The sequence below is a fragment of the Streptomyces sp. NPDC057438 genome, assembly GCF_042802995.1.
Classification (GTDB): Bacteria; Actinomycetota; Actinomycetes; order Streptomycetales; family Streptomycetaceae; genus Streptomyces.
In genome coordinates, this window is sequence record NZ_JBHVDD010000074.1 from 1 (window position 1) to 51,802 (window position 51,802).

58 protein-coding genes are annotated in these 51,802 nt (G+C 70.0%); 29 read left to right on the forward strand and 29 right to left on the reverse strand.

Annotation, left to right across the window (positions count from 1 at the left end; all coding sequences use genetic code 11):
* Nucleotides 1–175: 175 nt before the first annotated feature.
* Nucleotides 176–856: a response regulator transcription factor gene (locus tag ACFU5F_RS31160; RefSeq protein ID WP_009340348.1), complete on the reverse strand. Its 681-nt coding sequence runs from the start codon at nucleotides 854–856 to the stop codon at nucleotides 176–178.
* The gene (locus tag ACFU5F_RS31165; protein WP_383894410.1) at nucleotides 853–2,118 is read right to left on the reverse strand and encodes a sensor histidine kinase; all 1,266 of its coding nucleotides are present in this window, start codon (nucleotides 2,116–2,118) and stop codon (nucleotides 853–855) included. The genes ACFU5F_RS31160 and ACFU5F_RS31165 overlap by 4 nt, the downstream gene beginning before the upstream one ends.
* Before the next feature lie 287 nt (nucleotides 2,119–2,405).
* On the opposite strand from ACFU5F_RS31165, the gene phoU reads away from it, so the two are divergent.
* From phoU to ACFU5F_RS31195, 6 genes are all read left to right on the forward strand, one after another.
* On the forward strand, nucleotides 2,406–3,095 hold the full coding sequence (gene phoU, locus ACFU5F_RS31170) for a phosphate signaling complex protein PhoU (RefSeq protein ID WP_005476809.1): 690 nt from the start codon (nucleotides 2,406–2,408) through the stop codon (nucleotides 3,093–3,095).
* Nucleotides 3,096–3,727: 632 nt separating this feature from the next.
* On the forward strand, nucleotides 3,728–3,976 hold the full coding sequence (locus tag ACFU5F_RS31175; RefSeq protein WP_383894413.1) for an SCO4226 family nickel-binding protein: 249 nt from the start codon (nucleotides 3,728–3,730) through the stop codon (nucleotides 3,974–3,976).
* 118 nt (nucleotides 3,977–4,094) lie between these two features.
* Entirely contained in the window at nucleotides 4,095–4,394 is a 300-nt protein-coding gene (locus tag ACFU5F_RS31180; protein WP_383894415.1) for a hypothetical protein, read from the forward strand.
* A 1,085-nt stretch (nucleotides 4,395–5,479) separates the two neighbouring features.
* A complete protein-coding gene (locus tag ACFU5F_RS31185) occupies nucleotides 5,480–6,052 on the forward strand; it encodes a hypothetical protein (protein WP_383894418.1) in 573 nt (190 codons plus the stop codon).
* The gene (locus ACFU5F_RS31190; protein ID WP_383894421.1) at nucleotides 6,049–6,810 is read left to right on the forward strand and encodes a hypothetical protein; all 762 of its coding nucleotides are present in this window, start codon (nucleotides 6,049–6,051) and stop codon (nucleotides 6,808–6,810) included. The genes ACFU5F_RS31185 and ACFU5F_RS31190 overlap by 4 nt, the downstream gene beginning before the upstream one ends.
* A 633-nt stretch (nucleotides 6,811–7,443) precedes the next feature.
* On the forward strand, nucleotides 7,444–7,839 hold the full coding sequence (locus ACFU5F_RS31195; RefSeq protein ID WP_383894424.1) for a hypothetical protein: 396 nt from the start codon (nucleotides 7,444–7,446) through the stop codon (nucleotides 7,837–7,839).
* 71 nt (nucleotides 7,840–7,910) lie between these two features.
* Here ACFU5F_RS31195 and ACFU5F_RS31200 read toward each other — a convergent pair whose 3' ends face one another.
* Genes ACFU5F_RS31200 through ACFU5F_RS31210 form a run of 3 tightly spaced genes read right to left on the reverse strand, consistent with a single transcriptional unit; the run spans nucleotide 7,911 to nucleotide 9,173 of the window.
* On the reverse strand, nucleotides 7,911–8,297 hold the full coding sequence (locus ACFU5F_RS31200) for a hypothetical protein (protein ID WP_383894426.1): 387 nt from the start codon (nucleotides 8,295–8,297) through the stop codon (nucleotides 7,911–7,913).
* The gene (locus tag ACFU5F_RS31205; RefSeq protein WP_383894429.1) at nucleotides 8,291–8,719 is read right to left on the reverse strand and encodes an ATP-binding protein; all 429 of its coding nucleotides are present in this window, start codon (nucleotides 8,717–8,719) and stop codon (nucleotides 8,291–8,293) included. Before ACFU5F_RS31205 ends, ACFU5F_RS31200 begins: the two co-directional genes overlap by 7 nt.
* 46 nt (nucleotides 8,720–8,765) lie before the next feature.
* The gene (locus tag ACFU5F_RS31210; protein ID WP_060892820.1) at nucleotides 8,766–9,173 is read right to left on the reverse strand and encodes an NUDIX hydrolase; all 408 of its coding nucleotides are present in this window, start codon (nucleotides 9,171–9,173) and stop codon (nucleotides 8,766–8,768) included.
* Between the two features lie 107 nt (nucleotides 9,174–9,280).
* On the opposite strand from ACFU5F_RS31210, the gene ACFU5F_RS31215 reads away from it, so the two are divergent.
* Nucleotides 9,281–10,069, forward strand: coding sequence for a GntR family transcriptional regulator (locus ACFU5F_RS31215; protein ID WP_037722666.1), 789 nt, complete (start codon nucleotides 9,281–9,283; stop codon nucleotides 10,067–10,069).
* Between the two features lie 25 nt (nucleotides 10,070–10,094).
* On the opposite strand, the gene ACFU5F_RS31220 is transcribed toward ACFU5F_RS31215, so the two are convergent.
* Nucleotides 10,095–10,436, reverse strand: a complete 342-nt coding sequence (locus tag ACFU5F_RS31220; protein WP_383894431.1) for a hypothetical protein — start codon at nucleotides 10,434–10,436, stop codon at nucleotides 10,095–10,097.
* Between the two features lie 178 nt (nucleotides 10,437–10,614).
* Here ACFU5F_RS31220 and ACFU5F_RS31225 point away from each other — a divergent pair, with 178 nt between their 5' ends.
* From ACFU5F_RS31225 to ACFU5F_RS31270, 10 genes are all read left to right on the forward strand, one after another.
* Nucleotides 10,615–10,971, forward strand: a complete 357-nt coding sequence (locus ACFU5F_RS31225; protein ID WP_013002336.1) for a hypothetical protein — start codon at nucleotides 10,615–10,617, stop codon at nucleotides 10,969–10,971.
* The gene (locus tag ACFU5F_RS31230; RefSeq protein ID WP_383894435.1) at nucleotides 10,971–12,347 is read left to right on the forward strand and encodes an FtsK/SpoIIIE domain-containing protein; all 1,377 of its coding nucleotides are present in this window, start codon (nucleotides 10,971–10,973) and stop codon (nucleotides 12,345–12,347) included. The genes ACFU5F_RS31225 and ACFU5F_RS31230 overlap by 1 nt, the downstream gene beginning before the upstream one ends.
* Before the next feature lie 88 nt (nucleotides 12,348–12,435).
* A complete protein-coding gene (locus tag ACFU5F_RS31235; protein ID WP_383894437.1) occupies nucleotides 12,436–13,089 on the forward strand; it encodes a DUF2637 domain-containing protein in 654 nt (217 codons plus the stop codon).
* Between the two features lie 20 nt (nucleotides 13,090–13,109).
* Nucleotides 13,110–13,292 carry a hypothetical protein gene (locus tag ACFU5F_RS31240; RefSeq protein WP_383894440.1) on the forward strand — a complete coding sequence of 61 codons (183 nt, stop codon included), beginning with the start codon at nucleotides 13,110–13,112 and terminating at the stop codon, nucleotides 13,290–13,292.
* Nucleotides 13,292–13,477 carry a mobile element transfer protein gene (locus ACFU5F_RS31245; RefSeq protein WP_383894443.1) on the forward strand — a complete coding sequence of 62 codons (186 nt, stop codon included), beginning with the start codon at nucleotides 13,292–13,294 and terminating at the stop codon, nucleotides 13,475–13,477. The genes ACFU5F_RS31240 and ACFU5F_RS31245 overlap by 1 nt, the downstream gene beginning before the upstream one ends.
* Before the next feature lie 24 nt (nucleotides 13,478–13,501).
* Nucleotides 13,502–13,696, forward strand: a complete 195-nt coding sequence (locus ACFU5F_RS31250) for a hypothetical protein (protein WP_383894446.1) — start codon at nucleotides 13,502–13,504, stop codon at nucleotides 13,694–13,696.
* A gap of 25 nt (nucleotides 13,697–13,721) precedes the next feature.
* Nucleotides 13,722–13,967: a SpdD protein gene (locus tag ACFU5F_RS31255; protein ID WP_383894449.1), complete on the forward strand. Its 246-nt coding sequence runs from the start codon at nucleotides 13,722–13,724 to the stop codon at nucleotides 13,965–13,967.
* A 155-nt stretch (nucleotides 13,968–14,122) separates the two neighbouring features.
* On the forward strand, nucleotides 14,123–15,406 hold the full coding sequence (locus ACFU5F_RS31260) for a replication initiator (protein WP_383894543.1): 1,284 nt from the start codon (nucleotides 14,123–14,125) through the stop codon (nucleotides 15,404–15,406).
* A complete protein-coding gene (locus tag ACFU5F_RS31265) occupies nucleotides 15,399–15,635 on the forward strand; it encodes an AlpA family transcriptional regulator (RefSeq protein ID WP_055520625.1) in 237 nt (78 codons plus the stop codon). The genes ACFU5F_RS31260 and ACFU5F_RS31265 overlap by 8 nt, the downstream gene beginning before the upstream one ends.
* On the forward strand, nucleotides 15,635–16,879 hold the full coding sequence (locus ACFU5F_RS31270; RefSeq protein ID WP_383894453.1) for a tyrosine-type recombinase/integrase: 1,245 nt from the start codon (nucleotides 15,635–15,637) through the stop codon (nucleotides 16,877–16,879). Before ACFU5F_RS31265 ends, ACFU5F_RS31270 begins: the two co-directional genes overlap by 1 nt.
* Before the next feature lie 80 nt (nucleotides 16,880–16,959).
* Here the strand turns inward: ACFU5F_RS31270 and ACFU5F_RS31275 are convergent, their stop codons facing one another.
* Nucleotides 16,960–17,721, reverse strand: coding sequence for a phosphoglyceromutase (locus ACFU5F_RS31275; RefSeq protein WP_059080320.1), 762 nt, complete (start codon nucleotides 17,719–17,721; stop codon nucleotides 16,960–16,962).
* Between the two features lie 196 nt (nucleotides 17,722–17,917).
* Between ACFU5F_RS31275 and ACFU5F_RS31280 the strand changes: the two genes are divergently transcribed.
* Nucleotides 17,918–19,273, forward strand: a complete 1,356-nt coding sequence (locus tag ACFU5F_RS31280; protein ID WP_383894457.1) for an MFS transporter — start codon at nucleotides 17,918–17,920, stop codon at nucleotides 19,271–19,273.
* A gap of 265 nt (nucleotides 19,274–19,538) precedes the next feature.
* On the opposite strand, the gene ACFU5F_RS31285 is transcribed toward ACFU5F_RS31280, so the two are convergent.
* Nucleotides 19,539–19,982, reverse strand: a complete 444-nt coding sequence (locus ACFU5F_RS31285; RefSeq protein WP_383894459.1) for a DUF2000 family protein — start codon at nucleotides 19,980–19,982, stop codon at nucleotides 19,539–19,541.
* A gap of 49 nt (nucleotides 19,983–20,031) precedes the next feature.
* Here ACFU5F_RS31285 and ACFU5F_RS31290 point away from each other — a divergent pair, with 49 nt between their 5' ends.
* Entirely contained in the window at nucleotides 20,032–20,943 is a 912-nt protein-coding gene (locus ACFU5F_RS31290) for a helix-turn-helix domain-containing protein (RefSeq protein WP_383894462.1), read from the forward strand.
* Here ACFU5F_RS31290 and ACFU5F_RS31295 read toward each other — a convergent pair.
* Entirely contained in the window at nucleotides 20,888–21,403 is a 516-nt protein-coding gene (locus ACFU5F_RS31295; protein WP_383894465.1) for a YbjN domain-containing protein, read from the reverse strand. The genes ACFU5F_RS31290 and ACFU5F_RS31295 overlap by 56 nt on opposite strands.
* A 62-nt stretch (nucleotides 21,404–21,465) precedes the next feature.
* Nucleotides 21,466–22,806, reverse strand: a complete 1,341-nt coding sequence (mshA, locus tag ACFU5F_RS31300) for a D-inositol-3-phosphate glycosyltransferase (protein WP_383894468.1) — start codon at nucleotides 22,804–22,806, stop codon at nucleotides 21,466–21,468.
* A gap of 341 nt (nucleotides 22,807–23,147) precedes the next feature.
* Between mshA and ACFU5F_RS31305 the strand changes: the two genes are divergently transcribed.
* The 3 genes from ACFU5F_RS31305 to ACFU5F_RS31315 all read left to right on the forward strand — a co-directional run bounded on the left by ACFU5F_RS31305 (nucleotide 23,148) and on the right by ACFU5F_RS31315 (nucleotide 27,690).
* Nucleotides 23,148–23,945, forward strand: coding sequence for a class I SAM-dependent methyltransferase (locus tag ACFU5F_RS31305; RefSeq protein WP_383894471.1), 798 nt, complete (start codon nucleotides 23,148–23,150; stop codon nucleotides 23,943–23,945).
* 431 nt (nucleotides 23,946–24,376) lie between these two features.
* Complete coding sequence (locus tag ACFU5F_RS31310) at nucleotides 24,377–25,492, forward strand: C40 family peptidase (protein ID WP_383894474.1); 1,116 nt, start codon at nucleotides 24,377–24,379, stop codon at nucleotides 25,490–25,492.
* A 767-nt stretch (nucleotides 25,493–26,259) separates the two neighbouring features.
* On the forward strand, nucleotides 26,260–27,690 hold the full coding sequence (locus ACFU5F_RS31315; protein WP_383894477.1) for a PP2C family protein-serine/threonine phosphatase: 1,431 nt from the start codon (nucleotides 26,260–26,262) through the stop codon (nucleotides 27,688–27,690).
* A 12-nt stretch (nucleotides 27,691–27,702) separates the two neighbouring features.
* Here ACFU5F_RS31315 and ACFU5F_RS31320 read toward each other — a convergent pair whose 3' ends face one another.
* The 3 genes from ACFU5F_RS31320 to ACFU5F_RS31330 form a co-directional block, all read right to left on the reverse strand.
* The gene (locus ACFU5F_RS31320) at nucleotides 27,703–28,044 is read right to left on the reverse strand and encodes a DUF2516 family protein (protein WP_383894479.1); all 342 of its coding nucleotides are present in this window, start codon (nucleotides 28,042–28,044) and stop codon (nucleotides 27,703–27,705) included.
* Nucleotides 28,045–28,306: 262 nt separating this feature from the next.
* Nucleotides 28,307–28,915, reverse strand: coding sequence for a hypothetical protein (locus ACFU5F_RS31325; RefSeq protein WP_383894482.1), 609 nt, complete (start codon nucleotides 28,913–28,915; stop codon nucleotides 28,307–28,309).
* 134 nt (nucleotides 28,916–29,049) lie between these two features.
* Nucleotides 29,050–29,520 carry a helix-turn-helix domain-containing protein gene (locus ACFU5F_RS31330; RefSeq protein WP_383894485.1) on the reverse strand — a complete coding sequence of 157 codons (471 nt, stop codon included), beginning with the start codon at nucleotides 29,518–29,520 and terminating at the stop codon, nucleotides 29,050–29,052.
* A 334-nt stretch (nucleotides 29,521–29,854) separates the two neighbouring features.
* Between ACFU5F_RS31330 and ACFU5F_RS31335 the strand changes: the two genes are divergently transcribed.
* The 3 genes from ACFU5F_RS31335 to ACFU5F_RS31345 all read left to right on the forward strand — a co-directional run bounded on the left by ACFU5F_RS31335 (nucleotide 29,855) and on the right by ACFU5F_RS31345 (nucleotide 32,667).
* Complete coding sequence (locus ACFU5F_RS31335; RefSeq protein ID WP_383894488.1) at nucleotides 29,855–30,802, forward strand: GNAT family N-acetyltransferase; 948 nt, start codon at nucleotides 29,855–29,857, stop codon at nucleotides 30,800–30,802.
* On the forward strand, nucleotides 30,799–31,404 hold the full coding sequence (locus ACFU5F_RS31340) for a DinB family protein (protein ID WP_383894491.1): 606 nt from the start codon (nucleotides 30,799–30,801) through the stop codon (nucleotides 31,402–31,404). The genes ACFU5F_RS31335 and ACFU5F_RS31340 overlap by 4 nt, the downstream gene beginning before the upstream one ends.
* 399 nt (nucleotides 31,405–31,803) lie before the next feature.
* Nucleotides 31,804–32,667 carry a nitroreductase/quinone reductase family protein gene (locus ACFU5F_RS31345; protein WP_383894494.1) on the forward strand — a complete coding sequence of 288 codons (864 nt, stop codon included), beginning with the start codon at nucleotides 31,804–31,806 and terminating at the stop codon, nucleotides 32,665–32,667.
* Between the two features lie 160 nt (nucleotides 32,668–32,827).
* Here ACFU5F_RS31345 and ACFU5F_RS31350 read toward each other — a convergent pair whose 3' ends face one another.
* From ACFU5F_RS31350 to ACFU5F_RS31365, 4 genes are all read right to left on the reverse strand, one after another.
* Nucleotides 32,828–34,966, reverse strand: a complete 2,139-nt coding sequence (locus ACFU5F_RS31350) for a HelD family protein (RefSeq protein ID WP_383894497.1) — start codon at nucleotides 34,964–34,966, stop codon at nucleotides 32,828–32,830.
* A gap of 77 nt (nucleotides 34,967–35,043) precedes the next feature.
* Entirely contained in the window at nucleotides 35,044–35,673 is a 630-nt protein-coding gene (locus ACFU5F_RS31355; protein WP_383894500.1) for a TetR family transcriptional regulator, read from the reverse strand.
* Nucleotides 35,674–35,770: 97 nt separating this feature from the next.
* The gene (locus tag ACFU5F_RS31360) at nucleotides 35,771–37,975 is read right to left on the reverse strand and encodes a phosphotransferase (protein ID WP_383894502.1); all 2,205 of its coding nucleotides are present in this window, start codon (nucleotides 37,973–37,975) and stop codon (nucleotides 35,771–35,773) included.
* A 181-nt stretch (nucleotides 37,976–38,156) separates the two neighbouring features.
* Nucleotides 38,157–39,068, reverse strand: a complete 912-nt coding sequence (locus tag ACFU5F_RS31365; protein ID WP_383894505.1) for a winged helix-turn-helix domain-containing protein — start codon at nucleotides 39,066–39,068, stop codon at nucleotides 38,157–38,159.
* Between the two features lie 218 nt (nucleotides 39,069–39,286).
* Between ACFU5F_RS31365 and ACFU5F_RS31370 the strand changes: the two genes are divergently transcribed.
* A complete protein-coding gene (locus ACFU5F_RS31370; RefSeq protein WP_383894508.1) occupies nucleotides 39,287–39,460 on the forward strand; it encodes a hypothetical protein in 174 nt (57 codons plus the stop codon).
* On the opposite strand, the gene ACFU5F_RS31375 is transcribed toward ACFU5F_RS31370, so the two are convergent.
* Both ACFU5F_RS31375 and ACFU5F_RS31380 read right to left on the reverse strand, forming a co-directional pair.
* Nucleotides 39,451–40,188, reverse strand: coding sequence for an HAD family hydrolase (locus ACFU5F_RS31375; protein ID WP_383894511.1), 738 nt, complete (start codon nucleotides 40,186–40,188; stop codon nucleotides 39,451–39,453). The two genes, ACFU5F_RS31370 and ACFU5F_RS31375, sit on opposite strands and share 10 nt — an antisense overlap.
* On the reverse strand, nucleotides 40,188–41,045 hold the full coding sequence (locus tag ACFU5F_RS31380) for a GntR family transcriptional regulator (RefSeq protein ID WP_383894513.1): 858 nt from the start codon (nucleotides 41,043–41,045) through the stop codon (nucleotides 40,188–40,190). The genes ACFU5F_RS31375 and ACFU5F_RS31380 overlap by 1 nt, the downstream gene beginning before the upstream one ends.
* 237 nt (nucleotides 41,046–41,282) lie before the next feature.
* Here ACFU5F_RS31380 and ACFU5F_RS31385 point away from each other — a divergent pair, with 237 nt between their 5' ends.
* The gene (locus ACFU5F_RS31385; RefSeq protein ID WP_383894515.1) at nucleotides 41,283–41,474 is read left to right on the forward strand and encodes a hypothetical protein; all 192 of its coding nucleotides are present in this window, start codon (nucleotides 41,283–41,285) and stop codon (nucleotides 41,472–41,474) included.
* 42 nt (nucleotides 41,475–41,516) lie between these two features.
* Here the strand turns inward: ACFU5F_RS31385 and ACFU5F_RS31390 are convergent, their stop codons facing one another.
* From ACFU5F_RS31390 to ACFU5F_RS31400, 3 genes are all read right to left on the reverse strand, one after another.
* Entirely contained in the window at nucleotides 41,517–42,434 is a 918-nt protein-coding gene (locus tag ACFU5F_RS31390) for a winged helix-turn-helix domain-containing protein (protein ID WP_383894517.1), read from the reverse strand.
* A gap of 280 nt (nucleotides 42,435–42,714) precedes the next feature.
* The gene (locus tag ACFU5F_RS31395) at nucleotides 42,715–44,004 is read right to left on the reverse strand and encodes a GNAT family N-acetyltransferase (protein WP_383894520.1); all 1,290 of its coding nucleotides are present in this window, start codon (nucleotides 44,002–44,004) and stop codon (nucleotides 42,715–42,717) included.
* A gap of 192 nt (nucleotides 44,005–44,196) precedes the next feature.
* On the reverse strand, nucleotides 44,197–44,832 hold the full coding sequence (locus ACFU5F_RS31400; protein WP_383894522.1) for an AmfC protein: 636 nt from the start codon (nucleotides 44,830–44,832) through the stop codon (nucleotides 44,197–44,199).
* A gap of 216 nt (nucleotides 44,833–45,048) precedes the next feature.
* Here ACFU5F_RS31400 and dtd point away from each other — a divergent pair, with 216 nt between their 5' ends.
* Nucleotides 45,049–45,474: a D-aminoacyl-tRNA deacylase gene (gene dtd, locus ACFU5F_RS31405; protein WP_383894546.1), complete on the forward strand. Its 426-nt coding sequence runs from the start codon at nucleotides 45,049–45,051 to the stop codon at nucleotides 45,472–45,474.
* A 24-nt stretch (nucleotides 45,475–45,498) separates the two neighbouring features.
* On the opposite strand, the gene ACFU5F_RS31410 is transcribed toward dtd, so the two are convergent.
* The 6 genes from ACFU5F_RS31410 to ACFU5F_RS31435 all read right to left on the reverse strand — a co-directional run bounded on the left by ACFU5F_RS31410 (nucleotide 45,499) and on the right by ACFU5F_RS31435 (nucleotide 50,840).
* Nucleotides 45,499–46,464, reverse strand: coding sequence for a YgfZ/GcvT domain-containing protein (locus ACFU5F_RS31410; RefSeq protein ID WP_383894525.1), 966 nt, complete (start codon nucleotides 46,462–46,464; stop codon nucleotides 45,499–45,501).
* A 9-nt stretch (nucleotides 46,465–46,473) separates the two neighbouring features.
* Nucleotides 46,474–46,911: a Fur family transcriptional regulator gene (locus tag ACFU5F_RS31415; protein WP_383894528.1), complete on the reverse strand. Its 438-nt coding sequence runs from the start codon at nucleotides 46,909–46,911 to the stop codon at nucleotides 46,474–46,476.
* A gap of 9 nt (nucleotides 46,912–46,920) precedes the next feature.
* Nucleotides 46,921–47,601 (reverse strand): restriction endonuclease subunit S, encoded by a 681-nt coding sequence (locus tag ACFU5F_RS31420; protein ID WP_383894530.1) that lies wholly within the window; start codon nucleotides 47,599–47,601, stop codon nucleotides 46,921–46,923.
* Entirely contained in the window at nucleotides 47,598–49,232 is a 1,635-nt protein-coding gene (locus ACFU5F_RS31425; protein WP_383894532.1) for an N-6 DNA methylase, read from the reverse strand. The genes ACFU5F_RS31420 and ACFU5F_RS31425 overlap by 4 nt, the downstream gene beginning before the upstream one ends.
* Nucleotides 49,233–49,285: 53 nt before the next feature.
* Nucleotides 49,286–49,945 (reverse strand): hypothetical protein, encoded by a 660-nt coding sequence (locus ACFU5F_RS31430; protein WP_383894535.1) that lies wholly within the window; start codon nucleotides 49,943–49,945, stop codon nucleotides 49,286–49,288.
* Nucleotides 49,946–50,264: 319 nt separating this feature from the next.
* On the reverse strand, nucleotides 50,265–50,840 hold the full coding sequence (locus ACFU5F_RS31435) for an FABP family protein (RefSeq protein ID WP_383894538.1): 576 nt from the start codon (nucleotides 50,838–50,840) through the stop codon (nucleotides 50,265–50,267).
* Between the two features lie 259 nt (nucleotides 50,841–51,099).
* Here ACFU5F_RS31435 and ACFU5F_RS31440 point away from each other — a divergent pair, with 259 nt between their 5' ends.
* Complete coding sequence (locus ACFU5F_RS31440; protein ID WP_383894540.1) at nucleotides 51,100–51,462, forward strand: DsrE family protein; 363 nt, start codon at nucleotides 51,100–51,102, stop codon at nucleotides 51,460–51,462.
* A gap of 22 nt (nucleotides 51,463–51,484) precedes the next feature.
* Here the strand turns inward: ACFU5F_RS31440 and ACFU5F_RS31445 are convergent, their stop codons facing one another.
* A complete protein-coding gene (locus tag ACFU5F_RS31445; RefSeq protein ID WP_383894548.1) occupies nucleotides 51,485–51,742 on the reverse strand; it encodes a DUF3099 domain-containing protein in 258 nt (85 codons plus the stop codon).
* Nucleotides 51,743–51,802 lie beyond the last annotated feature (60 nt).

Sequence of the window (51,802 nt, forward strand, 5' to 3'; positions counted from 1 at the left end):
CCCCTCGCAGGGGGTGCCGCCCTTCGGCTTAGGTCACATCACGACGGCGCGGTGGGCCGCCCGGTGCCGGGCGCGGGGTGCTATCGGACGCCGGGCGGTGCCGGACGTCAGGCGGTGCCGGACGTCGGGCGCGTCGTTGCTGTGAAGCGATTCCCGGCCCGGAGAGGCGTCGGGTCTACGGCTCGAACTTGTACCCCAGCCCCCGCACCGTCACCAGGTACCGCGGCGCGCCCGGGTCCGGTTCGATCTTGGCTCTGAGGCGCTTGACGTGGACGTCGAGGGTCTTGGTGTCGCCGACGTAGTCGGCGCCCCAGACCCGGTCGATGAGCTGCATGCGGGTCAGGACACGGCCCGCGTTGCGCAGCAGCATCTCGAGCAGGTCGAACTCCTTGAGGGGGAGGTCGACCTTGGAGCCCGAGACAGTGACCACGTGACGGTCGACGTCCATCCGGACGGGCCCCGCCTCCAGCGCGGCCGGGGTGACCTCCTCGGGCTCGCCGCGGCGGCGCAGTACGGCCCGGATACGGGCGACGAGCTCGCGGGAGGAGAAGGGCTTGGTGACATAGTCATCGGCTCCTATTTCCAGGCCCACGACCTTGTCGATCTCGCTGTCCTTGGCGGTCACCATGATCACCGGGACGTTGGAACGGCCGCGCAGCTGACGGCAGACCTCGGTGCCCGGCAGCCCGGGCAGCATCAGGTCGAGCAGGACGAGGTCGGCTCCGTTGCGCTCGAACTCGTCGAGACCGTCGGGTCCGGTGGTCGCGATGGCGACCTCGAAGCCCTCTTTGCGGAGCATGTAGGACAGGGCGTCGGAGAAGGACTCCTCGTCCTCGACGACGAGCACTCGGGTCACGGAAGGACCTCCGGGGCGGGATGCGATTCGTACGGTCCGTACGGGGATGGGGCGGTGTGAGGCTGTCCGTCCTCGTCGTCGAGGTCCGGGTGCTGGGCCGCACGGGCACGGGACATGCCCGCCTCCGGCAGCCTGAGGGTGAACGTGGAGCCCTGTCCCTCCGAGCTCCACACCGTGACCTCCCCGCCGTGCGAGGCGGCCACGTGCTTGACGATCGCGAGACCGAGGCCCGTACCGCCGGTCTGGCGGGAGCGGGCCGGGTCCACGCGGTAGAAGCGCTCGAAGATGCGCTCCTTGTCCTTGTCCGAGATGCCGATGCCCTGATCGGTCACGGCGATCTCGATGTGGTCCCCGCCGGGCGCACTCACCTGGCGTGCGGCTATGCCGACGCGAGTGCGGGCCGGGGAGTAGTTGACGGCGTTCTCGACGAGGTTGCCGAGGGCGGCGGCGAGCTGCCCGCGGTTGCCCCAGACGCGCAGCTCGGCGGTGCCTCCGGCGGCCATCGTGATCTGCTTGGTGCCCGCCTGGTGGCGGCAGCGGTCGACGGCCTCGGCGACCAGCTCGTCCACCCGGACGGGCTCGGCGTCCTCCAGCGGGTCGTCGTTCTGCACCCGCGAGAGGTCGATCAGTTCCTGGACGAGGTTGGTGAGCCGGGTCGCCTCGATCTGCATGCGTCCGGCGAACCTCTCCACCGCCTCGGGGTCGTCCGACGCACCCATGACGGCCTCGCTCAGCAGCGACAGCGCGCCGACCGGCGTCTTCAGCTCATGGCTGACGTTGGCGACGAAGTCACGCCGCACGGCCTCGATCCGGCGGGCCTCGGTGAGGTCCTCGACCAGGAGCAGCACCAGCCGGGAGCCGAGCGGCGCGACGCGCGCGGAGACGGCGAGTGCCTCACCGCGCCCCGTGCCGCGCCGGGGCAGGTCCAGCTCGACCTGCCGTATCTCGCCGTCCCGGCGGGTGTCGCGCGCCATCTTGAGCATCGGCTCGATGGAGAGCTTGCCGCCCCGCACGAGCCCGAGGGCGTACGCGGCGGAGCTGGCCTTGACGACGGCGTCGGCCTCGTCGAGCACGACGGCGGAGGAGCGCAGCACGGAGAGCACGGTGTCCACGCCGGGCGGAAGCACCGGGTCCGTGTGCAGGGAGGTCCTGGTGGGACGCTTCTGCTCGCGTTCGCTGACACGGAACGCCAGCATGGCGATGACGCCGGTGAGCACTCCGGCGATCGCTGCCGCTGCGGCGACCGCCGCGTTCACGTCCATGCATCCAGGTTAGGCACGAGGTCGGACATCCCCACAGCGATCGGAGGGCGACCTCGAACACTCGTCGCCCAGAGTTCACCTTGGAGCCAGTATTGGTTCATTTGGGATGGCCGAAACGGACGCGTAGGGGCCCGAACGTGGGAGCGTGGGGTTCGTCCGGGCCCCCGGTCACCGTTCCGTCGTCGCCGTTCATTCGGTCGTTCGGCCTTCCTGGCCTGGCGGAACGGCTTCCGGAACGGCTTTCCTGGTTACCCACGAGCTGACGTACGTAAGAGAGGGACACCCTGATGCGGGACGCGTACCACGAGGAACTTGACTCCATCGGTGAGGGCCTGGTCGAGATGGCCCGACTGGTGGGGTCGGCGATCGGTCGCGCCACGACGGCGATGCTCGACGCCGACCTGAAGCTGGCCGAGAGCGTGATCGAGGCGGACAAGAAGGTCGACGACCTTCAGCACGACCTGGAGGCCCGCGCGATAGCCCTGCTGGCCAGGCAGCAGCCGGTGGCGACGGATCTCAGGATCGTCGTGACGTCGCTGCGCATGTCGGCGGACCTGGAGCGCTCCGGCGACCTCGCCCAGCACGTGGCCAAGCTGACCCGGCTCCGCTTCCCCGAGAACACGGTCCCGCGTGACCTGCACGCGACGATCCTGGAGATGGGCCAGCTCGCGCAGCGTCTGATGGCGAAGGCCGCCGAGGTCATCATCACCAAGGACGTCGACCTCGCGCTCCAGCTGGAGAGCGACGACGACGCGATGGACCTCCTGCACCGCACCCTCTTCCAGCACCTCATGGACGACCGCTGGAAGCACGGCATCGAGACCGCCGTCGACGTCACCCTCCTCGGCCGCTACTACGAGCGCTTCGCCGACCACGCGGTGTCCGTCGCCAAGCGCGTGGTGTACCTGGTGACGGGTGAGCACGCGGACGAGCTGCAGGCCGACATCCAGCCGGTCACGGGGGTGGAGGGGGCGTAGTCCCTTCCCCGCTTCCGCGCGGGGAGGGAGGGGAGCGCGGGGCTCCCGGTGTGGAGCCCCGGCGCCTGCCGGGCCGGCGGGGCGTGGGGGCGCCTCCGTGCGCCGTTGATGCGCCCGGCCGCCAGGCCCTGCAATGGGACAACCAATGGGCACGGGCAGGGCACGGGCGAGGCACGGACCATCGAGGCCTTCCGCGGGCTCGGCCGGCGAGCCGCCGGCGGCTGCCCCGCTGCCCCCGCTGCCTCAGCTACCTCCGAGGAGGGACCATGGCCGACTCCCCACCCCCCGCCAGCCCCAGCACTCCGGACCCGACACAGGTACGCGACACCCACCAGCCCGCGGACATCAAAGCCCTGCCCCTCGTCGGCGCCTGTGGCTGCGGCTCCGGCTGCGCGTGCGGGTGCCAGTCCGGCAACCCGTGCCAGTGCGGCTGACCGGCACGGGCGGCTGACCGGCACGGGCAGCTGTCGCCCGTGGGCGAGAGGAGGGGCCGGGCCTGGGGACACCCCCGGGGACGGCCCCTCCTTTTCCGTTCGGCGCCGGAGTGGCCGGCGAGGGGTCGCACCCGCGGGCGTACGGGCGCAGCATGAAGGGAGAGGACGGGAAGCGAGAAGGAAGAAGGAGGTGCGGCCATGAGCAAGTTCATGGACGTCCACCACAACATGAAGGGCATCACGGCGGACCAGTTGCGCGAGGCGCACAACGCCGACCTGGCCATAGAGAAGGACGAGCAGGTCCACTTCGAACGCGCCTGGGCCGACCCCCAGTCCGGCACGGTGTACTGCCTCTCCGAGGCCCCCTCCGCCGAGGCCGTCCAGCGCATCCACGAACGCGCCGGCCACAAGGCGGACGAGATCCACCCGGTGCCCCTGGCGATCTGAGCGCGCGGAGCCTTCGCCAGGCGCCGGTACGCCTCCGCACGCCCTGTCAGGCGGACCTCGCGAGGTGGAACCATCCCCATGACGACATCGATTTCGGCACGAACAAGGGGGATCTGCGATGGCTGTGGTGATGTCGATGCTCTGGGCGGACGTGACTGAGGAGCAGTACGACACCGTGCGGGACGCGGTGGACTGGGAGGAGGTCCCGGCGGCCGGCGGTCAGCTGCACGTGGCCTGGTTCGACGACCGGGGCCTGCATGTCACCGACGTCTGGGAATCCCAGGAGGCGTTCGAGACCTTCTTCGCCGAACGCCTCGCCCCCGCGATCCGGAAAGCCGGCCTCCAGGGCACCCCGGAAACCACCCTGAGCCCCCTGCACCGCCGCTTCGTCGCACGGGACGTCACCGGCGCCGCGTGACCCACGGCGGCAGGGCCCCCGGGTCCTGCCCGGCTGGCGGCCATAGGCTCTCCGGCCGCCACACCCACCTGACCACCTTCCGGCTGAGCGCCTTCGTGCCCGGCCTCGAGCCGAGCCGAGTTCCCGCAGAGGGCCGGACCACGAGGACCCAGACCACGAAAACGCCCCCGCCCGCGCCGTATGCGCAGGCCGGGGGCGTGATCGCAGAACCTACTTCTTCTTGCCCTGGGTCTTGCCGGGGATCTTGGTGAGCTGGGTTATTGCTGGTCAGGGGCGGTGGGCTCGTGCGCCTGGTGGTCGTCGTTTGTCGTTGTTGGCCACTGTCGAGCGTCCTCGGACGGCCCAGAGACGGCCCAGCGTCGCCGCACCCGACTGACGGCCGGCGCCCTCGATGCGCCCCGTCCGAACCTCAGCCGACGACAGTCAGCCACGACGGCGGGTGCGCCGACCGACCGGGCGCGCGTGTGCCTCGCCGCACCCCCATCGGCCTTAGCCACGCTGCCAATGCCGTCGACCAGAGCGAGCCACGACGGCCGGGCCGCTACAACGGTGCTGAGCCATGAGCTTGGGAAGTTGAGGCATCAGGGGGCTATTCCGGACCTGACCAGCGGCGGAGACGCGTCGGCGCATGGTGAGCGGTCGACGGGCTTCCCGGTGTTCCGCCTGGTTCCCCGAACGATCCGACACGGTCTGGCATGTTGCCGAAACTGAGGGACGCCACGTCTTGAAGTGGGGTACGTTGGTCTGTTCGGCCGAGATTCTGGCGTCATCCGCAACGTGTACATGGCTGAGGTTGGACGAGTTGATGCGACATGAGGTAGGTCTCCAAGGAGCCATTTTTACTCGACCCACCGGTTCAGTGGCCCTTCCGCCTGCTCACGCCTACTGGATGATGCAGTGACTGGCGTCCGGGCATCGAATTAGAACAAATGAACGGTGGAAGTCGAGAGGCACAAGACGGCCCTATGTTACTGATCTTGAACCGCAAAGCCGATTGCCTACCGGCGCCCAATCTGGCGTGACTTGATTGACACGTCCCGCACGCAGGCTTACCTTGTTCGCACTTGATCGTATAGGGGGTTCCAATGACCGTCGATGCAGAGATTCAGGCCATGACTTCTGTGGTATCAGCTCTGAATGGCCTCGAAGACGATGCAACGCGGGCCCGAGTTCTGCGCTGGGCGGCAGAGCGCTTTGCAATCTCTGTTCCCGTTCCCAACACGGCGGTCACCGTAAGCGACTCCACCGTAAATGACGATGGAAGAACGAGAACAAAGAGCCCCGCGGTTCCAACGGACCCGGTATTCGACGACTTCGTAGATCTATTTGATGCTGTAGACCCGAAGACAGAGCTGGATAAAGTCCTCACTGGCGCTTACTGGCTTCAGGCCGTAAATGCCCAGCCGTCCTGGCAGTCCGCGAAAGTGAATAACCTGCTCAAGGATACGGGTCACGGCGTATCCAACATTACTAAATCGCTAACTGCCGCACAGAAGAAATCGCCAGCTCTTGTTCGGCAGATGGCAAAGTCCGGGCGCGCGGCGCAATCCTGGAAGACGTATAAACTCACCACGTCAGGAATTGCCTATATCAGGAACAAGCTAGGCCTAACAGGAGCGGTTCCGGTGGTCTTGGCAGACGATGAGGCGGAGTCGTGAACGTTCACTCCAACGTCTTGGGCGGCCTTCCTGTCAACCTAAGGGAGGAGCTCATCGGGGCGCTGGCGAGTATCACTAGGAACTTCAGCGAAGGGAGGTGGGAACCTTCCGAACTGAACGGTGGGAAGTTGTGCGAGATCGTGTACTCGATTATTCGCGGACACGCCGATGGCCAATTTCCTCAGCGGCCTTACAAGCCCAATAACATGGTTAGAGAATGCCAAAAGCTTGAGCAAGAGACCCAGCTTCCTCGCTCACTCAGGATTCAGGTCCCTCGAATTCTGATTGCTCTATACGAGATCAGAAATAACCGGGGTGTAGGGCACGCGGGAAGCGATGTTGACCCCAATCACATGGATGCCGTCGCCGTTCTGTATATGAGTAAATGGATTGTCGCTGAATTGATTCGCGTCTTTCATGACGTCGACACAGCGACGGCTTCCGAGGCTGTTGATGCCTTGGTGGAACGACAGCTAGAGGTTGTCTGGTCCGTTGACGGAAAGAAGCGGGTCCTTTCTGACAAGCTCAGCCTCCATGATAAAACGCTTTTGCTGCTCTACTCGGAGTCATCTCCGATTGCAGAGAAGGATCTGCTGTCGTGGACTGAGGCCGCAAACGCAAGTTCCTATCGGCGCGATATTCTTAAGAAGTGCCACAAGGCAAGATTGATTGAGTACGACGATGTGGCGCGAATAGTGCGTCTCTCGCCCAAAGGGGCTCGTTATGTCGAGGAAAATATCCCTCTGACGGTTCCTTGACTAAACAGGCCGGTGGAGCGGCCTTGGGGTGGCGCTGCTTTGGCGCGAGTGATCATGGCCCCGTAAGCTTCCGGCGCGTCGGGCAGTCTGTGGACCGGCCCGGTAAAGCACGACGTTGGGGCCATGATCTTCGAGGCTCGCGCCAAAGTGGCTCCGTAAAGCCGCGGAGTCGACCGCCCCAGCCACGACGTACCCCTTCTCTGGCATCGGGGTGCTGATGCTTTGAGCGCGGCACGGGCGCCGGCCGGGCTGGAGCGGGACGGAGGCAGGAGCGCAGGCCCGGCCGGGGGCTGGGCCGCGCGCGGGGAGCGGAGCGAGCCGCCTTGAACCAGTAGAGAAAGTTGTAACGCAGTCGCTCGGGCAGCCTCTGTCCTGTCCCGGTTGATGGTTGACACTGCGGCTTCACCTGAGACCTGACACGCTCGTGCGGCTCTCGGACGGCGTTGTCTGGGGAAGATCCGGATCACGCGGGGCGGAACTGTCGGCTCACCATCTGGCTCGGGCCGCTCTGTCATGCGTGCGTGTGCTGCTGTCCATCCTGGTCAAACGTGTCTGCGTGCATTTCTGAGCCTCTGCCGCCGTGATCGCCAGGCGGTCTACCGGGGCAGGGCTGAGTGCTCTACCGTCCTTGCCATGGGTGGCCTGGGGGAGTTCTTAAAGAAGCGTTGGGGCGTAGTGATCCTCTTGCTGGGGATCTTGGCCTGGGCTGCGGACATCATCGGGCCGGGGGTGCTTATCCTCGTGGCGGCAGCAGCGATTCTCTACTTCCTTCTACAGGCGCCGCTTCGGTGCATCGCCCTGGGTAGGCAAGGAAGGTGCCGCAACAACGCCCAAGGCTTGCTGCGGGGGTGCTGGATCCGTGAGCACAAGTGGCAGGGCTTCAAAGCGCTGCGTGGTGCTGGAGAGGATGGCACCCAGGGCCCGCATGCCGCACTCATGCAGGACCGCCAACAGATGACCGCGACTCTCGGAGTAGCTATGGGCGTCATCTCAGCGATCGTCGCGTGCGCTGATTTCATCTTCAAGTGAGCCCTCGCCGCGATCTGCGGTTGATCGTCTCAGGATGACATCAGGCATCAGCCGTTGACGATCAACGGCGACTAGATATCGGCCTGTTGCGGTTTGAACTCATATGCGCAAGCCGGTAGTTCAGCTCTGTCTCGGTGTGCGAGCGGCAGGAAGATCACCGGTCGGATCGTCCAGGTGATACGGGTCGAGTCGAAGGTGACTGACACGGTGCAGGGTTCGGAGCGCAAGAGGGCTCGTCGTGTGTCTATGCGGCCGTCGTACAGCCACTCCCACGCTTGCTCGGATGCTTCCGGGTCGAATGCCGGTGAGATGGTGCGGAGCGCGACGGCAACCCATCGGTCGGCCTGGGGTGCCGTGTAGGCGTCGAAGGATGCCCGGAGTATCAACCCGCCCTCTCCGTTGAGGTCTTCGGTCCAGCACTCGCACCAGTAGCCTCGGCGGGCTTCGTCCTTCAGCACAGGTGGTCTCCCGGTCGGGTCCCGGTGAACAGTTCCGCGGTGACCGTGTAGCCGCCGTTGGTGCCGTGGACGACGACCCGGTGGGCGAGTGCGGTGACCATGCCCAGGCCCCGGCCGTGTTCGGCCTCGCTGTCCTGGTGCTCGGCCTTGGGGGCTGTGCCGGTTCCTCCGCCGTCCGTGACCGACAGTGCGATCACCTGGCGGGTCACCGCGAGGGCCAGGTGGAAGCTGCCGGATTCCGTGCCGCTGGCCGTGTGGAGGATCGCGTTCGCGCTCAGCTCGCTCACGATCAACTCGGCGTCGTCGGCCAGGGGTGATCCGCGCAGGATGTCGCGGGTCCAGCGGCGGGCCCGGCTCACCTCTTCCGGAAATCCTGGGCAAGTGAGTCCCCAGACCCGGGCGGTGCTCGTATACTCGTGCATACAAGTTCCTTCGTGCTGGTAGGCCGCCATGTGCAGCGGGTACGGGCTAGACGAGTTTCACGCCGTCATGGGCGCGGATGGCCGGCGGGGATGCCGCGTCCAATGCGTCCAAGACGCGGATCGCGTATGCCTCGTCGGCAAGCTCGGTGACTTCTTCACGGGTGGCCCAGCGCAGTGCGCGGGTCTCGTCGCCGGTGGTCGGCGTGCCGTCGGCCGCCTCGCAGCGGAAGACCAGCGAGACGATCAGGCCCGTCATGTTCTTGTAGACGCCGGTCAGGGTCGCGGGAAGTGCGATCTTGATGCCGGTCTCTTCGAGGACTTCGCGCTGGAGGGCTTCGGGGAGGGTTTCCTCGCGTTCGAGGACTCCGCCCGGGGGTTCCCACTTGCCGTTGTCACGGCGTTTGATCAAGAGGGCCCGGCCCTGGTCGTCGACGATGACTCCGGCGACGCTCACGGAGTGCGGACGGTCAGTGCTCACGTTCCTCGGCCCTCTCGGCTGGCTAGGCTCTCCACCGTAGCAACAACAATCGCCCACTCGTCTAGATATCTAAAGGAGTACACGTGCCCTCTCTTCCTTCCGGCTTCCTCGGTGATCTCGACCCCACGAGTGATCGTGCGGTCTTTCGGCAGATCGCCGACCAGTTGCGCGAGGCCATCGACCGTGGGCGGTTCAAGGAGGGTGAAAAACTGCCCTCGGAAGCCGAGCTTGTTGACCACTACGGGGTATCCCGGATGACGGTCCGCAACTCCTTCTCCGTCCTCCAGGGCGAAGGGCTCGTGCACGCCGAGCACGGCAAGGGCGTCTTCGTCCGGCCCCGCCCGCCCGTGCGGCGCCTCGCCTCCGACCGGTTCGCCCGGCGCCACCGCGAGCAGGGCAAGGCGGCCTTCATCGTCGAAGCCAACGCCGCCGGCAGTCACCCCCAGGTCGACAGCCTTGAGGTCAAGGAAGAAAAGGCCAGTCAGGACGTCTCGACACGGCTCGGGTCCGTGCGGCGGGTGCTGGCTCGGCGGCGCCGGTATCTCCTCGACGGCCGTCCGGTCGAGTTCGCCACCTCGTACCTGCCGCTCGACATCGCGCGCGGTACGCCGATCGCCGAGCCGAACCCGGGGCCCGGCGGGATCTACGCCCGGCTTGAGGAGCTGGGGCATCGCCTCGACCACTTCGAGGAGGAGATTCGCGCCCGGATGCCTTCGCCGGCCGAGGTGAAGACGCTCCGGCTAGCCTCCGGTGTGCCGGTGATCCACCTGATCCGTACCGCCTTCGACGCCGAGGGACGAGCTGTGGAGGTCTGCGACACGGTCATGGCGGCGGACGCGTACGTCCTGGCGTACCAGCTCCCGGCGACGTGATCGCATGACTGGTGTCGGTGGGGTGCTAGGCCTCCGGTGTGAACATGTCGCCGATGTTGTTCCACATGAAGCCGTCGCGCCAGTCCGGCTTGCCGGTTGCCCAGCCGATGAGCGCCACCCGCACTTTCTCTTGCGAGACGGTCTGCGTCTGGTAGTGCTCGGCAGGGACACCGTTCCGGTATTCCAGCTGGTAGGTGTTGTTGTCGCGGAACAGGACCTGGATGTACCAGTCCCCTTCGAGGTCCTCCTCCTGGCGCTCAAGCCCCATGTGCTCGTTGCCGCGTCGCAGGTTGGCGAGCATCGTCCCGATGGCCGGCTTCGAGGGGCGCTTCACCACGTGGCCGTTGGCGCTTGTCGCTATCAGCATGGCCGGATTCTGGCGGATGGGTCTGACAGTGGGGCGGGACGCTTCTCGAACTCGTACACCCCAACAGGCATACTCGTATAGACGAGTGGGCAAGTTGTGTGGCAGGGTGGTCCGCATGAGCCCGGAGATCGGGTTCGCAGACCACATCATGTATAGACGAGTAGATGGGTGAACTGCCTTGCGCACCATTCGTGTTGAGACCTCGGCCGCAACGATCCTGCTGACCGAGGCCCCTGAGCCCAAGGTCCGGGACCGGCAGACGGGCGAGATCGCCAAGGACGCCGTCAGCGGCGAAGCGCTGATGACGATCGGCGTCGTCTACATCGAGGACGGGGAGTCGTCGCTGTTCAAGGTCACCGTGCCTGAGGGCGGTGTGGCCGAAGGGTTGACGCTGGGGGCGCCGGTCTCGCTGCCGGGGCTGGTCGCCCGGCCGTGGGAGTCGGTGTTCAACGGGCAGCAGCGTCACGGCATCGCCTTCCGCGCCGCCGCCGTGACTCCGGCCGCCTTCCCGGCCGCCATGGGGGCCACCGCCTGATGTCCGCTCTGGTGACACTTCTGGAGGTGGGTGGTCCTGTCGCCGCACTCGGTGGCGGGGCCGCCTACACCCGGGCCAAGCACCCACGCGTGTACTGGCCCACGGTCGGCCTGCCGATATCCACCGCCCGGCTCCTCGGCTCCTACGGCTCGGTCATGGAAGCGTGCGGACTGACCGTGGCGCCGTCCCGGTTGCGGGTCCTCGCCGTCAAGGCCACCACTCGCCGGGAAGTCCGGCCCGTACCGCCTCGGCGGGGCATCATCCGGCCTACCTCGACCGGGCTGCGGCTCCGCCTCCGGCTCGCTCCCGGGCAGGAACCCGCCGACGTCGCCGCCTCGGCCGAACGGCTGCGGCACGCCTGGGGCGTCCACGCCGTGTACGTGACGACGGTCAAGCCGGGCGTCGTCGAACTGCGGCTCGTCGGCTTCGATGTACTGCGGAACGTGCGGATGCCTCGGAAAGCCGCTGCCGGACTCCTCAAGGTGCCCGTGGCACTGCGGGAGGACGCGACTCCCTTCGTGCGCGACTACCGCACCATTCCTCACCAACTCACCCTCGGCGCCACGCTGTCGGGCAAGTCCATGTACCTGCGCCATCTCATCACCGGTCTCGCCCGACAGTCCGTCGCCTTGGTCGGTATCGACTGCAAGCGGGGTGTGGAGTTGGCGCCGTTCGCCTCCCGGCTCTCCGCTCTCGCCACCGATCCCGACGAGGCTGCCGAGCTGCTGCCCGTGCTCATCAAGGAAATGGAGGACCGCTACGACCTGATCAAGGCCCGACAGGGCATCGCCCCCGGCACCCCCGACGAGGAGATCACCTCCGACATCTGGGGCCTGCCCGACAGCGAACGCCCGGTGCCGATCGTGCTGTTCGTCGACGAGGTGGCCGAACTCTTCCTCGTCGCCACCAAGAAGGACGAGGAACGCCGGGACGAGATGGTCACCCAGCTCATCCGCCTCGCCCAGCTCGGCCGCGCCGCCGGGATCTACCTGGAGGTCTGCGGGCAGCGCTTCGGGGCCGAGCTGGGCAAGGGCGCCACCATGCTCCGCGCCCAGCTCACCGGCCGGGTATGCCACCGCGTCAACGACGAAGCCTCCGCGAAGATGGCCCTGGGCGACATCGCCCCCGAAGCGGTCTCCGCCGCCTGCGCCATCGCTCCCGAACTGCCCGGCCTGGCCGTGGCCGGTGACACCTCCGGCGGCTGGTCCCGCATCCGCACGCCGTACCTGTCCCTCGGCGCCGCCGCCGGGATCTGCCGGGAATCGGCCCATCTGGTGCCCGACCTGCCCGCGCTCAAGCCCTTCCGCCCCGACACCCCCGTACGGCCCGTGGAGTCCTCGGCCCCGGCGGTGCAGCCGCACCCGGTGACCGACTGACCCTCGCCCACCCCTCACCCCGGTCGGCGTGACCGTCTCACGCCAGCTCCCTACCCCTGCCATGCCTGAATCCGGAAGGAGCCGCATCATGCGCGCCCAACTGGCCCGTGTCGACGCGGTGCTCGTCCAGGCGCTCATCGCCGCCGCGCTGTCCTTCGCCCACCTGCACGACATCGCCTCGGCGGCCGGACAGGACGGCTGGAAGGCGTGGGCCTACCCGGTCTCGGTCGACCTGCTGCTCGTCGCCGCATGGCGCCGACTGCGCTCCGGTGAGGCGAAAGCGGCTGGATGGTGCTGGTTCGTCACCGCCCTCGCCGCTTCCCTCGGCGCGAACGTCGCCACCGCCGGCCTCCTCGACCTCGACAACGTCCCGGCCTGGCTACGCATCCTCGTCGCAGGCTGGCCCGCCGTCGCCTTCCTCGGCGGAACCCTCCTCGCACACACCACCCCCGCCACAACCGACGAAGACCACAAGGGCCCCGAGGACACGGACGACGCCGGGGACCAGGAGCACGCGCCCGAACTCGACTCCGACGAACCGCCGTCGACACCACCGGCCATCGAGCCACCGCCACCCGAGCGCCCCGCCGTATCCGTCCCGGCCGCCCTGGTCGAACACGCCCGCAAAGTCGCCGCCGAACACCACACCCGCACCGGAACACCCATCGACACCCCGACGCTCCGCGCCCGCCTCGGCGTCCCCACGCCCATGGCCGAAGCCATCGCCGCCCACCTCACCTGACAGACGAGGAGACCAACACCATGCGCCCCTTTATCCAGTCGGCCCTGGAGCGCTCCGCCGAGCTGACCCGCGACAACCGGCTCTTCGACGCCGTGGCCCTCGCCGAAGCCGCAATCAAGCGGGCCACCCCCAACGAACACCGAGAGATCGAGCAGTGGCTCACCGACCACGCCCACGACTTCACCGGAGAGGACGACCTCTGATGTCGCGCCGCTTCCGCAACGTCACCCGCATCGGCCCCGTCCAGGTCGCCACGTCCTACGACGGCCGGGGCCACGAGAAGCACACCGCCGCCTGCACGGCACCGCGCTGCGGCTTCTCCGCCGACTACGACAGCCGCGCCGCCGCCGAGCTGGCCGCCCGCACCCACCGCTGCCCCGTCCGCTGATCCTCCGAAGGGACCCCGCACACCGTGACCGTCAGCCTTCCGCTCGTCGTCGTCCTCGGCTTCTTCGCCTGGGGAGCGGTCAAGTTCCTCGGCGTCCGCACCTGGGTCGTCGTCCTGATCGCCCTCTTCGGCTTCTACCTCTCGCAGACCTTCCTCGCCCCCGCCATCGAATCCGGCACGCGCTCCGGCGTGAACGTCATAAACGGCTCACATGCCTAGACGAGTAGATGAGGAGAGTCTGGCCGTGTTCCTGCCCAGGTACCCCGACAGCCCCACCCCGCCGCCCGCACACACCCACACTCCGGCCGATCCGGCGCCCGTACGGCGCTCACTCCCGGCGGTCTCCATCAGTCCCGGAGTCGTGGCGGCCGTGGTCGTCGGCGGTGTCGTCCTCACCGCGCTCCTGGCCGCCGTCGCCGTCTCGGCCATCTCCGTCGCCATCGCGGCCGTGGTCCTGCGCTCCCTGATCCGCGAGCAGAACCGGCGCTAAACGCGCACGACACCCGGGGCGGCGCACACGACCAAGCATCCGCCGCCCCGGGGCCATCACTCCTGACCGAGCCAGTCAGAAGGAGAACCGCCATCTTCACCCGCACCACATCGCCCCCGCTCCCGGAACTCGCAAAGCTCGCGGAGCACGGCACCCTGCCCGGTATCCTCCGCCAGCTCTCCGGCCTTGGCGGCTGCACCAACCCGATCCGCCTCGACGGCCACCGCACCGAGCACGACGTCGACACCACGACCGGCGAGATCGGCCGCGTCCTCCACCACCTCGACTCCACGGACCTCCCGGCCGGCCAACTCCTCGTCCGCTGCAACAACCGCCGTACGACTCGGTGCGCGGCCTGCTCCGAGGTCTACCGGCGCGACACCTTCCACCTGATCACCTCCGGCCTGCGCGGCGGCAAGGGCACCCCCGAACACGTCGCCACCCACCCCCGCGTCTTCGCCACCTTCACCGCCCCGAGCTTCGGCCCGGTCCACAACCGCCCCTCCAGCGGGCGCCCCTGCCGCTGCGGCACCCACCACGACCAGGACGACGCCGTACTCGGTACCGCGCTCGATCCAGAGAGGTACGACTACGAAGCGGCCGTTCTCTGGAACGCCCACGCCGGTCCGCTCTGGCGACGCTTCTCCACCTACCTGCGCCGGGAAGTCGCCAAGCGCGCGGGCCTGTCACAACGCCTGTTCCGCGACCACGCCCGCGTCTCCTTCGCCAAGGTCGCCGAGTACCAAAAGCGCGGCGCCGTCCACTTCCACGCCGTCATCCGCATCGACGGCCCCACCGGAGGAGACACCCCGCCCCCGGCCTGGGCCACCGCCGAACTCCTCACCGACGCCATCAAGACAGCGGCGGCCAAGGTCCGCGTCGATGGCCCGGTCATCGACGGACGCGCCCACACCTTCACCTTCGGCCGCCAACTCGACGTCCGCACCATCCGATCCGCCGACTTCAACGGCGGCCAGGAGCTGACCGAACGTGCCGTCGCCGCGTACATCGCCAAGTACGCCACCAAGGGCGCCGAAACCGCCACGGGAGCTCTCGACCGGCCGCTGAAGTTCGCCGCCGAACTCGCCCAGCTCGACATCAGCGACCACGCCCGCCGCCTCATCCGAACCGCCTGGACCCTCGGCGCACGCAAGGACCTCGAACACCTCCGCCTCCGCGCCTGGGCCCACATGCTCGGCTTCCGCGGCCACTTCTCCACCAAATCCCGCCGCTACTCCACCACCCTCGGCGCCCTCCGTCACGCACGCGCCGAATGGCGCCGCGCCCAAGCCGCAACGGCCAACGGACCCGCGCCCGACACGACGTACGTCCTCGCGCACTGGGTCTTCGCCGGAACCGGACTCTCCGACACCGAAGCCTGGCTTGCCGCATCCCTAGAACCCGCCCCCGGAACAGAAGGAGAGCCGACCCGTGGCTAAGCGCCATCTCGCCGTCGTGGAAGCGGCCGCCGAACCGCGCGCTCTGCCTTCGCGGTACCTGACTCCTCTGGACGTCGCCGAGATCCTGGGCGTGCCGGTCGAGACGGTCTACCAATGGCGGCGGAAGCGCACTGGACCGCGTGGCTTCCGGGTTGGCCGGCATCTGCGCTACGACCCCGTGGACGTGCGGGCCTGGGTCGAGTCCTTGATGGAAGGGGCTGCTGCCTGATGGCCGGGCACGTCCAAGACCGCTGGTACAGAACGGAGACGGGGCCGGACGGGAAGGCTCGCAGGGTCAAGACGGAGCGGTACGGAACGGGATCCCGTTACCGGGCTCGGTACGTCGGGCCGGACGGTACTGAGAAGTCCAAGAGCTTCCCCGACCGGCAGAAGCGGCTCGCTGACCAGTGGCTTGCGCACACTGAGGCCGACATGGCACGCGGGCAGTACATCGACCCGCGTGCGGCTCGGATCACCTTCGAGCAGTACGCCGAGAAGTGGGTGACTCACGCGCCGGACCCGAACACCCAGGCGTCGATGGAGTCACAGCTTCGGCTGCACGCCTTCCCCTACCTGGGCTCGCGTCCGCTCGGCTCCTTCCAGCCTGCTCACATCCGTGACTGGGTTCGGCAGCTTCAGGAGAACGGCGTCCGGGGCTCGTACGCACGGACGATCTACTCCAACGTACGGGCGGCGCTGAGTGCGGCGGTGGACGACGGGCACCTTCCCCGGAACCCGTGCGCTGCTCGGTCGGTCCGGCCGCCGACGGTGGACACCAAGCGGATCCTCCCCTGGACGCCGGAACGGGTCTTCGCCGTCCAGGCCGCCATGCCTGAGAGGTACCAGGCCATGGTCGACCTGGGCGGCGGCTGTGGGCTTCGTCAGGGGGAGATCCTCGGCGTCGCCGTCGACGCGATCGACTTCGAGTCGGACACACTTCACGTTGTCCAGCAACTGAAGCTGAGTCGCAGCAAGGCGGTGTTCGCTCCACCCAAGGGCGGCAAGCTGCGGGATGTGCCGCTTCCTGGGCCGGTCGCTGATGCGCTCCGGGAGCACATGAAGCGGTTCCCGCCGGTCGAGATCACCTTGCCGTGGAAGGTGGCGGACGGGCCTCCGGTGACCAAGCGGCTGATCTTCACCGGACCACGCGGCGGGCACGTCTGGCGGACTTCGCTCAATGAGGAGGTGTGGAAGCGGGCGCTGGCCTCGGCCGGGGTGATCCCCGAGCGCAAGCCGGGCCAGCCCTACGCCGAGTCCCGCGAGAACGGCATGCACGCGCTCCGCCACTTCTACGCCTCGGTGCTCCTGGACGCGGGCGAGAACATCAAGGCCCTCGCCGAGTACCTGGGGCACTCCGACCCCGGCCTGACCCTCCGCGTCTACGCGCACCTCATGCCGTCCAGCCAGGAGCGCACTCGCAAGGCCGTGGCCGCCATCTTCGATACGGCCCGGCCCGAGCCGTCCCGCACCTGACGGCCCGCAGACGGCCCAGCCCCACCAAGAAGCCCCCTACCGGCGGACAACCCGCAGGTAGGGGGCTTGATCAGCTCTGCTTACTTCTTCTTGCCCTGGTTCTTGACCGCCTCGATCGCCGCCGCCGCGGCGTCCGGGTCGAGGTAGGTGCCGCCGGGGTTCAGGGGCTTGAAGTCGGCGTCCAGTTCGTAGGAGAGCGGGATGCCCGTGGGGATGTTGAGGCCCGCGATGTCGGCGTCCGAGACGCCGTCGAGGTGCTTGACGAGGGCGCGGAGGGAGTTGCCGTGGGCGGCGACGAGGACCGTGCGGCCCGCGAGGAGGTCGGGGACGATGCCGTCGTACCAGTACGGGAGCATGCGGACGACGACGTCCTTGAGGCACTCCGTGCGGGGGCGGAGCTCCGGCGGGATGGTCGCGTAGCGGGCGTCCGAGGCCTGGGAGAACTCGGAGTCGTCCGCGAGCGGGGGCGGCGGCGTGTCGTACGAGCGGCGCCACAGCATGAACTGCTCCTCGCCGAACTCGGCGAGGGTCTGCGCCTTGTCCTTGCCCTGGAGGGCACCGTAGTGGCGCTCGTTCAGACGCCAGCTGCGGTGGACCGGGATCCAGTGGCGGTCGGCGGACTCCAGGGCCAGCTGCGCGGTGCGGATGGCGCGCCTCTGGAGGGAGGTGTGGAGCACGTCCGGGAGCAGGCCGGCGTCCTTCAGCAGCTCACCGCCGCGCGTCGCCTCCTTCTCTCCCTTCGGCGTGAGGTTGACGTCCACCCAGCCGGTGAACAGGTTCTTCTCGTTCCACTCGCTCTCGCCGTGGCGGAGGAGGATCAGCTTGTACGGTGCGTCGGCCATGGCTCCGAGCGTAATCCACGGCCGGGAATCGTCGCCCACCTGGCCGACAGGCGGACAGGCGGACAGGCCGGCAGAAGGGCAGGCGGCTGACAGAAGACGGGCCGTCGACGGGGCGGGTAATTGAGTGGCCCCGCACCCGAGGGCGTTCGTAAGGTGTGTTCGCCATCTTGGCCGCTTACGTTCGTGGGGGATCCGCATGCCGCTCGTCGCCGTCAGGCGTGCCGTCCGGGAGTCGGTCTCCGGGCTGCCCCGGGAGTTCTGGTGGCTGTGGACCAGCACGCTGGTGAACCGGCTGGGCGCGTTCGTCGCCACCTTCATGGCGCTCTATCTGACGCTGGACCGCGGGTACTCGGCCTCCTACGCCGGCCTCGTCGCCTCGCTCCACGGGCTCGGCGGGGTCGTCTCCTCACTCGGCGGCGGAGTCATGGCCGACCGGCTCGGGCGGCGGCCCACCCTGCTCGTCGCCCAGGCGTCCACGGCCGGATCGGTCGCGCTCCTCGGCTTCGTACGGGATCCCGTCGCCATCGCCGCCGTCGCCTTCCTCGTCGGCGCGGCCAGCAACGCCTCCCGCCCGGCCGTCCAGGCGATGATGGCGGACATCGTCCGGCCGGAGGACCGTGTACGGGCGTTCTCCCTCAACTACTGGGCCATCAACCTCGGTTTCGCCGTCTCCTCCATGGCCGCCGGCTTCATCGCCGAGGTCAGCTACCGCGCCGGCTTCCTGGCCGAGGCGGGAATGACGCTGGTCTGCGCGATCGTCGTCTTCCTGAAGCTGCCGGAATCGCGCCCGGAGCGGACGACGGCGGAGAAGGCCGGGGCGGACGACGTCGGGCTGGGAACCGTGCTGCGCGACGGACGGTTCATGGGTGTCGTCGGGCTCTCGTTCCTCGTCGCGCTGATCTTCCAGCAGGGATCGGTGGGACTGCCGGTCGCGATGGGGGCGGCCGGTTTCACGCCGGCCGACTACGGGCTCGCCATCGCCGTCAACGGGGTGCTGATCGTGGCCCTGCAGATCCCGGTCACCCGTGTCATCGAGCACCGCGACCCCGGACGGCTCCTCGTCGTCTCGTCCGTGCTCGCCGGGTACGGCTTCGGCCTCACCGCCTTCGCCGGATCCATCGGCGTCTTCGCCCTCACCATCTGCGTCTGGACCCTCGCGGAGATCGTCAACGCGCCCACCCAGACCGGCGTCGTGGTCCGCCTCTCGCCCGTGCAGGGGCGCGGCCGCTACCAGGGCATGTACACGATGTCGTGGTCCGTCGCCGCGCTCGTCGCGCCGCTGATGTCCGGTGTCGTCATCGACCGCTGGGGCGCCGGGTGGCTGTGGGGACTGTGCGCGGTGATCGGAACCGTGGCGGGGGTGGGGTACTGGGCGTTGATGCGCCGGCTGCCGGGGGCGGAGAAGGAGGCCACCGAGCACCACCTCACCGGGGAGCCTGCCGTCGGGGGGCCTGCCGTCGGCAGGCCCGATACCGGAGAGCCGGAGGCCGGAAAGCCGGAGGCCGGGAAACCGGAGGCCGGAAAGCCCGTCGCTGGAGAGCCGGCCGTCTGAGCACCGGCAGTCCGAGGACCGGTCGCCATCCTGTCGCCATCCGGTCGCCGTAGACCCGGTCCCCACGTACCGGTCCCCACGTACCCGGTCCCCACGTACCCGGTCCCACGTACCCGGTCGCCGCAGAGCTGGTCCGGAGTCCGTCCGGCGCCCCGGAGCCACTGACTCCCTGCAGCCCCGGCGACGGGACCCGTGCGGCCCCGGAGTCGGAAACCCGCACGGCCGTGCCGGACGTCGAGGCCGACGGCAGCTGCGTCCGGGCGGTCTACGGGTGCATCCGCGCCCCCTTCACCACCCTGTCCACCCCATTGCGCGGCCCGTACACCGCGAGCCCCACCAGGTCCAACTCCCCCGCCCCCACGGCCCGTACGGCCGCGCGGTTGTCGCGGTCGTTGCCCGTGGTGAAGAGGTCGGACGTGAAGAGGGCGCGGGGCAGCGCCCGGGCCAGCGCCCGCGTGTGGGCCGCCCTCAGCACCTCCTTCGTCCCCTCGAAGACCAGGACCGGCTGGCGGAACATCGGGAGATACGCCGTGCCGTCAGCGTCCTCGTACGGCTCGCCGACCACCTCCGGGATCATCGGGCCGATACCGCTGACCAGGAAGGACGTGACGTTGAGGCGCTGCCAGGTCTCCAGGTCGTCGCGGAGGAGGACGGCGATCTTGGTGTCGAAGCGGATGGGGGGCGTACTCGCGGAGGTCTCGCTGCTCATGGAACGAGACTGCCGACGGGCGCACGCCCCCGTCTTGTACGTTCTTTGCATGTGCCCTCAGCGGCAACGATCCCCCCAGTCGCAGCGGCGCCCCCAGCGCGAGGTGTCCGCCTGGCGGCCGCGCGTGCCCGGCATCGTCGAGGTGTTCCACGCGCACTACACGGAGTACGCGTACCCGATGCACGTGCACGACGTCTGGACACTGCTGATCGTGGACGACGGGGCCGTGCGGTACGAGCTGGACCGGCACGAGCACGGGACGCCGCACGACACCGTCTCGCTGCTGCCGCCGTACGTGCCGCACAACGGCGAGCCGGTGACGGACCGGGGCTTCCGCAAGCGGGTGCTGTACCTGGACCTGGATTCGAGCACCCTGGACGAGAGTCTGATCGGGGCGGCCGTGGACGGTCCCGACCTGCGGGATCCGCAACTACGACGGCGGGTGGGGCAGTTGCACACGGCGCTCGCGCGGCCGGGGGACGAGCTGGAGGCGGAGAGCCGGCTGGCACTCGTCGGGGAGCGGCTGCGGCAGCATCTTCGCAGGCCACCGGCGCGTTCAGCAGCGCGGCCGACCGGCGGTCGTACGGCGGACGGTCGCACGTCGGACAGGCGTATGCCGGGCGGGCGTACGGTCGCCCACCAGCTGCGCGAACTCCTCGACGAGCGGGTCACCGACGGAGTGACCCTGGCGGAGGCCGCCGGGACGGTGCACGCCCACCCCGCACATCTCGTACGGGCGTTCGGGACGGCTTTCGGGATCGCGCCGCACCAGTACCTGATGTCCCGGCGCGTGGAGCGGGCCAGGCGGCTGCTGCTGGACGGGATGCGGCCCGGCGAGGCCGCGGCGGCGGCCGGGTTCTACGACCAGGCCCATCTGACGCGGCACTTCAGGCGGTGGGTGGGGGTCACCCCTGGCCGCTATCGGAACGGCCGGCCGCCACGTCCCGGGTCAGATGGCTGAACGCGTCCAGATTGCGGGTCGGTTCGCCCCGGGAGACGCGCCAGGCGTACTCCTTGCGGATCGCTGAGGCGAATCCCAGTTCGAGGAGCGTGTTGAAGGCGCCGTCGGCCGCTTCCAGGACCTGGCCGAGGAGGCCGTCGATGCCGTCGGGGGTGACGGCGGAGAGGGGCAGCCGGGCCGTGACGTAGATGTCGCCGAGTGGGTCGACGGCGTAACTCACGCCGTACAGCTTGAGGTTGCGCTCCAGGAGCCAGCGGTGGACGCCCGCCTCGTTCTCGTCGGGGTGGCGGATCACGAAGGCGTTGAGGGAGAGGGAGTGCCTGCCGACGATCAGGGAGACGGTCGTCGAGAGTTTGCGGGTGCCGGGGAGCTTCACGACGTACGTGCCGGGCGCCGGGCCCTCCCACTCCAGCTCGGCCTCGTTGAGGACCTGCTCGATGATCGACGCTTCGTCAGCCATGGGGCGAGCGTACCCGCCGGTACGAACCGGTCGGCCACGAAGTCACGGCGGGCCCCCGGGGCTCACCCGTGGTGGCCTCGCACCCGGTGCCGACGGTGGTCCTGGATGGCCGCCGTGTAGACGTCCGCGGTGGCGGCGGCGGAGGTGTCCCAGCCGAAGGACTCGGCGTGCGCGGCGGCGGCCGCTCCCATGCGGGCGGACAGGTCCGGGCTGTCGGCGAAGTCGCGGAGCACGCGCGCGTAGGCGGCGGGATCGTGGCCCTGGACCAGGAACCCGGTCCGCCCGTCTCGCACGGCGACCGGGAGGCCGCCGACCGAGGCCGCCAGCACCGGCGTACCGGCCGCCTGCGCCTCGATGGCGACGAGCCCGAAGGACTCGCTGTACGACGGCATGACCAGCACCGACGCCGCCCGGAACCAGTCCGCGAGCTGCTCCTGGCCGACGGGCGGCCGGAACCGTACGACATCGGCTATCCCCAGCCGCGCGGCCAGCTTCTGCAGCCCCTCCGGCTTGGCGAGGCCACTGCCGCTCGGTCCGCCGACCACCGGCACGACGATCCTGGACCGCAGCTCGGGACGCTCGTCGAGGAGGACGGCGACGGCGCGGAGCAGCACGTCGGGGGCCTTGAGGGGCTGGATACGGCCGGCGAAGAGGGGGATCAGGGCGTCCTGGGGCAGGCCGAGACGGGCCCTCGCCGCCGCGCGGCCGTCGGCCGGACGGAAGCGGTCGAGGTTGACGCCCGGGTGGACGACGGCGACCTTGTCCGGGTCGGCCTCGTAGTGGCGTACGAGTTCACCGGCCTCCTCGGCCGTGTTGGCGATGAGACGGTCGGCGGCGCGCACGATCTGGGTCTCGCCGATGACACGGGCCGCGGGCTCGGGGGTGTCGTCGTCGGCGAGCGCGGCGTTCTTGACCTTGGCCATGGTGTGCATGGCGTGCACCAGGGGGACGCCCCAGCGCTCGGCGGCGAGCCAGCCGACGTGGCCGGAGAGCCAGTAGTGCGAGTGGACGAGGTCGTAGTGGCCGGGGCGGTGGCCCGCCCAGGCCTGCATCACCCCGTGCGTGAAGGCACACAGCTGGGCCGGCAGCTCCTCCTTCGCCAGCCCTTCGTACGGCCCCGCGTCGACGTGCCGCACGAGGACGCCCGGGGCCAGCTCGACCGTCGGGGGCAGGGCCCCGGTCGTGGCCCGGGTGAAGATCTCCACCTCGACGTTCTGCGCGGCCAGCCGTTGCGCCAGCTCCACGATGTAGACGTTCATCCCGCCCGCGTCACCCGTGCCGGGCTGGTGCAGCGGCGACGTGTGCACCGACAACATCGCGACCCGGCGGGGCTTCCGGTGCAGCCGCAGCCGCCCGGGGCCGGCCGGAGAGCGCCGTCCGAGCCTGCCGACGTAGTTGCTCACGTGGCGTCCTCCTCGCTCCGGGCATGCCGTTCGGAGGGTGTGAGGCCCTCTGGTCAGGCAGAACGCCGGAGGGGTCTGTTCCATTTCCTCTTTGCGGAATTATTACCGAACCTCGCTCAACCGTTCGATCACTTGGGGAGTGGGGGGCGGGACAAGCCTTGAGGGACAGGACCGTGGAGCGGCACCCCGCGGGCCCGGCACCCCGTGGCACCCCACGGCCCTCCTTGGCACCCCACGGCCCTCCTTGGCCCTCCTTGGCCCTCCTTGGCCCTCCGTGGGACAGCGCGCGGCCACCGGGCGCGCGCGACCACCGGATGCGGGAGGAGGAATACGCTCACCGCATGGCACGACCAGTCGGCACCGTCACGCGCGGCACCACCCATCCCAACCGCCTGCGCCGCATGGACCGCTGGATCGCGGCGACGCACGGCGCCGAACTCCGCCGCGCCACCACCCCCCTCGCCGTCGACCTCGGCTACGGCGCCGCCCCCTGGACCGCCGCCGAACTCCTGCGCCGGCTGCGCGCGGCGGCGCCCCGCACACAGGTGGTGGGCATCGAGATCGACCCGGCCAGGGTCGCGGCGGCGAAGCCGTACGCCTGCGAGGGGCTGACCTTCCGGCACGGCGGGTTCGAGGTGCCGGTGCCGGGCAGTCCGACCCTCGTCCGGGCGGCGAACGTACTGCGCCAGTACGACGAGGACGAGGTGAGGGCCGTCTGGGAGCGCCTGTGCGCCCGCCTCGCACCGGCCACGCCCTCCTCCGCCGGAGGCCTGCTCGTCGAAGGCACCTGCGACGAGATCGGCCGTCGGCACGTCTGGGTCGCACTCGGTCCGGAAGGCCCTCGCACCGTCACCTTCGCCACGCGGCTCGGCTCCCTGGACCGTCCCTCCGACCTCGCCGAACGCCTCCCGAAGGCGCTCATCCACCGCAACGTCCCCGGCGAGCCGGTGCACGCCTTCCTCCGCGACTTCGACCACGCCTGGGCCGCCGCGGCGCCGTACGCCTCGTACGGCGCACGCCAGCGCTGGATCCGTACGGCCCGCGCCCTGAGCGCTGACTGGCCGGTCCGGGACGGGGTGACGCGCTGGCGGCAGGGCGAAGTCACGGTGGCCTGGGAGGCGTTGGCTCCGCGAGCGTGACGTCCACACCACACACCCGTTGCCTTGATTACGCAGCGCAACATTTTCGTGACGCAGGGGAACGAACACCTCGGGCCGATCGTCACACAGTCGGGAGCAACGATCCCCTCTGCTCATGAGTCACACAGAGGCGACGTGACACCCACAGGGGCGAGCGGAAGAGAACCGGCCGACGAGAGCGGACGGAAGGCGACGGCGGGGAACCGGGGCTGACAGGGGACGGGGGCGGAAGGTGGGGACAGAGGGTGGGATACGGCACGACGGCGGCGGGGCGGGCGGGGCGAGGCCGCAAGGCGGAGCCGGGGGCGGGGAGTTCGTCGCCGCTCACCCCTGTTGGATCACGCGAGGCCGTGACACGATCACCGGGCACTGGCAAGTTACTGACGGTTAACCAGTTTTCTCCGTTTCTATCGAGGTTGGGGGCAAGGGGTATGGGAGCCGGCAAGCGGAATCTGACCATGGCGGCCGTGGCCGTGGTCTGCGCGATGACCGTGCTGGGCGCACCGGTCAACGCGTACGCGAGCCAGACGAAACCGACCGAGCCGACCCCCTCCCCGTCGAGCGCGGCGGGCGGGTCCGGCACGCCGGAGACGTACCCGACTCCCGTGACGAACGAGGAGCTGGAAGCCGTACGCGCAAGGCTGGAGAGCCTCTACCACGACGCGGCGGTCGCCACGGACGCGTACAACGCGGCCGAGGAGAAGGCCGACAAGCAGTCCGAGGAGATCACCGATCTGGCCCACGAGGTCGACCAGGGCCACGCGAAGCTGGACAAGTTGCAGGACCTGATCGGCGCCGCGGCCCGCGCCCAGTACCGCGGCGGCGGGCTTCCGCCCGAGGTGCAGCTGTGGCTGACCGAGAACCCCCAGGACTTCCTGGAGGGTGCGGACCGTGTGCGCCAGGGCCAGCTCGCGGCCAAGGGTCTGCTCGCCGAGATGACCCGGACCCAGGAGGACCTGGAGCAGTACTCCAAGGACGCCGCCGCGCGCTGGAAGAAGCTGGAGGCCAGCCGCAAGGCCAAGGAGAAGGCCAAGAAGAAGATCAAGAAGCAGATCGCCGCCGCCCAGGAGTTGGAAGGCCAGCTGGAGGACGACGAGCGGGAGCGGTTGGCGCAGCTGGAGGAGGACGCCGCGCAGCAGTCACAGGCCACCTGGCTGGGCTCCGGCATCCTCGACGAGATCAACGGCAAGGCGTCCCCGCAGGGCAAGCGGGCGGTGAAGTTCGCGACGGACCAGATAGGCAAGTGGTACGAATGGGGCGCCGAGGGCCCCGACACCTACGACTGCTCCGGCCTCACCAGCCAGGCATGGGCCGCCGCCGGCCTGACGATCCCCCGCACGTCCCAGGAACAGTGGCGTCTGCTCAAGCACATCGCCATCAAGGACATGCGCCCCGGCGACCTCATCATCTACAACGCCGACGCCAGCCACGTCGCCATGTACCTGGGCAACGGCTCCATGGTCCACGCCCCTCGCCCGAACCGAAAGGTGTCGATCGCCGGAGCAGGGACGATGCAGATCCTGGGAGTCGTACGACCGGACGCGTGAGCGGTTGACTCGGGGAGCAGACGGCGGGCCGGTCGCGGACACCGGGCCCGTCCGGGGCCGGGCCTCTCACCGACGCCGCGCCTGTCCAGTGCCCAGCCGGTCGCGGACGCCGAGCCTGTCCGGGACCGGGCCTGTCCGGGGCCCAGCGGGTCGCGGACGCCGAGCCAGTCCGGGGGCTGGGGCCTTCCGGTGCCGGGCCGGTCGCAGATGTCGAGCTCGTCGCAGGTGTCGAGCCGGTTGGCGCGGGCAGACCCGCACAGGCTGAGTCCAAGGGGACCGGGGCTCAGGCCCTGATGCCTCCGCCGCCCCACTGACCCGCTACCCCGCCCGACCGCCTGGCCGGCTATCCCGCCGACCGGCTGACCCGCTACCCCGCCGACCGGCTGACCGGCTGACCGGCTGACCGGCTGACCGGCTGACCGGCTGACCGGCTGACCGGCTGACCGGCTGACCGGCTGACCGGCCAAGCGCCGCACCCCGCCGCCACGACCCGCCCCACACGACCCACCCCGCGTGACCCATCCCACGTGACTCTCACCACCTTCCCCGCCCGGCTCAACCTTCACCGCGTGACATACGTCATCCCAGGAGAAAGCCCTGCCATGTCCAAGTGCGGTACATGATGCGGCATATGACTCCGGCCGTTTGCCGCCCGGCGTCCCGCCGAGCATTCCGTTGCGGCGGCGCGTGGCGCTATGGTCCCCGTCGGTGGGTCGAGGTCCCTCGCCCCGCCGTGCCCTCGGGGGGAGGGAAGGAACCCAAACACGATGCCCGTACCCGTACCGCGGCAGAGAGCGATCCCGGCCGTGGAGTGTGGTCAGGCGCACGCCGCGTCCGCGCCCGGCGGACCGTCCGGAGAGGGGGCGGCCATGAACGCCTCGGCCCTGGCCCCTGCAGACAAGTCGAACACGCCCGGCCCGAACGGCGACCGCGCCACGGGCCCCGCGGGCCTGCCCGGCCCCGCCGCACAGCCCGGCGGACCCACCAACCTCACGGTCCTGCTCATCGAGGACGACCCGGCCGGCTCCCTCAACGTGCCCGAGCTGCTCGACTCCGCGGGCAAGCCGATCCGCGTCCGCACCGCCCGCAACCTCACCGAGGCACAGCGGCTGCTGACCGACGACGTCAACTGCATCCTGCTGGACCTGGCACTCCCGGCCCCGCCCCGTCCCGCCGACGCGGACCCCGAGGCGACCGACCGTCCCGAGGACGAACTCTCCGTCCTCAAGCACGTCCTGCAACTGGCCCCCCGCCACGCCGTTCTGGCCCTCACCGACTCCGGCGACACCGAACGCGGCACGGAGGCGGTACGGGTCGGAGCACAGGACTACCTCTTCCGGGACGAACTGGACGGCCGGCTCCTGAGCCGCGCGATCCGCTACGCGGTGGAACGCAAACGGTCGGACACGGCCGAACGCCGGCTCACCGAGTCCAAGCTGCGCGCCCAGGAGAACGCCCGCCTGGAGCGCGGCCTGCTGCCGACGCCTCTCCTGGAGGGTTCGTCACTGCGGTTCGCCGCCCGCTACCGGCCGGGCCGTTCCCGCGCCCTGCTCGGCGGGGACTTCTACGACACCGTCCGCACCCCCGACGGCACCGTGCACGTCATGATCGGTGACGTCTGCGGGCACGGCCCCGACGAGGCGGCGCTCGGCGTGGAGCTGCGGATCGCCTGGCGGGCGCTGACGTTCGCCGGGCTCTGCGGCGACGAGCTGCTGTCCACGCTGCAGCGCGTCCTGGAGCACGAACGCGAGAGCGACGAGATCTTCGCGACGCTCTGCACGGTCGACATCGCCCCCGACGGCCGCCGCGCGGGCCTCTGCCTCGCCGGCCACCCGGCACCGCTGATCGCGCGCTACGGCCTCGGCATCCGCCCCACCCCGCCGGCCGAGCTGCTGCCGTACGACAACGGCGGCCCCGCCCTCGGGTTGCTGCCGAACGCCCGCTGGCCGCGTACGCAGATCGAGCTGGGCGCCGCCTGGAGTCTGATGCTCTACACGGACGGCCTCATCGAGGGCCGGATCGGCCAGGGCAAGGAGCGGCTGGGTCAGGACGGCATGGTCGAGATGGTCCGCCGCCAGCTGGCCGAGGGGCTGCGCGGCGAGGATCTGCTGCGCGCGGCGGTGAACGAGGTCCGTGACCTCAACGGCGGCGAACTGACCGACGACGTGGCGGTCCTGCTGCTGGACCGGGAGCCCTGACCTCGCGGGAGGTCACCGGCCACCGTTGTACGGGCCGTACGGACCGTCACTGCTGGAGCCGCGGCGGCCGCCGCCCCCACCACCCGAGACCTGCTTGACGGCGGGCCGTACATCCACGATGTACACGATGCTGGCGATGACGCCGATGATCGGCAGGAACGACAGGATCGAGAACAGATAGCTCACGACGAGGGCGATCCCGAGGATGATCAGCCAGAAGACCTTGGTCTGCTTGTCCGCCGCGCGGAACGCGTCCTCACGCCGGAACGCGGCGTCGAAGAGCCCGAACGCGGCGAGAGCCATCAGGACGATCTTCAGAAGTCCCAGGAACCCCACGAAGCCCGTCATCAGCATGCCACCCACACCACCCGTTCTGTTCGCTCATCCGACTGCCGATCGCAGACCGCAGACCGGCTGTCCGGTGCCGAGGCCGAGGCCGACTCCTACGCGGCCACCGTACCCGTAGAACGGGCCGGCCACCCCAAAGGTGCCCGGCCCGTTCTCCATACCGCGAAGTACCGCGCGGGTACCTCCGAGATACCGCGCGGGTACCTCTCGCTCTGTCGCCGACCTCTCCGTCGGCTATGTCGCCCACCGGGCGGCGCAGCCCTGCCGCCTACTTCGCGGGCGGGGTGGTCTTCTTCGCGGCCGGCGCCTTGCGGACCGGAGCGGTCTTCTTCGGCGCGGCCTTCTTGGCGGCGGGAGCGGGCGCGGCCTGGGCCGGAACCGGCTTGGCGGCCGCGGGCTCGTCCTTGACCTCGACGGGCTTGGACTTGGGCTCGACGGCGATCGCCAGCTCCTCGATCTCCTCCGCGGCCTCGCCACGCCAGGTCTTCACGGCCTGCTCACCGTGCTCGGCGACCTTCTCGTACGTCTCCCGGGCCTTCACCGCGTACTCGGCGGCGACACCGACGCCGCGCAGCGCGAGGTCCTGAGCGGTCTCGCCGAACTTCTTCAGGTCGGTGTCGAGGGTGCCGATGAGCTCGGTGACCTTGGTCTGCAGGGTCTCCTGGGTCTCCTTGACCCGGGCGGTCGCCTTCTCCTGGACGACCTTCGGGTCCGTCTGGCGTACGGCGTCGATCCGGGCCGGCGCCTCGGCGCGCAGCTGCTCCACGATGCCGGGGACCTTCTTCGCCTTCTGCAGGGCGAGGTCGGCGGTGCCGGCGGCGAAGTAGAACGGGGTCGGGTCGGTGACGGCCTTGCGGATGTCGTCGGTGATGGCCATGGTGCTGGTCCTCCGGGTTGCTTGCAGCTGAGGGTGTGTGTGGTCGCGGTCCGCGGACGGGGACTCCGGCGTCGCAGCGGGCGGTGAGCCCACCGCAGTCGAGATCGTCGAGGTTGCCGAAGTCACCGACGTCGTCAACTCGCCGTCTGCCGTGGACCGGCATCGTCGCCGTCACCGGCCGCGCGCGGGCCGGGGCCGGTGACCGGGGATGCTTCGGGCTCCGTCTCCGTGCCGGGTCCGAGGCCGATGTCGATCTCGAATCCGTTCTCCTTGCGGAAGGACTCGTAGATCTGGAGCAGCACCTGCTTCTGCCGCTCGTTCAGCGTGGGGTCGGCAAGGATGACGGCGCGCGTCTCCACCTCGTCGCGATCCCGCTCGGCGTCGAGGATGCCGGCCCGCACGTACAGCGTCTCGGCGGAGATCCGCAGCGCCTTGGCGACCTGCTGCAACACCTCCGCGCTCGGCTTGCGCAGCCCGCGCTCGATCTGGCTCAGATACGGATTGGACACCCCGGCGGCGTCGGCGAGCTGCCTGAGCGACAGCTGCGCGTTTCGCCGCTGTTCACGCAGGTACTCACCGAGATTGCCGACGTTGAGCGATGCCATGCCTCCACCATGCCCCACCTCCGCTAACTATTGCAAGCACCCGCTTGCAAAAGTGCGCCACGCCACTCGCGACAGCTCGCGATGGGACCGGGCAAGGAGTCGTTGATGGTGCGCCGGTGCCGGCTGAGGTTCGCCCATCGGCGAGGCGCCCGCAGTGCCCGCCAAGCAGCATCGACCCTCACCAACGCAGATCTTCTGGGAATGGGCACGGGATGCCGCGCGGCTCCCGTGGGTTTCCGTGATTCTCGTGGGTTTCCATGGCTCCCGGCGCCTTCGCCGGACTCCCGTGGCTGGAAAGTTCGGGGCGCCCGGGCGGGATGGGGAAGCATGAGGCATGCGTCCGAACGACTGGCACCTCACCGCCGACGTCCACGATTTTCACGCCCGAGCCGGGGACTTTCTGCGTTCGCGCCCCGCCCTGCACACCATGCCGCTGACGGTGACCGAGAAGTACCGAACCGAAGGGGTGCCCTCGCGGGACGGCGCCACGGGCCCTGTTTTCGGCCGACTGGAGCGCGAGGGTGAGGTCCACGCGACCTTCATCCAGCGGACCCCCGCCGGCTCCGTGAGCGTCACCTCCCTCACCCACGAACAGGCCGACGCCCTCGCCGCCCGTCTGGCCGAGCTGCAGCACCCGGTCGGCGGCGTCGTCGGGGACCATGACGCGTCCACCGCGTTCGCCGAGGCGTGGCAGCGGCGGACGGGCGCGGAACCGGTGCCCGGTACGCGGCTCCATCTCTACCGTCTCGGCACGCTCACCCCGCCGGAGCCCTTCCCCGAGGGCCGGGGGCGGGCCGTGGGCGAGAAGGACCGGGAACAGCTCATCCGCTTCTGCCGCGAGTTCTGCGTCGACGTCGGCGAACAGTCCTCCATCGACCTCATCGACGCCGGCTCCTGGGCCGACTCACGCTTCGCCGACCGGCACTTCACGTTCTGGGAGACCCCGGACGGCACCCCCGCCTCGATGGCGGCCAGGACCTCGGTCGTCGGCGGGATGAGCCGGGTGGACCCCGTCTACACCCCGGCCCGCCTACGGGGCCGCGGTTACGCGGGCGCCGTGACGGTCGAGGCGAGCCGCGCCGCGCTGACCGAGGGCGCGAAGGAGGTCGTGCTGTTCACGGACCCCGGCAACCTCACCAGCAACGCCCTCTACCAACGGCTCGGTTACGTCCGGCTCACCGACTTCACCGTGTACGAGTTCCCTTCCCGGGCGGAGCAGACGGGCGGCCGGCACCAGGGGGCGGTGGACGGAGACCGCGCGGGCGGCAGACTGGGCTCATGACCACCGCCGCTCCGCACGCCAAGGCCGACCTCCGCTTCTATCTGCAGTCCGCCCGTGACGCCCTGTTGTGGAAACTCGACGGGCTGTCGGAGTACGACGTCCGACGTCCGCTGACGCCGACCGGCACCAACCTCCTGGGGCTCGTCAAGCACGCGGCCGGCGTCGAACTGGGCTACCTCGGCGACACCTTCGGGCGCCCCTCGGGCGAACCGCTGCCGTGGCTCGACAGCGACGCCGAGGCCAACGCGGACATGTGGGCCACCGCCGACGAGTCCCGCGCGGACGTCGTGGGGCTCTACCGGCGGGCCTGGGCGCACGCGGACGCGACGCTCGACGCGCTGCCGCTGGACACCGTCGGCAGGGTGCCGTGGTGGGCCGACGGCCCGCCTGGAACGCGCCGCCGAGGAGGCCGAGCGAAATGCCTGACCCGACCCGACGGGCAGGCCGTTCCTTTCCGGGTGCGCCGTCCCGCCCTCCCGGAACAGGCCGTAATTCCGGCTGAATACGCATTGCCCGGCACCGGCCCGCCCCCATATGGTTGCCGCATGACTGCCGGGTCGGCCTCGCGCCGTGAGTGGATTGGTTGCCCGGCCTCCGAGTGAGGCCGGGGCGGGCGAGAAGCCCGCCCGCTGAAGTCGCGCGCACCGAACACCGTTCTCCCTCGCACGAGTTCATCGAGTGCCTCCCTGGCACACCACTGATGCTTGTGATGCTCGCGGGTGCCTGTCGGCGGACGTCCCGTGTCCCCTCGGCGTCGCCCGGCGCCCCGCGGCGCTGCTTCACCTTCCTTGGTGTTTCTCGCTGTTCCTCGGCGGTCTCGGCATTTCTTCGGTGTCTCCCCCGTTCCACACCACCGCATCGCGCCTTCGGTGGACACCCCGTCACGCATTCACGCCGACGCGTATTCCGTCGGCGATTCACGGACGCGCGCGCTGCGGCAATCACCCCTGCCCGAATTCCGTGACAATCCCCGTCGCACGGCCATCAACGGAAAGCAGAAAATGCCCAACCCTTTCAATCAGCAGGTCATCGACGAGTTCCGCGCCCGCCACGGCGAGGTGGGCGGCTATTTCGAGGGCGCCCGGCTGATCCTCCTCACCACCACCGGCGCCCGGACAGGCAACCGGCACACCACTCCCCTCGGCTACCTCCCCGACGGAGACGGCACGATCCTGGTCATCGCGTCGGCCGGAGGCTCGCCCCGGCACCCCGACTGGTACCGGAACATCACGGCCGACCCCCGCGTCACCGTGGAGAGCGGGGCGTTCACCTACGAGGCCGAGGCCGTCGTCCTGGACGGTGAGGAGCGGGACCGGGCGTTCGCGCGGGCGGTCGAGGACGAGCCGGGGTGGGCCGAGTACCAGGCGAAGACGGACCGTACGATCCCGGTCGTCGCCCTGCGCGAGGTGCCCGTGGCCGGTCCCCCGAACATCAACGCCGGTTCCATGGGCGAGGCCATCAAGGTCGTCCATGACGCCTTCCGCCGCGAACTCGCGCTGATCAAGAAGGAGTTGACCGCGAGCAACGGCCGGCCCGGGCTCGGCGCCCAGCTCCGCGTCAACTGCCTCACCTTCTGCCAGGGCCTCCACAACCACCACACCGGCGAGGACATCGGACTCTTCCCCCACCTCTCCGACCGCCACCCCGAACTGGTCCCGGCCCTCACCCGACTCCACGAGGAGCACGAGCGGATCGCCGCGCTCTGCGAGGAACTGCGCCGGGCCGTGACGGCCGAGAACGCCGCCCCCGAAGCCGTACTCCCCGAGGTGGAGCGCCTCATCGCCGAACTCGAAGCCCACCTCACCTACGAGGAGGAGCAGCTGATCCCGGTACTGGACGCCATCGCGGTACCGACAGCTCCCTGAACAGCCGGTGAGCGGCGCGCGAGCCCCCTGGGGGGAGGGAGAACGGGCTCGCGCCCGCGCCGCTCACCGGCACCGCTCACCGTAGCCACGCCCTCGCGCGCCAAGGTGCCGGTACGGTCATGACTCCGCCGCCTTCCGGTAACACGATCACACGGAACGCTCACCAGGGCAGCGGCCACGCGTGCACCACGTCCAGCCGGGACACGGCACGCGTGAGCACGACGTACAGCCGGTGCAGTCCTCGCCCCTCCGCCGCCACGATCGCGGCCGGCTCGACGACCACGACATGGTCGTACTCCAGCCCCTTCGCCTCCCCGGCCCCCAACACCGCTACACGCACACCGAGTTCACCCGGTCCGCCCGTGGCGATCCCGGCCTCGCCGAGGGCCTCCCGCAGCCGTACGACCTCGGGGCCGTCGGCCGCGACGACCCCGATGGACCCCTCACGCGCGAGCGCGTCCCGCACGGCGGCGACGGTCTCGGACGCGGTTCCGGGGAGGGCCCTGGAGAGAGCCCTGGGAACCGCCCCACCCGTGCCCCCGGCCTCAGCCGCGACCTCCACCCTCCTGATCCGCAGCTCCCCGTCCCTCCTCAGGGACCGGGCGGCGGGTACCTCCACTCCCAGGCGTCCCAGCAGCCCGTTCGCCAGCCCTACGACGGCCTGCGGCACCCGGAACCCGGTGGTGAGCGGGACGATGTGGGCCTCCGGCTTGCCCAGGTGGGCGAGGAGTCCGGGCCAGTCGCGGGCGGCCCAGGGGGTCGTCCCCTGGGCCAGGTCGCCGAGGACGGTCACCGAGCCGTAGGCCGCCCGGCGGGCGATCGCGCGGCACTCCATCGGGGAGAGGTCCTGGGCCTCGTCGACGACGACATGGCCGTAGCCTTCCGGATGGGCGATCAGCCCCGCGACCTCGTCGAGGAGGACGAGATCGGCGGCCGACCAGCGGGCCGACCGCCACGTACGCGGAGGCTTCGCCCAGAGGACGGCCGTCCGTTCACCCGCGTCGAGCAACCCCTGCGCGGCGACGGCCAGCGCGTCCGGGCCCCCGAGCAGCCCGGCCACCACCTCCTCCGGCCGCACCTTCGGCCACACGGCGTCGACGTACGCGCCGACCGGTCGCGACCGCGAGATCCGGTACACCCACGCGTTCGGGCGGGGCCCCGCCCGCCGCTCCGCCTGCACCTGCAGCAGCCGCACGACCCGGGCCCGGACGCGCTCCCGCCCGACGCCGTAGGGCAGGTCCTGCGCCCGCACGTCCGCCACGATCCGCCGCAGTTCGTCCCCGGACACCCGCCAGCGGTACGCCCCCTCCGCCAGGACGAGGGGGTGGAAGCGCGCGCTGTCGCCCGCGACCCTCGCGTACAGGGCCCGGCGGAGCACCTCCGCCATGCGGGCGTCGTGTTTCACGATCGCCGCGCGCTCATCGTCCTCCGCCGTGACCGGGTGCCGGGCGATCTCGTCCGTGACCGTCGACTGGCGCACCCCCGTCTCGCCCAGCGCCGGCAGCACCTCCGCGATGTAGGCGAGGAAGGTGCGGTTGGGGCCGAGGATCAGCAGTCCGCCGCGGCGGATGCGCTGGGGGTACGTGTAGAGGAGGTACGCGGCACGGTGCAGCCCGACGGCCGTCTTGCCGGTGCCCGGGGCACCTTGGACGCAGACGGAGGTGCCGAGGTCGGCGCGTACCAGGTCGTCCTGCTCCGGCTGGATGGTGGCGGCGATGTCCCGCATGGGGCCGAGGCGGGGCCGCTCGATCTCGGCGGCGAGCAGGCTGCCGGGGTGGACGGCGGGCTCGTCGTGTGCGGGGCCGCCGCGGTCCAGGCACTCGTCCTCCCACCCCGTGAGGTCGGCCGAGTCGCCCCGGCTGCCCGGCGCCCACCCGAAGCGGCGGCGGACGGCGACACCCCGAGGATCACGGGAACTCGCCTGGTAGAAGGCCCGCGACACCGGCGCCCGCCAGTCGACGACGAGCGGCGGCAGGGCCGGGGCCTCGCTGATCCGCAGCCGTCCGACGTGGTAGCTCTGCCCGGCGTGGTCGGCGTCCGTGTGCGCGTCGAAGTCGAGCCGCCCGAAGAACAACGGCCCCTCGGGCAGCTCCCGCATCTCCTTGGCCCGGCTGCGCAGCCGGTACCCGAGCACTTCGGCGTCCGCTCCCGACGCGGAGACGTCCTCCCCGACGACGACCTGCTCCCCGGCGCCTTCGACCATGGCGGCGAGGGCGGCGCGGCATTTGTCGTGGTACGCGCGCTCAAGGGCGAGCGTGCGGCGGAGGCCGGGGTCGACGGCGGGTTCGAGAGACGTCATTCCACCGAGCGTACCGAAATAACGTAACCGAGTTAAATTCTTTACCGAGACTCAGAAGGGGCCGGAGTGTCGACGCCTCAGCCCTCAACCCCCGCGACCCCCAGCGGCAACGCCTCCTCCAGCCGCCCGAACACCCGCTCGGCGGCGGCGACGGCGTCCCGTTCGACCTCCTCCACGGGCTCCCCCCGCTCGATCCGCCGCCGGTTCTCCTCCGCGAGCACCCGCCGTACGGCCACGATCTGCCCGGCGGCGACCCGCGCGTCGAGACCGCCGCCGAGCACCTCGGCGAGCGCGGCCTCGGCCCGGTCCAGATGGCCGTACGCCCGCGCGACCAGCGACGGCGTCCCGTAGAGCAGCCGGTGGAACGCGAGCACCCGCGGATGGTCGTTCAGCCCGGTCACCGGGTCCCGCTGCGCCAGCCCCGCCAGAAAATGCGCCCGCACGGCCGCCACCACCGACTCGCCCTCGGCCCGCCCGGCGACCACCCGCGCCGTCTCCTCCTCGTGATCGGCGATCCGGTGGAGCACGAGGTCCTCCTTGGCCGGGAAGTACCGGAACAGCGTCGGCTTGGAGATCTCCGCGGCGGCGGCCACCTCGGCCACGGACACGGCGTCGAACCCCTTCTCCAGGAACAACCCGATCGCGACCTCGGACACACGCTCGTACATCCGCTGCTTCTTGCGCTCACGCAGACCGGTCTCACTCATACGGTCGAGCCTACGCAGGCCGAGTCCTGCTCACGGACTTGCGAGGACCTGCTCCCGGGACTCCCCCGCCCCGGAGCCCGGTCGTCCGTTTCGTGGCTCAGCTCGTCCTGCCGGGTCCCACGTCGAGGCGGGGCAGTGCCTGGGCGAGATAGGGGTTGGTCGGCTTGACCCCGAGTCCGAGGGACGCGGTCGCCGAGGCCAGGGTCATGGCGTAGGTGTCGACCGCCCGACGGACGTTGGGGGCGTCGAGGCTGTCACCGGTGACCAGCCGGTCCAGGTCCACGTAGGCGGAGCGGACGGTTTCGATCCACCGGTACACACGCCAGTCGTCCGGCCATCCCTTGGTGCAGTCCTCCGGCAGCGTCCGGGCCCAGCGGGTGAACAGCCGGTCGCGGATGTCGGGGAGCGTCGGGGTCAGGTGTATGTGACGGACCAGGTCGTAGAGCGGGTCGCCCACCATCGCCATCTCCCAGTCGATGAGGGTCAACCCGGTACCGCGGCCTCGGCGCACGAGGTTCCAGGGGTTGAGGTCGCCGTGCAGCAGGACGGACCGGCGCGGGGTCACCATGTGCCGGTCGAGAAGTTCGCCCAGGCGGCGGATGTTTCCGGGCAGTCCCAGCTCCCTCGCGAGCGCCAGCGTCTCCTTGGGAAGCTCGTCGACCATGCGCAGCAGTTCGGTGCGCAGCCCCTGCCAGAAGTCATGGCCGAGGGTGTCCGAACCCAGCTCCTCACAGTCCACCCGGGTCAGCTCGTTGAGCTGGTCGACGAGATCGTCGGCCTCGTGCGGCAACAGACCCTCGGCCGGATGGTCCGGGTGCCGGATCTCGCCCTCCGGACCCTCGTACGTGTGGATGGTGAACCGGTCGCTCAGGCTCGGGTGGCTGTCACCCAGGGCCAGCACCCTCGGGGCGCGCACGTTCACCCCGGACCTCTCGATCGCGATCAGGACGGCGTGCTCGTTCAGGAACCGCCTCTCCCGGGGGTTGGCCGCTCCGACCTTCCGTCGCACCATGACCGGGAAGGGGATGCCCCGGACCTGCACAGCCGTACTGAGATGGGCAGTCCCCTTGAACACATGGTGCGCCGATGCGGCACCCTCCGCGAACAGCGCGTCCCTCACGGCCCAGGCAGGAAACTTCGGGTGCAGCCGCACCCGCTTGTCGGCCCGCCAGGGGATGGACTGCACCCGCCTGTCACGAATGTGCTGCTTGCCGTTGGACACGTACCAGCTCACGAGAATCCGCTCGATGGCTCTGCGGTCCGGCACGTTCTTGAGCCGCAGGGGCTCCTCGGCCACCAGCAGCGCCCGGTGCACGGCCTGGGTCGCGGCATCAACGTCCCGCTGGTCGAGGTGCCCGCCGAGCGAGGTGACCGCGCGCATCACATCGGGGTAGACGGACTGAGCCTGTTCGAACGCGACGTAGTGCCGCAGATCCCGCTCGACCCCGTTGACCGCCTTGCTGCGCCGCTGCTCCATGGCCGCGCGCCACGCGTCCGTCACTTCGACCCACTGCTCCCGCGGGTAGGCCGTCCGCACCAGGTGGGTGGCGAGGTCGTGCACCGGGTCACCGTAGGTCGCCAGTTCCCAGTCGACGCAGATCAGCGGCGGGTCACCGTGGTAGGAGAAGATCACGTTGTCACGGTGCAGATCCGTGTGGAGCAGGCCGAAGGGACGGCTGACCATCGCCGGCACACGCTCCGCGAACCGCACCATCGCGTCGTCGGGAATGCCGAGCGAGGCGAACAGCCCGCCGAACCTGCTCCAGTTGGGCTGCCTGATCTGCTCCTCGGTCGCGAGCGCCAGCGTCCTGAGAAAAGCCCGGCTGTCCCGGCTGGTCCGGGGCCAGGACTGCGGCAGCGGCGGCAGGTCCTTCCTCTTCACCTGCGTCATGTCGGCCAGCAGGCCGACGAGAGCGGAGATCAGGTGGGGCTCCAACGGTTTGCCGCTGCGGCAGATGGTGGAGAGCGGCACACCCTGCACATAGCTCAGGACCGTGACGTCCCCGTGTTTGACCAGGCACTGCGGAACATGAGGCAGCTCACCACGGATCGACCTGAGGACCTCCGACTCGTCCTGCCAGGTCCGGATCACGACGGGCAGCGCGTCGCGCATTCTCTGCCGGACCGTGACCCGGTCATGACCCGCCAGCGCCGGCAGTCCGGCGCTGATCTCCTCCGACGGCCGCACGACGTAGTTCAGGTTGTGGTGGCCCCGGCTGGGCTCCCCCTCGGCCCTCGCATACGCCACGAGGCTGTCGAAGGCGTCGTCCGGCTCCGTCCGCGGAGCGGAAGACCCGGGCACTGGCGAACGGCCCAAAGGTCACTCCTGAAAGGTTGTGCATCGCGGTGTGCATGCGCCGCGAGATGAGTGGGCACACTGTAGTGCTCCGCGCTCAGGCAGCTTGACCAAGTCGCGAAATCGGCGCGAGAGCGTGACGCCCGCCGTAGGGGCCCAGCGCACGCATCCGCCCCCGCCGCCCGCGCTAGGAGGTCGAGGCGAGCCGTTTCCAGCAGGAGTCGAACCAGGTCTGCATGCTCTCCATGAACACCGACCCGGTGGAGTTGGGGTCTCCCTCGTCGTTGACGTGCCGGGTCAGGGTCGATCCCAGACCGAGCACGTCCAGGGCGTCGATCTCCGTCCCGTCGTCGAGCAGGATGGGGCGCTCCACCACCTCGTACGGGCCGAAAAGCGCCTCCACGCCCCTGCGCAGATAGAGCTTGAAGGTGGGGACCAGCGGGACGAACCGCACCTCCACCTCGACGGACGGCACCAGGCCCTCCGTCTGCAGGTCCTGCAGCGCCACGCGCAACGAGGTCGTGTGACGTCGGGTGATCTCCCGGAGCCGCTCCTGTATCTGGTCCTGCAACCGGTCCAATTGGCCTGCCTCGCCCAACTCGGCGACGGGGTGCATGGCCCGGGGGTACGGCAGCTCCACCGTTCCGTCGGGCTGCAGCATCCGCAGCTCGATGCGCTGCGGGGGAGCGAGCCCGCCGGTCCGGATGTGTTCGGCCTGCAGCCGGACATGCGCGTCCAGACTCTCCGACGTCAGGGTGAAGACGTCCAGCTTCACCACGGGTTGCGCGAAGGCCCGGCTGACGAACGGCCCCAGCGCGGCACGCAGCCTGGGCGCCGCCTGGGGCTCCCGCCCCGAGTGGATGGGACTCTTCACCACCTTCGAGTGGCTGCCCTGGAGGGACTCGATCCAGCCCTCGCTCTTCAGCTCGCGCAGCACCCGTTGCACGGTGTCACGCGAGACGCTGAACTCGTCGGCGAGTTCACGCTGGGGCGGCAGGTTGCTGTCCAGGGCGTACCTGCCGTCGGCGATACGGGCGCGCAGCTCCTCCAGAAGGGAGTTGAACCGCCTCCCGCCGCCGTCTGCACGTCCTGCGCTCACACCGCGACCGTACCTCTCCTGCGCGTGGCGCAAACCGTCTTCAGTCACATTGGCGGGCGAGTTGACTGCTCGGGTTGACTGGCCGCTCGTAACAAAATTGGCAGGCCCGTTAAGGGATCAACCAGTCAGGGCACATCCAATCCAAGTCAACCAGGCCAATTGGAACGGTTGTTGATGGATCATCACGGATAAATGGGGGGCTGGTTCCCATGGCGTTCATGCAACTGCTGTTGACCGTGACGGTACTCGGCATGGAGCAACTGTTCAGAACCCGGTACGGAGCGCTGGGGGTCACGTTCCTCGTGCTGTTCGGCATCGGCGTCAGAACCCGCAACACCACGTTCCTGTCCGCCGGAGCCGTGGTCTTCCTGCTGCTGATGGCTCAGGCCTGAGACCGCAGCACACGCAGCACGGGCTGCAGCGACCGCACGACGACCTCGGCGCCCGCGTCCCTCAGCAGCTTCTCCTTCCGGTCGCTTCGCACGTAGCCGAGGAACGGTACTCCGGCCCGCGCGGCCGCGACGCGGTCCGTGGGGGTGTCACCGATCATCAGGGCCGTGGAGGGAGCGGCTCCCAGCGCGTTCAGAGCCCGGTTCAGGCAGTGCGGGTCCGGCTTCAGCAGATCGAGATCGCCGGTGCGCCCGTACAGGTGCGGGACGAAGCACTCGGCGAGGCCCCGGCCGGCCAGGTAACTCGACACGGTGCGTGCCGAGTTGTTGCTGGCCACCGCCAGCCGGCCGCCCTTCGCGAACCAGGTGCGTATGAGCGGATCGGCGTACGCCGTGGGCATGGCGGAAGGGACCGCCTTGAGTTCCTGCCCGGTGAGCCGCTCCTCCAGCTCCGTCACCAGGTCGCTGCGCGGATGCCTTCTGTTGACCGCGTACAGCACGACCATCGGGTCGGAGTGGACCCGCTCCTCGTCGGTGAGCAGCCCGCTCAGTCCCTGCCCCTCCAGCCAGTTCACCAGATCCCTCGCGACCTGCTCCGCCGTGTGCCCGGCGAAGAGTCGACAGATGGGTCCGTCGAAGTCGAAGAGAACGTGACGAACCGGGGTGATCAGCGCTCGCAGGAGCTCTGTCTCTGCCGTCACCGGTTCGGTCTGCGTCGTATCAGGAGTCACTAGGAGAGTGTCAGGTCCGTCGTGATGGTTTCCCAGAGGGCGTCGAACCACTGCTGGGACTGATCGACGAAGGCCGCGTCGCGGGGGCCCGTCTCCTTCGCGAAGGAGAAGAGGAGGGACTGGGTGCCGAAGGCGTCGTACATCTGCAGAGGGCCGTCCGCCATCTGCTCCTCGCGCTGCAGAAGCATGTAGTAGGCGATCAGGGCCTCCTGGCCGTTGAGGAGGTACAGCTTCACGGGCGGGGTGAACGGCAGCGCGCGGAAGGAGACGCGGACGTCGAGCTGGTGGGACGTGCGCAGGGCCAGGAGGTTGTGGCGCAGGACGCGGATCTGGGCGTTGCGCTGGTCGAGCCAGCGCTTGTGGACCGGGTCCTCGTCGTCCGTCCCCCGCCCCTCCACCGGTACCGGGAACGCCAGGTTGATCTTCCGGGAGGGCAGGAGGATGCGTACGTCGATGGACTCGGGACGGATCGACCCCTCGTGGATGCGGCGGACCGGCTCACCGAGGGCCAGCATCAGGGTCTCGGCGGTGAGGCAGGCCGCGTCGATCCGGACGTGCGGCGCGGAGAAGGCCGCGGCGAGGCGGGGGCCGAGGCCCACCATCGTCGGCTGAGGCTCGTCCCCGGGGTGGACGGTCTCGGCGACCCTGGGCGGGCTCCCCTTGCTCACGTTGCTCAGCAGCCCGTCCTCCTGGAGGGCGCGCAGCGCCTGACGGACGGTGCCGCGCTCCACGCCGAACTCCTCCGCCAGTTCGGCCTGGGTGGGCAGGCGCTCACCGGGCCTGAGTGCGCCGCCGCGGATGCGCTCCCGCAGGGTGTCGGCGATCTCCTGGGACGAGAGCTTTCTGCTGCCGTTCACTGCAACGTTCTCCTGAGTCACGACCAAACGGTACAACTCTCATCCATCTTTGGGGAGTTCACCGCAAGGTGGTTATAAACCTTGACCAAATGGGAACCATTTAAACCAAGTTGGTTGCCAACTTGGTTAAGTTGGCAGGGCTTCTGATTCTCACCGGCCCCTTGGTCACCGCCGCACCACCGCCACACCGCCGCCGCATCGCCGCACGGCACCCAGCCCCTCGGAGGAGGTACCACCATGCCCGCTGCCATCGCCCTCGCCTCCGCCCTCGTCGTCGTCGCCCTCCAGCGCTTCGTCGAGTGGCGCTACGGCACCATGGGAGCCGTCGGCCTGTTGTTCCTCACCGTCGGGCTGAAGGCGAACAACCACACGTGCAGCTCGATCGGCGCGGTCATCCTGGCCCTGATGTTCGCCGGACCCGCGATGTGAGACAGCCAGCGGTGGTCGTGAGCTCGTGCGCTCGCCGGCCCGTCAGCTCGTGAGCAGCAGGTCCGAGCTGATCGTCTCCCACAGCGCGTTGAACCACAGGCCGGACTGTTCGACGAAGGCCGTGTCCCGCGGAGCGGCGGCCGGGCCCCGCTCGAACGCGAACAGCGTCGACTGGGTGCCCTCGGCGTCGTACATCTCCAGCTGCTCACTGTCCACTTCCGCCTCCTTCCGCTGGACCGTGTAGTACGCGAACAGCGCCTCCCGGCCGTTGAGGAGGTACAGCTTCACGGGCGGGGTGAAGGGCAGCGCGCGGAAGGAGACATGGACGTCGATGTGGTGCGTGGACCGCAGGGCCAGCAGGTTGTGCCTGAGCACCTGCCCCTGGGCGTTGCGGTGGGCCAGCCAGCGGCGCTGCAGCCGGCCGTCGACCTTGGCGTCGACCGGGGCCGGGAAGGCCAGCGGGATGTCCCGGCTGGGCAGCATCACCCGGACATCGACCCTGGCCGGATTCAATCGCCCCGCGTGAATCTCGCGCAACGACTCACCCACGGCGAGCGTGAGGGACACGGAGGTCAGGCACAGGGCGTCGATGCGCACGTGCGGGGCCGCGAAGGCCGCGGAGACACGCGGGGCGAGCTCCACCATCGTGGGCCGCGGGGCCGCCTCCGGCCCGCCGACGGCCGCCGTCCCCGAGCGTGGGGCGACGGTCGCCGGACTGCCCTTGGAAACATTGGTGAGCAGGTGTTCGGACTGCAGGATGCGCAGGGCCTGCCGGACGGCTCCGCGCTCCACGCCGAACTCGTCGGCCAGCTTGGCCTGGGTGGGCATGCGCTGACCCGGTCGCAGCTCGCCGGACCTGATCCGGCCGCGCAACACGTCGGCCACCTCGCGATGTGACCTCTGGGGCCGCTGTGACGACTTCCGTCCATCGACGGCCGTGCGTTCCCGCTCCACGAACAAACACTACAACTTCTCGCCATCTTTGTGCAGTTCGTGGGAAGGTGGTTATGAGACGACTCCAAGCGGAGATAAGTAAGGAAGAGTTGGTCGCCAACTTTCACAACATGGTTGAACCTGCTGACTGTTGGTGACACCGAGACCGACCGATCGACCTCCCCTCCGGAGGGGAGCCGGGAGCCCGACCGGTCCGCACAGCCACAACTGAATGGATCAGCCACAACTGAATGCGCAGCCACAATCACAACTGAACAGCTACGGATTCCGCACCCATCACGAAAGGTCAGAAGATGTCCGGGCACCATGGGCGCCTGGACGTCCGCAGCAGGGCGTCGGCTACGGAGGCGGCGCCCTTCCGCTGTTCCCGCACCCGGCCGAGCGCGGCGAGCCGTACGGCCGACTCGTCGCCCAGCCACAGCGCCGCCAGGTCGGAGGCGTCCAGCACCAGCTCTCCGTCCTCGCTCGTCGGGACGCACCTCGCCCCGTCGGGGCCCGCGTCCAGCCGGTAGCGCCCGTCCGCGAAGCCGCCCGCGTCGACGATCTCCAGCACCAGCGTCCCGGTCCCCGCGTACGTACGCGCCTCCAGCGCCCGTACGACGTCCAGGATCCGCACCCACAGCCAGTCCGCCTGGGTGGTGACGCTCACGGCGCGCGGGTCGGGGAAGAAGTGCGGCAGCAGGTCGTCGGGGGCCCGCCAGCCCGACTTGACCTTGGTGATCCAGTCGATCGAGCAGAGGTAGTGCCACAGGGCGCGCTCGGCGGCCGGGGTCGTCGCGATCAGCCAGTTGACGTCGGCCGTGTTCTGCGGCTGCTTCATCTGCCAGCTGTCGTCGGCCTCGTAGGAGACGAGGCCCTCGATCTCACCGGCGGCCGAGCGGTACACGGCGTAGAACGGATCGGTCCAGGAGGAACCGGTCCGCAGGTCACCGGTGTTGACGCGCCACCAGCGCTCGTCGCGGCTCACCGCGCCGGGCAGGGCGTGGCGGAGACGGTCGTGGAGGGCGGGGCCGAGCGCGCGTACGGCCGCGCCGTCGACGAGGTCGACCCGGCCGCCGTCCGCCGGGCCCGACCAGCGGGGGTCCAGGCCGGTGCGGGGCACGTCGACGGTGTACTCGGTGGTCCAGGTGGCGGGGCCGAAGCCGTAGCGGCCGTAGATCGGGTACTCGGCGGCGATCAGGGTGGCGACGACGTCGCCCCGCTCCTTCGCGGCGGTGAGGTCCTGGGCCATCATCCGGGTGAGGAGGCCGCGGCGGCGGTGGGTGGGGCTGACCGTGACGTTCGAGATGGCGTCGGCGGGGACGGTCCGGCCGCCGACGACCGTGAGTTCCTGCGGGAACGAGCGGAACGTCGCGACCACCTGCGCGGTGTCGGCGGGGGCGAGCGGCGTGTGGGCGCGGGACGCGTCGAACGCGGCGAGGGTCCGGGACGGGTCGATGTGGGACGAGCGGTCCTTGAGCTCCTGCTCGGAGAGGGACTCCGGGGGGCGGAGGAAGCCGGTGTTCAGGGCGTTCAGCCAGGCCGGGATCTCGTCCTCGGTGACGGGGCGTACGGCTATGTCGCGGGAGGAGCTCATGGGGCCACGCTAGGGGTCGCTCCGCGGTGTGTCTCGGGTTTTTTCCCGCCCCCGCCTCCCTGCCCGCCTCCCCTGCCCGCCCCTCCGCCCGTTCCTCCCCCGGGGGCTGCGCCCCTTCGACCCCCGTGCGCGGGTCCGGTGGGGCTTCTCGCACAGTTCCCCGCGCCCCTGCGAGGGCGCGGGGTCCGGCGGTCAGGTGAGCAGGTCGTCCACCTGGGCCTCGCCCTCCCGGTAGCGGCGGGCGATCTCCGCGCTGCAGTCGTCGGCGGTGCGCTGCAGACGCTGGCGGCGGCCGGAGATCTGCCGCTCGTGGTGGACGAGTCGGGCGCGCCCGGCGGTGAGTTCGTCGTCGGTGCGGGCCCGGAGGTCGGAGAGTTCGACCTCGTCGAGCAGCTCGGCGGCGAGCCGACGGTACTCCTCGCCGTACGGCGTGCCCACGGTGACGTGCCGGGCCGAGGAGCGGTGCCGGGCCGGGGTGTCCGTGAGGATCGCCGAGAGACGGTCCACGAGCGCCGTCGGCTCGTCGGCGGCCGCGGGCTCCGTCGCGCCGCCCCGGCGGGCCAGCTCGGCGCGCAGGATGTCGATCCGGCCCTGGAGCAACCGCCGCAGATAGCTGAGGTCGGCCTCGTCCCGCTGGGCGTCCCGGCGCAGCGCGCGCAGTTCGGGCAGCCGCAGCCGGGACAGATCGTGCTCGGCCGGGTCCGGCGGCGGCAGCGGTCCGCTGTCCGTGCGCTGGACCGGTGGCCGGCGGATACCGGGGCCGGGCCCCGGGGTCGTACGGGTAAACGTCGCAGTCCCCGGGGGCTGCCCGGTACTCGATGTGCTCATGCGCCTCAACCGTCCCCTCGACCGGTGTGTGTGAGCATGGTGCCACTCTCGGTGGCCGCTTTGTGACCGAGTCCCCGCGATCCACCCCAGATGGGCGGTAATGGATCAATAAGAAAGACCGGGCAAAGCACCCTTCAAACCCCGGTGATCACAAACCCCCCGCACGAGGGACCCCCTCACACACGGTTGATGGACGTCGGCGGCATGATGGTCGGCATGCGAGCGGTGGTGCAGAGGGTCGACGGCGCGAGTGTCGTCGTCGACGGTGAGACGGTCGGCGAGATCCAGGGCGAGGGGCTGTGCGTCCTCGTCGGGGTGACGCACGACGACACCGAGGAGAAGGCGGCGCAGCTGGCCCGCAAACTGTGGTCCCTGCGGATGCTGCGCGACGAGAAGTCGTGCAGCGACGTGGACGCGCCGTTGCTGGTGATCAGCCAGTTCACGCTGTACGGCGACGCGCGCAAGGGGCGCCGGCCCACCTGGAACGCGGCGGCGCCCGGCGACATCGCCGAGCCGCTGGTGGAGGAGGTCGTCGCCCGGTTGCGGGCGTTGGGGGCGACGGTGGCCACGGGGCGGTTCGGGGCGAGCATGCGGGTCGGACTGACGAACGACGGCCCGTTCACGGTGCTGCTGGAGATGTAGGACGCCCGTCCGAGGAGCCCTCTCCTACGGCTCGACCACCGTCTCCTGCGCCGCGGCCGTCGTGTCCGCCATCAGCCTCGCGTCCACCGGCACGTTGCGCTTGATGAGCGCGAGGGCCACCGGGCCCAGTTCGTGGTGGCGTACGGACGTCGTGACGAAGCCGAGCTTGCGGCCTTCGGGGCCGTCCTCGGCGAGGCGGAGTTCCGCGCCGCGGGGCGGGAGGTGGACCTCGCTGCCGTCGAGGTGGAGGAAGACCAGGCGGCGCGGGGGCTTGCCGAGGTTCTGCACCCGGGCGACGGTCTCCTGGCCCCGGTAGCAGCCCTTCTGCAGATGCACCGCCGTACCGATCCAGCCCAGCTCGTGCGGGATCGTGCGGTGGTCGGTCTCGAAGCCGAGGCGGGGGCGGTGGTGCTCGACCCGCAGCGCCTCGTACGCCAGCAGACCCACCGCCGGGCCCGCCTGCTCCGCGAACGACTCCAGGCCGGCGCGCGGCAGGAACAGATCACGGCCGTACGGCGTCTCACGGACGACCGTGTCCTCGGGGATCTGCGTGATCGAACCGGCCGGGAGGTGGACGACCGCGATGTCGTCCGTCCGGTCGGCCACGTCGACCCGGTAGAAGAACTTCATCGACTCCAGGTACGCGAGCAGCGTCTCCTGGGTGCCGGGCTCGACATGGGCCCAGACGGTGGTGCCGTCGTCGACCAGGTACAGCGCGTGCTCGATGTGGCCGTTGGCGGAGAGGATCAGCGCCTCGGTGGCCTCACCCGTGGGGAGGTCGCTGACGTGCTGGGTGAGGAGCAGGTGCAGCCAGCTGAGCCGGTCCTCCCCGGACACGGTGATCACGCCCCGGTGGGAGAGATCGACGAATCCGGTGCCGTCGGCGAGGGTGCGCTGTTCGCGGAACAGGTCGCCGTAGTGCGCGGCGACACCTTCGTCCACCCCCTCGGCGGGGACGGCGCCGGGCAGGGACAGCAGAGGGCTTTTCATACGCCAAGCCTACGACTTGGCAGGTGCGGCCTTGAGTGTGCAGCTCTCGCAGCGGCCGAAGATCGCGAAGTGCTTCATGTCGGTGTCGAACCCGAAGGTCTCGCGCAGCTTCGCCGTGAAGTCCTGCGCCACCGACACATCGGCCTCGATGACGTTCTCGCAGTCCCGGCAGACCAGATGGATGTGGTGGTGCCGGTCGGCCAGGTGGTACGTCGGCGCCCCGTGCCCCAGATGGGCATGGCTGACCAGCCCCAGCTCCTCCAGGAGCTCCAGGGTCCGGTAGACGGTGGAGATGTTGACCCCCGACGCCGTCTTCCGTACTTCCACGAGGATGTCGTCGGGGGTCGCGTGCTCCAGGGTGTCCACGGCTTCGAGCACGAGTTGCCGCTGCGGCGTCAGCCGGTAGCCGCGCTGCCTGAGGTCACTCTTCCAGTCGGTGCTCACCACGGGTCCAGTCTAGGGCGGGCCGGGCGGGGTCAGGGGGTCCGCCGACAGGACACCGTTCAGCAAGGCGTCGGCGAGCACGGCGCGGTACGCACGGGTGGCGCGGGTGATCTCCGAATACACCTGGATCTTGTCGTCGAGCGCGGCGAGCGTCGCGCCGATCGCCTCCTGCTCGGCGAGCGGTGGCAGGACGACGGGCAGCTCCCCCAGAGTGCGGAGGCTCAGCGAGGGGATCACCGAACCGGCCGTCCGGGTCCGGATCCAGTCCTGTGCCGTGGTCGCGCTCAGATAGGCGGCGAGGTACGCGGCTCCGACGAGTCCCGTCTCGGGCAGCCTGAGCCGCACCAGGTTGGGGTGGAACAGCCAACCCGTGTGTTCCTCGGTGACCAGTGCACACGGCCCCACCGTGCCGGTGCGGGTGAGGAGGATGTCCCCTTCGGCGAGTTCGTACTTCGCCAGTGTCCGCGCCCGGTCCCACGGAATCGCGGGTACGTCCCAGGGTTCTCCGGTGACGATCCTCAGGCCCCGAAGGTCGCGTGGCAGTACGACGGGGACGCCACCGTCGGCCCGGGTGAGGTCCTTGTCCTCAGGACGCCGACTCGGCCCAGCCTGGGCTGAGGCCCACAGGTCTTTCAACAAGCGGGTCGGCCAGCTGCTCGCCGGCGGAGACTCCTCGGTCCGTCGGTCCGTCACAGTCCGTACCTCCCGAGCCACCGGGCTGCCTCGGCCTCGGCCGCGTCCGCCCGAGCGCGCAGGGCGGCGATCTCGTCGGTCAGCCCGGCTAGCCGCCCCCGGATCTCCTCCGGACCGGCCGTGCGGGCGGCGGAGCCCGGCTTTGGAGGTCGGACGTACCGCACGGGATCCAGGCTGTGGCCGTGCTCCACGATGTCCGCCACCGGCACGGCCCGGCTCAGGCCCCGGGTGCCCTCGAAGGCAGTCCCGGCCGCGTCTGCTCGGTACCAGGACACGTACTCCCCCACCAGCCGGGCGATGTCGTCGTCGGACAGGGCCCACTGGGTCCGGGTGACCTGGTGTCCGAGGTGCTCGCCGACCACGAACAGCACGTCGGGGTCGGGGGTTCCACCGGAGCCGGGGGCGCGCAGGAACCAGATCTGCGTCTTGACGGCCGTGAGCGTGAAGAGCCCGGCAGGCAGCGCGATCACACACTCCACGGCCCCGGCCGCCACAAGCCCTCCGCGTACCGCCTCGGCGGCCCCGGTGTTGAACGAGGCTCCGGCCGGCATCAGTACGGCGGCCCGGCCATCGGGTGCGAGCCGTGCGACGGCGTACTGGAGCCAGTCGTACTCGGTCCGGCGGGCGGGGCCGTACGTCCAGTACGGGGGTGGGGCCACGTCCTCCGGGAGGCGGCCGAAGGGAGGGTTGGTGAGGAGCACGTCGAATTCGCCCCGAAGGCCGAGGGGATCGAGCGCCGGGGTGACGGGCCCCTCGCCGAGCTGCGCCCTGAGCCCGTGGTGGACCCGCAGGCTCCACTCCGCCACCTGGCGCTCCATGTTCCCGGGCACCTGGCCGGCGACCCGAGGCGGTTCGGCGCCGCCGTGTGCGGCGACGGCGTGCAGGTAGGCGACGAGCAGTTCGCCGGTGCGGGCGTACGGATCTTCCACGTACACCGCCCCGGGCCGAAGGGCAGCCAGGGCTTCGGCCATGACCCGACTCACGGAAGGCGGGGTGAGAAAGGCGCCGCCCTCCCGTGCGTACGCGGCACGCCAGAGTGTCAGGACGTGGTCGAACGCCTCGCGGGCTTCCTGCTCGGACCCGCTGGGGGTGCGCTCCAGCGTGCCGGACAGCTCGGTCAGCAGAGGGCGCGGAAAATCCTTTGCCGGGAAGTCGTACGCGTCGTCCGCCGTGGCGAAGGCGTCCACGACCTTGGCCAGGCCCTCGGCCCCCTCCACCACCCGGACCATGACGAGGTACAGCAGGAAGTGGAGATACCGGTCCAGCGGCATCGGCCCCCGCATCCGGTCCGCATCCGGTCCCGCGAGCCGCTCGACCGCGCGGAGCAGACCGCCGGCCGTCCCGCCGGGCAGGCCCGCACGAAACCGGTCACCGTAGGTCGTACCTGTCGGCTCGTCGGGAAGCAGGGCGTTCGCGGGGATGGTCCGGGAAGCCAGCCATGCCAGCACCTCGTCGGCGCGGAACAGCTCGGGGTCTCCGCCGACCGGAGCGGGATACTCCGGGTAGCGCCGTTCCCAGTTGGTGACGGCGGGACGTTTCACCCCCGCGAGGCGCGCGATCTCTGGCCGGGACAGCAACACACCCGACATCGCCGCCGCGCCGGGCGAGGGCGCACCGGAGCCGGTCGTCATGGCGCCTCTCCTTCCGTCGAGCCGATCCTTCACAACATCAGTTCGTCCCTACGTCAGAACCGAGGCGGCCGGGTTCCGCCCAGGACGGCCACCCGGTCGGTGAGCACGTCCGGGAACCGGTCCATGGCCTGCGCCTCCTTGGCGAATTCGGGACTGAGGTGGCCGAGCACGCGGTAAAGGGTGCCATGGTCGGCCGCGAGGTGCCGATGATGGACCGGCTCGTGGTGCATGACCCGGTTGCGGAGCAGCACCAGTGAGGTCAGGTCGCGGTACAGGTCGTCACGACGTCCGCCGTAGTGCGGGAACGCGGAGTGCAGCACCGGCACCCAGAAGTGCCGGTCGTAGCCGGAGCTGAGCAGCGACACCCAGAAGCCCAGGGTCAGTTCGGCCACGACGTCGTCCGGCGTCGTACGTCGCAGGCGACGCCCACACGAGCGGCTGGCACTGTCCACAAGCCGACGACTACGCTCGTTCAAGGGCGCGGCCTCCCACCAGTCCGGTCGACCGTGATGTCGTACGAGCGCGCTGTGCAGGGCGTTGCGCAAAGCCAGCTCCAGGCAGTGCAGGGGGCCGACCAGCGCGGCCGACGCCTCGACGTTCCACCAGTACAGTCGCTCGGCCGCCCGCGCGTCACCGTGCGCGGCGCGGATATAGCGGCGCAGGCGCGGCAGGGACAGGTCCCGGGCCATCCACTCGGGTAGACGATTACTCATGGTTCCCCCGCCCTGACGCTTCCGTGGAGGCGTCGTGCTAACGTGGTAGACGAATGTTCTGGGCTCGCCTCTGCATCGCACGCCACCCAGGGCACAGCCTCCGGAGCCCCGGTCGCAGGCAAGTTGCGACCGGGGCTCCGCGCATTCACGAAACCCGCGAAGACATCCGCCACTGTAGTCTTGACGCACTCAGGCTGCAAGCGCATTGCCATGCTATCCATTCTGTTAACCACCGCAGCGGTGAACCACCCACGGACGACGTCGCCCCCTGCCACTGGACAGGGGGCGAGCGGGGTTCCGCCGGAGGGGCGGGAGCGCCCTACTTGAAGAACGCGATGCCGTCGTCCGGCATGTCGTCCGGGAGGGCCTTCGCCCAGCGTTCGACGTCCTCGGGGGTGACGACCTTCTTCAGGTGCGCGGACATGTAGGGGCGCAGCTCCACGTCAGGCGTCGCCTTCTCGCCGACCCACATCAGGTCGCTGTGCACATAGCCGTACAGCCGCTTGCCGCCGCTGTAGGGTCCCGAGGCCGCCGTTCGCGCGACGGCGTCCGTGACCACGTCGATCTGCGGCTTCTGCTTGGCCAGCTCGCCGTACCAGACCTCGACGACGCCGTCGTCACGGGTCATGACGATCTCGACCTTGCGGTCGGCGTCGATGCGCCAGAATCCGGACTCGGTCTCCAGCGGACGGACCTTGTTGCCGTCCTTGTCGAGCACCCAGGTGCGGGAGTGGTACTCCAGGAAGTCCCGGCCGTCGTGGGAGAAGGTGACCTCCTGGCCGAAGTTGCACTTCTCCGCACCGGGGAAGTCGTGGACACCCGCGCCCGCCCAGTCGCCGAGCAGAAAGGCGAGGGGGACGAGGTCCTTGTGCAGGTCGGACGGGATCTCGATCATCGGTTCTTCCTAGCAGTGGGTCAGCGCTGGCCCTGGTACAGCTTCTTCACGGTCAGACCGGCGAAGGCGAGCACGCCGACGGCGACCAGGACCAGCAGGATTTCGAAGAAGAGTTCCACGGGGTGCTCCTCGGATGAGCGGGGTTCGGTACTGCACAAGGCCGGACCCCAGCTTACGCGGCCGGGGTCAGGGGTTCGCCGCGAGGTCGACCTTCACCGCTCGGCCGCGACGATGATCCGGCCCGGACTAGCATGCGGCCATGGCGAAGAAGCTCGTGATCAAGGTGACGGCTGGTGCGGACGCTCCCGAGCGGTGCTCGCAGGCCTTCACGGTGGCGGCGGTGGCCGTCGCCAGCGGTGTCGAGGTGTCCCTGTGGCTGACCGGCGAGTCCGCGTGGTTCGCGCTGCCGGGCCGGGCCGCCGAGTTCGAGCTGCCGCACGCCGCGCCGCTCCCCGACCTTCTCGACTCGGTCCTCGCGGGCGGCCGGCTCACCCTGTGCACGCAGTGCGCCGCCCGTCGTGACATCACCGAGAAGGACGTCATCGACGGCGTCCGGATCGCGGGGGCGCAGGTCTTCGTGCAGGAGGCGATGGCGGACGACGCCCAGGCGCTCGTCTACTGAGCGCCGGAGACGGTCGGCGGGCCTAGGGCCGTCTCCTGCCGTCCAGCTCGTCCCACCACTCGTCGGACTTGGGGTCGCCGGAGGGGTCGTCCCACCAACGGTCGTCGGGGCCGCGCCGGTTGGCGACGACGGCGGCCAGCGGCGGGATGACCATGGCGACCACGCACATGCCGACCGCGACCGGGACCGACCAGAGGCGTACGACGCCCCAGGCCAGGACGAAAAGCGCGAGGCACGTGCCCATCATGGCGAAGTAGGCGTGGCGTCGGCGGGCGTACATGTCTCCAGCGTAGGCCCGCGCACGGCCGAGGGCCGTACCCCCGGTCGTACACCGGGGGTA

Excerpts from the sequence above, each read along its gene's own strand:
- ACFU5F_RS31165 (WP_383894410.1), bottom strand. The coding sequence starts at position 2,118 with ATGGACGTGAACGCGGCGGTCGCCGCAGCGGCAGCGATCGCCGGAGTG.
- phoU (WP_005476809.1), top strand. The coding sequence starts at position 2,406 with ATGCGGGACGCGTACCACGAGGAACTTGACTCCATCGGTGAGGGCCTG.
- ACFU5F_RS31175 (WP_383894413.1), top strand. The coding sequence starts at position 3,728 with ATGAGCAAGTTCATGGACGTCCACCACAACATGAAGGGCATCACGGCG.
- ACFU5F_RS31180 (WP_383894415.1), top strand. The coding sequence starts at position 4,095 with ATGGCTGTGGTGATGTCGATGCTCTGGGCGGACGTGACTGAGGAGCAG.
- ACFU5F_RS31185 (WP_383894418.1), top strand. The coding sequence starts at position 5,480 with ATGACCGTCGATGCAGAGATTCAGGCCATGACTTCTGTGGTATCAGCT.
- ACFU5F_RS31195 (WP_383894424.1), top strand. The coding sequence starts at position 7,444 with ATGGGTGGCCTGGGGGAGTTCTTAAAGAAGCGTTGGGGCGTAGTGATC.
- ACFU5F_RS31205 (WP_383894429.1), bottom strand. The coding sequence starts at position 8,719 with ATGCACGAGTATACGAGCACCGCCCGGGTCTGGGGACTCACTTGCCCA.
- ACFU5F_RS31220 (WP_383894431.1), bottom strand. The coding sequence starts at position 10,436 with ATGCTGATAGCGACAAGCGCCAACGGCCACGTGGTGAAGCGCCCCTCG.
- ACFU5F_RS31230 (WP_383894435.1), top strand. The coding sequence starts at position 10,971 with ATGTCCGCTCTGGTGACACTTCTGGAGGTGGGTGGTCCTGTCGCCGCA.
- ACFU5F_RS31235 (WP_383894437.1), top strand. The coding sequence starts at position 12,436 with ATGCGCGCCCAACTGGCCCGTGTCGACGCGGTGCTCGTCCAGGCGCTC.
- ACFU5F_RS31240 (WP_383894440.1), top strand. The coding sequence starts at position 13,110 with ATGCGCCCCTTTATCCAGTCGGCCCTGGAGCGCTCCGCCGAGCTGACC.
- ACFU5F_RS31245 (WP_383894443.1), top strand. The coding sequence starts at position 13,292 with ATGTCGCGCCGCTTCCGCAACGTCACCCGCATCGGCCCCGTCCAGGTC.
- ACFU5F_RS31270 (WP_383894453.1), top strand. The coding sequence starts at position 15,635 with ATGGCCGGGCACGTCCAAGACCGCTGGTACAGAACGGAGACGGGGCCG.
- ACFU5F_RS31275 (WP_059080320.1), bottom strand. The coding sequence starts at position 17,721 with ATGGCCGACGCACCGTACAAGCTGATCCTCCTCCGCCACGGCGAGAGC.
- ACFU5F_RS31280 (WP_383894457.1), top strand. The coding sequence starts at position 17,918 with ATGCCGCTCGTCGCCGTCAGGCGTGCCGTCCGGGAGTCGGTCTCCGGG.
- ACFU5F_RS31285 (WP_383894459.1), bottom strand. The coding sequence starts at position 19,982 with ATGAGCAGCGAGACCTCCGCGAGTACGCCCCCCATCCGCTTCGACACC.
- ACFU5F_RS31290 (WP_383894462.1), top strand. The coding sequence starts at position 20,032 with ATGTGCCCTCAGCGGCAACGATCCCCCCAGTCGCAGCGGCGCCCCCAG.
- ACFU5F_RS31295 (WP_383894465.1), bottom strand. The coding sequence starts at position 21,403 with ATGGCTGACGAAGCGTCGATCATCGAGCAGGTCCTCAACGAGGCCGAG.
- ACFU5F_RS31305 (WP_383894471.1), top strand. The coding sequence starts at position 23,148 with ATGGCACGACCAGTCGGCACCGTCACGCGCGGCACCACCCATCCCAAC.
- ACFU5F_RS31310 (WP_383894474.1), top strand. The coding sequence starts at position 24,377 with ATGGGAGCCGGCAAGCGGAATCTGACCATGGCGGCCGTGGCCGTGGTC.
- ACFU5F_RS31315 (WP_383894477.1), top strand. The coding sequence starts at position 26,260 with ATGCCCGTACCCGTACCGCGGCAGAGAGCGATCCCGGCCGTGGAGTGT.
- ACFU5F_RS31320 (WP_383894479.1), bottom strand. The coding sequence starts at position 28,044 with ATGCTGATGACGGGCTTCGTGGGGTTCCTGGGACTTCTGAAGATCGTC.
- ACFU5F_RS31325 (WP_383894482.1), bottom strand. The coding sequence starts at position 28,915 with ATGGCCATCACCGACGACATCCGCAAGGCCGTCACCGACCCGACCCCG.
- ACFU5F_RS31330 (WP_383894485.1), bottom strand. The coding sequence starts at position 29,520 with ATGGCATCGCTCAACGTCGGCAATCTCGGTGAGTACCTGCGTGAACAG.
- ACFU5F_RS31335 (WP_383894488.1), top strand. The coding sequence starts at position 29,855 with ATGCGTCCGAACGACTGGCACCTCACCGCCGACGTCCACGATTTTCAC.
- ACFU5F_RS31340 (WP_383894491.1), top strand. The coding sequence starts at position 30,799 with ATGACCACCGCCGCTCCGCACGCCAAGGCCGACCTCCGCTTCTATCTG.
- ACFU5F_RS31345 (WP_383894494.1), top strand. The coding sequence starts at position 31,804 with ATGCCCAACCCTTTCAATCAGCAGGTCATCGACGAGTTCCGCGCCCGC.
- ACFU5F_RS31350 (WP_383894497.1), bottom strand. The coding sequence starts at position 34,966 with ATGACGTCTCTCGAACCCGCCGTCGACCCCGGCCTCCGCCGCACGCTC.
- ACFU5F_RS31355 (WP_383894500.1), bottom strand. The coding sequence starts at position 35,673 with ATGAGTGAGACCGGTCTGCGTGAGCGCAAGAAGCAGCGGATGTACGAG.
- ACFU5F_RS31370 (WP_383894508.1), top strand. The coding sequence starts at position 39,287 with ATGCAACTGCTGTTGACCGTGACGGTACTCGGCATGGAGCAACTGTTC.
- ACFU5F_RS31385 (WP_383894515.1), top strand. The coding sequence starts at position 41,283 with ATGCCCGCTGCCATCGCCCTCGCCTCCGCCCTCGTCGTCGTCGCCCTC.
- ACFU5F_RS31395 (WP_383894520.1), bottom strand. The coding sequence starts at position 44,004 with ATGAGCTCCTCCCGCGACATAGCCGTACGCCCCGTCACCGAGGACGAG.
- ACFU5F_RS31400 (WP_383894522.1), bottom strand. The coding sequence starts at position 44,832 with ATGAGCACATCGAGTACCGGGCAGCCCCCGGGGACTGCGACGTTTACC.
- dtd (WP_383894546.1), top strand. The coding sequence starts at position 45,049 with ATGCGAGCGGTGGTGCAGAGGGTCGACGGCGCGAGTGTCGTCGTCGAC.
- ACFU5F_RS31410 (WP_383894525.1), bottom strand. The coding sequence starts at position 46,464 with ATGAAAAGCCCTCTGCTGTCCCTGCCCGGCGCCGTCCCCGCCGAGGGG.
- ACFU5F_RS31425 (WP_383894532.1), bottom strand. The coding sequence starts at position 49,232 with ATGACGACCGGCTCCGGTGCGCCCTCGCCCGGCGCGGCGGCGATGTCG.
- ACFU5F_RS31430 (WP_383894535.1), bottom strand. The coding sequence starts at position 49,945 with ATGAGTAATCGTCTACCCGAGTGGATGGCCCGGGACCTGTCCCTGCCG.
- ACFU5F_RS31435 (WP_383894538.1), bottom strand. The coding sequence starts at position 50,840 with ATGATCGAGATCCCGTCCGACCTGCACAAGGACCTCGTCCCCCTCGCC.
- ACFU5F_RS31440 (WP_383894540.1), top strand. The coding sequence starts at position 51,100 with ATGGCGAAGAAGCTCGTGATCAAGGTGACGGCTGGTGCGGACGCTCCC.
- ACFU5F_RS31445 (WP_383894548.1), bottom strand. The coding sequence starts at position 51,742 with ATGTACGCCCGCCGACGCCACGCCTACTTCGCCATGATGGGCACGTGC.